General features: G+C 41.5%; 48 protein-coding genes and 4 pseudogenes. 31 read left to right on the plus strand and 21 right to left on the minus strand.

What is annotated here, in order from left to right; all coding sequences use genetic code 11:
* Positions 1–112 precede the first annotated feature (112 nt).
* Positions 113–928 carry a DUF1206 domain-containing protein gene (locus F7734_RS30785; RefSeq protein ID WP_155748371.1) on the minus strand — a complete coding sequence of 272 codons (816 nt, stop codon included), beginning with the start codon at positions 926–928 and terminating at the stop codon, positions 113–115.
* Positions 929–1,068: 140 nt separating this feature from the next.
* On the opposite strand from F7734_RS30785, the gene F7734_RS30790 reads away from it, so the two are divergent.
* A complete protein-coding gene (locus tag F7734_RS30790) occupies positions 1,069–1,932 on the plus strand; it encodes an alpha/beta hydrolase (protein WP_155748372.1) in 864 nt (287 codons plus the stop codon).
* A 73-nt stretch (positions 1,933–2,005) separates the two neighbouring features.
* Here the strand turns inward: F7734_RS30790 and F7734_RS30795 are convergent.
* Positions 2,006–2,349 (minus strand): annotated as a pseudogene (locus F7734_RS30795) (DUF938 domain-containing protein); the annotation flags it as partial.
* Between the two features lie 422 nt (positions 2,350–2,771).
* Between F7734_RS30795 and dpdE the strand changes: the two are divergent.
* Entirely contained in the window at positions 2,772–6,095 is a 3,324-nt protein-coding gene (gene dpdE / locus F7734_RS30800) for a protein DpdE (protein ID WP_243147182.1), read from the plus strand.
* A gap of 115 nt (positions 6,096–6,210) precedes the next feature.
* On the opposite strand, the gene F7734_RS60930 is transcribed toward dpdE, so the two are convergent.
* The gene (locus F7734_RS60930; protein WP_166482254.1) at positions 6,211–6,372 is read right to left on the minus strand and encodes a hypothetical protein; all 162 of its coding nucleotides are present in this window, start codon (positions 6,370–6,372) and stop codon (positions 6,211–6,213) included.
* 170 nt (positions 6,373–6,542) lie between these two features.
* Positions 6,543–7,199: a DUF938 domain-containing protein gene (locus tag F7734_RS30805; RefSeq protein ID WP_155748373.1), complete on the minus strand. Its 657-nt coding sequence runs from the start codon at positions 7,197–7,199 to the stop codon at positions 6,543–6,545.
* 185 nt (positions 7,200–7,384) lie between these two features.
* Between F7734_RS30805 and F7734_RS65550 the strand changes: the two genes are divergently transcribed.
* The 4 genes from F7734_RS65550 (at position 7,385) to F7734_RS30825 (ending at position 12,022) form a co-directional block, all read left to right on the plus strand.
* Positions 7,385–7,762, plus strand: a complete 378-nt coding sequence (locus F7734_RS65550; RefSeq protein WP_155748374.1) for a DEAD/DEAH box helicase — start codon at positions 7,385–7,387, stop codon at positions 7,760–7,762.
* Between the two features lie 223 nt (positions 7,763–7,985).
* Positions 7,986–8,126, plus strand: coding sequence for a DEAD/DEAH box helicase (locus F7734_RS30815; RefSeq protein WP_155748375.1), 141 nt, complete (start codon positions 7,986–7,988; stop codon positions 8,124–8,126).
* Positions 8,127–11,795, plus strand: coding sequence for a protein DpdJ (gene dpdJ / locus F7734_RS30820; protein ID WP_347566313.1), 3,669 nt, complete (start codon positions 8,127–8,129; stop codon positions 11,793–11,795).
* Positions 11,765–12,022: a hypothetical protein gene (locus F7734_RS30825; RefSeq protein ID WP_155748377.1), complete on the plus strand. Its 258-nt coding sequence runs from the start codon at positions 11,765–11,767 to the stop codon at positions 12,020–12,022. Before dpdJ ends, F7734_RS30825 begins: the two co-directional genes overlap by 31 nt.
* A gap of 376 nt (positions 12,023–12,398) precedes the next feature.
* Here F7734_RS30825 and F7734_RS30830 read toward each other — a convergent pair whose 3' ends face one another.
* On the minus strand, positions 12,399–13,151 hold the full coding sequence (locus F7734_RS30830) for a hypothetical protein (protein ID WP_155748378.1): 753 nt from the start codon (positions 13,149–13,151) through the stop codon (positions 12,399–12,401).
* Between the two features lie 231 nt (positions 13,152–13,382).
* Positions 13,383–13,688: a hypothetical protein gene (locus F7734_RS30835; RefSeq protein WP_155748379.1), complete on the minus strand. Its 306-nt coding sequence runs from the start codon at positions 13,686–13,688 to the stop codon at positions 13,383–13,385.
* Positions 13,689–13,827: 139 nt separating this feature from the next.
* Here F7734_RS30835 and F7734_RS30840 point away from each other — a divergent pair, with 139 nt between their 5' ends.
* From F7734_RS30840 to F7734_RS30855, 4 genes are all read left to right on the plus strand, one after another.
* The gene (locus F7734_RS30840; protein ID WP_155748380.1) at positions 13,828–14,172 is read left to right on the plus strand and encodes a hypothetical protein; all 345 of its coding nucleotides are present in this window, start codon (positions 13,828–13,830) and stop codon (positions 14,170–14,172) included.
* Positions 14,162–14,575, plus strand: coding sequence for a hypothetical protein (locus F7734_RS30845; RefSeq protein ID WP_347566312.1), 414 nt, complete (start codon positions 14,162–14,164; stop codon positions 14,573–14,575). The genes F7734_RS30840 and F7734_RS30845 overlap by 11 nt, the downstream gene beginning before the upstream one ends.
* A 174-nt stretch (positions 14,576–14,749) precedes the next feature.
* Positions 14,750–15,118, plus strand: a complete 369-nt coding sequence (locus tag F7734_RS30850) for a hypothetical protein (protein WP_243147183.1) — start codon at positions 14,750–14,752, stop codon at positions 15,116–15,118.
* A gap of 44 nt (positions 15,119–15,162) precedes the next feature.
* Positions 15,163–15,609, plus strand: coding sequence for a hypothetical protein (locus tag F7734_RS30855; protein WP_155748381.1), 447 nt, complete (start codon positions 15,163–15,165; stop codon positions 15,607–15,609).
* A gap of 15 nt (positions 15,610–15,624) precedes the next feature.
* On the opposite strand, the gene F7734_RS30860 is transcribed toward F7734_RS30855, so the two are convergent.
* The 5 genes and pseudogenes from F7734_RS30860 to F7734_RS30880 form a co-directional block, all read right to left on the minus strand.
* Entirely contained in the window at positions 15,625–15,948 is a 324-nt protein-coding gene (locus F7734_RS30860) for a hypothetical protein (RefSeq protein ID WP_155748382.1), read from the minus strand.
* Positions 15,949–16,606: 658 nt separating this feature from the next.
* Positions 16,607–16,975, minus strand: a pseudogene (locus tag F7734_RS30865) (aspartyl protease).
* Complete coding sequence (locus F7734_RS30870) at positions 16,972–17,289, minus strand: hypothetical protein (RefSeq protein ID WP_155748383.1); 318 nt, start codon at positions 17,287–17,289, stop codon at positions 16,972–16,974. Before F7734_RS30870 ends, F7734_RS30865 begins: the two are co-directional and overlap by 4 nt.
* A gap of 62 nt (positions 17,290–17,351) precedes the next feature.
* Entirely contained in the window at positions 17,352–17,612 is a 261-nt protein-coding gene (locus tag F7734_RS30875) for a hypothetical protein (protein ID WP_155748384.1), read from the minus strand.
* Positions 17,599–17,724 carry a BrnT family toxin gene (locus F7734_RS30880; protein ID WP_166482260.1) on the minus strand — a complete coding sequence of 42 codons (126 nt, stop codon included), beginning with the start codon at positions 17,722–17,724 and terminating at the stop codon, positions 17,599–17,601. The genes F7734_RS30875 and F7734_RS30880 overlap by 14 nt, the downstream gene beginning before the upstream one ends.
* A 205-nt stretch (positions 17,725–17,929) precedes the next feature.
* Here F7734_RS30880 and F7734_RS30885 point away from each other — a divergent pair, with 205 nt between their 5' ends.
* The 9 genes and pseudogenes from F7734_RS30885 to F7734_RS30925 all read left to right on the plus strand — a co-directional run bounded on the left by F7734_RS30885 (position 17,930) and on the right by F7734_RS30925 (position 30,949).
* Entirely contained in the window at positions 17,930–18,130 is a 201-nt protein-coding gene (locus F7734_RS30885; protein WP_155748386.1) for a hypothetical protein, read from the plus strand.
* A gap of 478 nt (positions 18,131–18,608) precedes the next feature.
* Complete coding sequence (locus tag F7734_RS66325; RefSeq protein ID WP_166482255.1) at positions 18,609–20,093, plus strand: IS200/IS605 family accessory protein TnpB-related protein; 1,485 nt, start codon at positions 18,609–18,611, stop codon at positions 20,091–20,093.
* A 161-nt stretch (positions 20,094–20,254) separates the two neighbouring features.
* On the plus strand, positions 20,255–20,488 hold the full coding sequence (locus F7734_RS30895) for an AbrB/MazE/SpoVT family DNA-binding domain-containing protein (protein WP_155748388.1): 234 nt from the start codon (positions 20,255–20,257) through the stop codon (positions 20,486–20,488).
* A complete protein-coding gene (locus F7734_RS30900) occupies positions 20,485–20,889 on the plus strand; it encodes a type II toxin-antitoxin system VapC family toxin (RefSeq protein WP_155748389.1) in 405 nt (134 codons plus the stop codon). The genes F7734_RS30895 and F7734_RS30900 overlap by 4 nt, the downstream gene beginning before the upstream one ends.
* Positions 20,890–20,966: 77 nt before the next feature.
* Positions 20,967–21,170 (plus strand): annotated as a pseudogene (locus F7734_RS30905) (transposase); the annotation flags it as partial.
* 102 nt (positions 21,171–21,272) lie between these two features.
* A complete protein-coding gene (locus F7734_RS30910; RefSeq protein ID WP_155748390.1) occupies positions 21,273–21,662 on the plus strand; it encodes a hypothetical protein in 390 nt (129 codons plus the stop codon).
* A 107-nt stretch (positions 21,663–21,769) separates the two neighbouring features.
* The gene (dpdK, locus tag F7734_RS30915) at positions 21,770–22,291 is read left to right on the plus strand and encodes a phospholipase D-like domain-containing protein DpdK (RefSeq protein WP_166482256.1); all 522 of its coding nucleotides are present in this window, start codon (positions 21,770–21,772) and stop codon (positions 22,289–22,291) included.
* Positions 22,288–24,552, plus strand: a complete 2,265-nt coding sequence (gene dpdD / locus F7734_RS30920) for a protein DpdD (RefSeq protein WP_155748392.1) — start codon at positions 22,288–22,290, stop codon at positions 24,550–24,552. The genes dpdK and dpdD overlap by 4 nt, the downstream gene beginning before the upstream one ends.
* A gap of 526 nt (positions 24,553–25,078) precedes the next feature.
* Positions 25,079–30,949 carry an ATP-binding sensor histidine kinase gene (locus F7734_RS30925; protein WP_155748393.1) on the plus strand — a complete coding sequence of 1,957 codons (5,871 nt, stop codon included), beginning with the start codon at positions 25,079–25,081 and terminating at the stop codon, positions 30,947–30,949.
* 78 nt (positions 30,950–31,027) lie between these two features.
* Here the strand turns inward: F7734_RS30925 and F7734_RS30930 are convergent, their stop codons facing one another.
* Entirely contained in the window at positions 31,028–31,867 is an 840-nt protein-coding gene (locus F7734_RS30930; RefSeq protein WP_155748413.1) for a prephenate/arogenate dehydrogenase, read from the minus strand.
* A gap of 201 nt (positions 31,868–32,068) precedes the next feature.
* Here F7734_RS30930 and F7734_RS30935 point away from each other — a divergent pair, with 201 nt between their 5' ends.
* From F7734_RS30935 to F7734_RS30945, 3 genes are all read left to right on the plus strand, one after another.
* Positions 32,069–33,634 (plus strand): pentapeptide repeat-containing protein, encoded by a 1,566-nt coding sequence (locus F7734_RS30935; protein WP_155748394.1) that lies wholly within the window; start codon positions 32,069–32,071, stop codon positions 33,632–33,634.
* A 96-nt stretch (positions 33,635–33,730) separates the two neighbouring features.
* Positions 33,731–34,324 (plus strand): DUF1517 domain-containing protein, encoded by a 594-nt coding sequence (locus tag F7734_RS30940; RefSeq protein WP_155748395.1) that lies wholly within the window; start codon positions 33,731–33,733, stop codon positions 34,322–34,324.
* Between the two features lie 70 nt (positions 34,325–34,394).
* Positions 34,395–35,300, plus strand: coding sequence for a hypothetical protein (locus tag F7734_RS30945; RefSeq protein ID WP_155748396.1), 906 nt, complete (start codon positions 34,395–34,397; stop codon positions 35,298–35,300).
* A gap of 377 nt (positions 35,301–35,677) precedes the next feature.
* On the opposite strand, the gene aroF is transcribed toward F7734_RS30945, so the two are convergent.
* From aroF to rpsO, 3 genes are all read right to left on the minus strand, one after another.
* A complete protein-coding gene (gene aroF / locus F7734_RS30950; protein ID WP_155748397.1) occupies positions 35,678–36,736 on the minus strand; it encodes a 3-deoxy-7-phosphoheptulonate synthase in 1,059 nt (352 codons plus the stop codon).
* Positions 36,737–36,911: 175 nt separating this feature from the next.
* Entirely contained in the window at positions 36,912–37,379 is a 468-nt protein-coding gene (locus F7734_RS30955) for a PAM68 family protein (RefSeq protein ID WP_155748398.1), read from the minus strand.
* A 12-nt stretch (positions 37,380–37,391) separates the two neighbouring features.
* Positions 37,392–37,661: a 30S ribosomal protein S15 gene (gene rpsO, locus F7734_RS30960; protein ID WP_155748399.1), complete on the minus strand. Its 270-nt coding sequence runs from the start codon at positions 37,659–37,661 to the stop codon at positions 37,392–37,394.
* A gap of 169 nt (positions 37,662–37,830) precedes the next feature.
* Between rpsO and F7734_RS64050 the strand changes: the two are divergent.
* The 7 genes and pseudogenes from F7734_RS64050 to F7734_RS30985 all read left to right on the plus strand — a co-directional run.
* Positions 37,831–38,142 (plus strand): annotated as a pseudogene (locus F7734_RS64050) (HNH endonuclease); the annotation flags it as partial.
* Between the two features lie 233 nt (positions 38,143–38,375).
* Positions 38,376–39,155 (plus strand): response regulator transcription factor, encoded by a 780-nt coding sequence (locus F7734_RS64055; RefSeq protein ID WP_166482257.1) that lies wholly within the window; start codon positions 38,376–38,378, stop codon positions 39,153–39,155.
* A 163-nt stretch (positions 39,156–39,318) separates the two neighbouring features.
* A complete protein-coding gene (locus F7734_RS62295; RefSeq protein ID WP_347566314.1) occupies positions 39,319–40,842 on the plus strand; it encodes a response regulator in 1,524 nt (507 codons plus the stop codon).
* Positions 40,843–40,998: 156 nt separating this feature from the next.
* A complete protein-coding gene (locus F7734_RS30970; RefSeq protein ID WP_155748400.1) occupies positions 40,999–44,238 on the plus strand; it encodes a response regulator in 3,240 nt (1,079 codons plus the stop codon).
* Positions 44,210–44,581, plus strand: coding sequence for a response regulator (locus F7734_RS30975; protein ID WP_166482259.1), 372 nt, complete (start codon positions 44,210–44,212; stop codon positions 44,579–44,581). The genes F7734_RS30970 and F7734_RS30975 overlap by 29 nt, the downstream gene beginning before the upstream one ends.
* A 322-nt stretch (positions 44,582–44,903) precedes the next feature.
* Complete coding sequence (locus tag F7734_RS30980) at positions 44,904–45,353, plus strand: hypothetical protein (protein WP_155748401.1); 450 nt, start codon at positions 44,904–44,906, stop codon at positions 45,351–45,353.
* Between the two features lie 63 nt (positions 45,354–45,416).
* Positions 45,417–45,704 carry a Mo-dependent nitrogenase C-terminal domain-containing protein gene (locus F7734_RS30985; protein ID WP_155748402.1) on the plus strand — a complete coding sequence of 96 codons (288 nt, stop codon included), beginning with the start codon at positions 45,417–45,419 and terminating at the stop codon, positions 45,702–45,704.
* A gap of 67 nt (positions 45,705–45,771) precedes the next feature.
* Here the strand turns inward: F7734_RS30985 and F7734_RS30990 are convergent, their stop codons facing one another.
* From F7734_RS30990 to F7734_RS31000, 3 genes are all read right to left on the minus strand, one after another.
* Entirely contained in the window at positions 45,772–47,439 is a 1,668-nt protein-coding gene (locus tag F7734_RS30990) for an alpha-amylase family glycosyl hydrolase (protein WP_155748403.1), read from the minus strand.
* A gap of 166 nt (positions 47,440–47,605) precedes the next feature.
* Positions 47,606–48,460, minus strand: coding sequence for a cyanophycinase (locus tag F7734_RS30995; RefSeq protein ID WP_155748404.1), 855 nt, complete (start codon positions 48,458–48,460; stop codon positions 47,606–47,608).
* Between the two features lie 432 nt (positions 48,461–48,892).
* The gene (locus F7734_RS31000; RefSeq protein ID WP_155748405.1) at positions 48,893–49,102 is read right to left on the minus strand and encodes a hypothetical protein; all 210 of its coding nucleotides are present in this window, start codon (positions 49,100–49,102) and stop codon (positions 48,893–48,895) included.
* 409 nt (positions 49,103–49,511) lie between these two features.
* Between F7734_RS31000 and F7734_RS31005 the strand changes: the two genes are divergently transcribed.
* The gene (locus tag F7734_RS31005) at positions 49,512–51,422 is read left to right on the plus strand and encodes an acetate--CoA ligase family protein (RefSeq protein WP_155748406.1); all 1,911 of its coding nucleotides are present in this window, start codon (positions 49,512–49,514) and stop codon (positions 51,420–51,422) included.
* Between the two features lie 340 nt (positions 51,423–51,762).
* Here F7734_RS31005 and F7734_RS31010 read toward each other — a convergent pair whose 3' ends face one another.
* From F7734_RS31010 to F7734_RS31020, 3 genes are all read right to left on the minus strand, one after another.
* Positions 51,763–52,635: a DUF2382 domain-containing protein gene (locus F7734_RS31010; RefSeq protein WP_155748407.1), complete on the minus strand. Its 873-nt coding sequence runs from the start codon at positions 52,633–52,635 to the stop codon at positions 51,763–51,765.
* A 209-nt stretch (positions 52,636–52,844) separates the two neighbouring features.
* Positions 52,845–53,807, minus strand: coding sequence for a DUF2382 domain-containing protein (locus F7734_RS31015; RefSeq protein ID WP_155748408.1), 963 nt, complete (start codon positions 53,805–53,807; stop codon positions 52,845–52,847).
* Between the two features lie 208 nt (positions 53,808–54,015).
* Complete coding sequence (locus F7734_RS31020) at positions 54,016–54,858, minus strand: DUF2382 domain-containing protein (protein ID WP_155748409.1); 843 nt, start codon at positions 54,856–54,858, stop codon at positions 54,016–54,018.
* Positions 54,859–55,149: 291 nt separating this feature from the next.
* Between F7734_RS31020 and F7734_RS31025 the strand changes: the two genes are divergently transcribed.
* Positions 55,150–55,791, plus strand: coding sequence for a bifunctional 4-hydroxy-2-oxoglutarate aldolase/2-dehydro-3-deoxy-phosphogluconate aldolase (locus tag F7734_RS31025; RefSeq protein ID WP_155748410.1), 642 nt, complete (start codon positions 55,150–55,152; stop codon positions 55,789–55,791).
* Positions 55,792–55,872 lie beyond the last annotated feature (81 nt).

A 55,872-nucleotide genomic window follows, 5' to 3' on the forward strand; every position in this document is an offset into this window, starting at 1 on the left:
TTTTTTTTTGTTTTTTGTTTTTTGTTATTTGTTATTTGTTAGTTGTTAGTTGTTAGTTGTTAGTTGTTAGTTGTCATACCATTATCTACTAACAACTAACCACTAACCCTCCTCAACGTGTCATTACATGACGGTACCGCGCTTGAATAACCATGTAAATGCCGTATGCAATCAAACCCAGCGCAACAATTCCTAAAAGCCAGGGACCATAAGGTTGTTGTGCTAACGTTTGCAAAGCCAAATCTAACCCACCTGCTTTACTAGCATCAGACAATGTTGCTGCTTGAATTAAAAACCAGCCAATAATACAGAAAACTATGCCCCTTGCTAGTAAACCAAATCTAGAAATACCCATGACTAACTTTCGTTCTGAATCGTCTAATTCAGTTAAGTTAAGTTGTCGTCGAAATTTAGCACTAAAGGCTTCATAAAACTGATAGAACCCCAGACCGATAGTAAATGCACCTATAGTACCAACTAACCATTGACCAAAAGGCTGAGCAAGAAGTCGTGCGGTCCAATCTTCTGTAGAGTTACTACTACCAGCTTTGCCAGAACCTAAAATAATCTGTACTGCACTCAAAGCTAAACCTGCATAGACTAAACCGTTAATTGCATAACCAATTCTTTGTGCTATTCCTTTAGCATCAGTACCTTTATTTTCTGGATCTTTGATGGCTTGTACAAACCGCAAAATGACGTATCCAATTAACCCAATTGCTACTAAGGCAAGCAAAAACTTTCCAAATGGTTGACTAACTATTGTATGCAAAGCACCTTGAGTATCGGTTGTTCTTCCACCACTACCAAAAGCCACTTGTGCTGCTAGCAGTCCCACGATACTATAAACTATTCCTTTAGAGATATAACCGAATCGAGCAAGTTTCTCCATCCATGATGAGCGATAGCCTATCAGTTGTTGTGTCATACTATTTAGATAATGTAATTATGGCTAATTATGTAGCCAAACTGTTGAAGATACACATCTATCAAAAGTAAAATATGTAGTAAGAAGTTAGTTGACAGCTAAGTTAATAAAATTAAAGAAACATTTAGAGGATTCTAAAAATGTTTGTTACACAAGACACTTGGAAGCACGAATATATTCTTACTAACGGGGTAAAACTGCATTATGTAACTCAGGGCGAGGGTCCTTTGATGCTGATGTTGCACGGATTTCCTGAGTTTTGGTATTCCTGGCGTCATCAAATACCGGAATTTGCCAAAGATTTTAAAGTCGTCGCTCTTGATTTGCGGGGGTACAACGACAGTGATAAGCCAAAAAATCAATCCGCTTATGTCATGGATGAATTTGTGAGGGATATCGAGGGAGTTATTACAGGTTTAGGATACGAAAAGTGTACTTTGGTGGGACATGATTGGGGAGGTGCGATCGCATGGAATTGTGCCTATTCTTATCCTAATTTGATAGAAAGATTAATTATCCTTAATTTGCCTCATCCTGAAAAATTCCGTGAAGGATTGCGGACTCCACAACAGTTATTACGCAGTTCCTATATCTTCTTTTTTCAACTACCCAGTTTACCTGAATTTATCATACAAGCAGCAGACTATAAATTCATAGAAAATGCTTTTATAGGTTTGGCAGTTAACAAAAATGCTTTGACTAAAGAAGATATTGAAGCTTATAAAAATGCGGCAGCAAAACGAGGAGCTTTAACAGCAATGTTGAACTATTACCGCAATTTGTTTCAACAAAAAATCATCAATGAAAGTTGGAGTGTGTTAGAAGTTCCAACATTAATGATTTGGGCAGAAAATGATACTGCTCTTGGTAAAGAACTCACCTATGGTACAGAAGCTTATGTAAGAGATTTACAAATTAAATACATTCCCAACTGTAGCCATTGGGTACAGCAAGAACAGCCTCAATTGGTCAATCAGTATATCCGTGAGTTTTTAGCAAGCTGATTTTTGGAAGAGAAAAAATATCGAGCGATTGGAAATCGCTGCTATACAAGCGAAGTCCGCGCAGGCGGAGTCTCTAAATTTGTTGAAAAATGACGGAAAGATTGTTTGCTGGCATTTGGTATGTTTTTACTAAAGTCAGATTTTGTGTCTTTGCTGCATCTGCAACGTCGTTGAGGTCCCGCACGCCCCATTCTGGATTTTGCGATACGGCTTCAGCCTTAAGCCTTTGGCTTATCGCAATGACTCGTCAAAGGCTGCATTGCTTGGGGCTGTATGTTTTCCATGGACTTTAAATGGTCCGTACATATATAGGATGCCTCCGGGTGGTAGGATGCGATCGGCACCTGCCATGAGTCCCAAGCAAGCAGACCAGGGTGCAATGTGTATCATATTAATGTTGACTAGGGCTGTCATTGGTCATTGGTCAAGTGTCATTTGTTCTAGTTTATACGTTTCCTAACGTTTACTGATTTTTTTGGTTGACAGTGTAAAAAATAATAATCATAATATGGGACAGGGTTTGAATCTTGCCGTAGACGTTGTTAAAACAGGGCTAGCCTTTTATAGGTTTTCAAGCATAGCATCAGATTCCGATAGTCATCTCAAAGAATTGGTTGATGTCAAGTCTTAGCAATCGGGTATTGAAAACTAAGGTGCAGGTAAAACCTGTTTGTCAGTATATAATGATTACTTTAATGACGTAGAGTGAGTGAAGTGTAACATTTAAAAGATTCAAAATCTGGAAAGTACGTTTAAGGGACTAAGTAGGTAGGCGGATATCAACAGAATTAAGAATAATACGCCTGAAACCCTTACCAATGACAAATGACAAATGACAAATGACAAATGATATGATTAAGCCTGGTTCACTGGTACAGTCCCGCAACAATGATTTGGGGATAGGAAAAGTTACGGAAATATTATCTAATGCTGATGCAAATGTTGAGTATTTCTGCTCAGTAGGACAACGGATTGAAAAAACTGTACACTTAAGTTCGTTGTTTGAAGTCAAGCTGCAGCCTCAGACTCGATGTTATACAATGTCTTCAACCCTGGATAATTGGATAATTGGCAGAATCTCCGCTTGGGATGAAGAGACGGAACATTATCAAATTGACTTACCTGATAAGAAAACTATCTTTGCGAGCGAACAGGAAATTTATGTCCGTTGCAATCGCTTAAAGGCAAATCCTATCGAAATATTGGGTATAAAGGGTCATGAAACGCCTTATTTCCACGATCGAAGATTGGCTTTCTACAAATGCTTGATTCAGCAACGTGCTGTGAGTCGCGGGATGACTGGATTGTTGAGCGCGAATATCGAGCTTTATCCCCATCAAGTGGAAGTGGTTCGGCGGGTACTGGAAGATCCGGTTCAACGTTACCTGCTAGCGGATGAAGTGGGCTTGGGAAAAACCATTGAGGCTGGTGCTATTCTTCGTCAATACCTGTTGGATGAGTCTTCTGGAGACGCTGTCGTCATAGTTCCGCAGTATTTGGTGGAACAATGGCGTACTGAGTTGGAAAAGTTTTATATCTCTCATTTTCCCAACAGGGTAAAAGTACTTGCTGTTGAGGATATCACTCAGGTGAGTCCAAATGCTAAATTGGGTTTCCTTATTTTAGATGAAGCTCACAATATTGCTGCAATGGCAAAGTCTTCGGACTCTTTGCAACGCAAGTTGTTTGAACGTTGCAAACTCTTGGCTCATAAAAGCGATCGCTTGCTGTTGCTCTCTGCGACTCCTGTTGTCAATCGCGAGCAAGATTTTCTCGCAATGCTTCATTTACTAGACCCAACAGCTTATCAACTTGATGATTTGCAAGGTTTTTGCGATCGCGTACAAAAACGCCAAGATATCGGTAGAGTGCTGCTGTCTTTTAAAGAAGGCGCAAATCCCTTTGTTCTTAAAACTAACCTCAAACAACTTCGCAGTCTGTTTGCTGAAGATAAGTATTTACTGAATCTGGTCGATGAATTGCAAAATTGTTTGGAAGCAAAGGACGCTGAGCGAGATAAGATAGTTAGAGCGATTCGCACTCACATCAGCGATACCTACAGGCTTCACCGCCGTATGCTTCGCAACCGTCGCGCTTCCGTAGAAGATGTGATTTTTGACCGCAATATTACTCCGAAAGTTGAGTATGACTTAGATGAGCGATCGCCCGAAATCCACGAACTCATCGATGAATGGCGTACTGTCGTCCCCAATGAGGAGCCGTATAAAAGAATTTTTCTGTTGTTCTTCCTAGCATCTGGGACTTGGTTGGGTATTTTAGAACAGGTTATTGCTGCGCGTTTAAGCGGTAAAACTCATCCTAAACTTATCCAGGAGTTTGGTGAAGAAAATGTTCGCATTTTGACTGCAACTCCTAAATTTTCAGGGGAAGAAGCGATTCTAGAGTCTTTACTCAAAATCATTCGTCAACCTGTAGAGGATGGACAACGCACGGAAACTTTGAAAACAGTGCTGTTGAATCAGCTAGCTGTACACTTTAAAATTCCTACCTCAGTTCGGAGAAATAAAGAGGAATTACTGACAAGGATACAGCAGAGAATTCGCCGCCCCATTTCTGAAGATGTTCTCCCGAAATTTGTTATCTTTACCAGTTTTGTACAAAGTTGTGCTGAAATTGTACGCGCTTTGTCGGATACCTTTGGAGCAGAGACAGTCGCCAGCCATCAATCTGGGGAATCGAGAGACAAAATTGAGAAGAATATCAATAGATTCAAGAATAACCCAAACTGCTTTATTTTGGTATGCGATCGCTCTGGAGAAGAAGGACGCAATCTCCAGTTTGCTGACTGGTTAATTCACTTTGACCTTCCTTGGTCGCCCAATCAATTAGAGCAAAGAATTGGTAGAATTGACCGTATTGGGAGCAAAATTGGCGTTCAATCTTGTGCGTTGCTTGGCCCCTATATAGAAGATAGCCCGCACAACGCTTGGTATCAAATACTGAAAGATGGATTTGAAATTTTCCAGCAATCAATTGCGAGCTTGCAGTTTTATGTTGAGGAAAAAATCACAGAATTGGAAACAGTTTTGTTTAAATCAAGTGCTGCTGGATTGTTGGAAAAAACTGAAGAAATTAAAGCACAAATTCAAGCCGAAATCGTCAAAATTAGCGAACAGAATGCTTTAGATGAAATTGATGCAAGTGATGAAGGTGCTACTGAGTATTTTCAAGAGCTAGATAATTATGACGCAAAACATCCAGAAATAAAACGAGCCATTGAATCTTGGATGTGCGATGCGTTGGGATTTAGGTCAATCAATGACTCAAATTCACCAGAAGTGCGGCGCTATCAACCCACAACTCGCACGTTAGTTCCTGTGGATGATTTGAAAACTCGCTTTGCTAAGAGTTATCTAGACCAATTTGGTACTTATAACCGTAGGGTAGCCAACCAAAATCCCGGAATTAAACTCTTTCGTTTGGGAGAAGGATTGGTAAACTCGCTATTAAGTTATGTAGACTGGGATGACCGAGGACAAGCCTTTGCCATGTGGCGTGCGGATGCATCTTGGGATACAGCTCTTGGGATGGAATGGTTCGGGTTTCGATGCAATTATGTCGTGGAAGCCAACTTAAAAACTGCAAAACAGATTTTAAAAGAGTACGACTTGGGGACTTCTAAGTACAAAATTTTGCAGCGACGTGTTGACGCTTTATTTCCGCCAATTATCGAAACTATATTTATTGATGGTCGCCACCAACCAATGAGTATGGTTGAAGATGAAAAGCTTTTAAATATACTGCGACGCCCGTATAACAATAAAAGCTATCCATACCGAGATTACAATTTGGCAAAGGAAGACGTAGAAATTATTGAAGATTTTGTCGATGCAAGTCAATGGCAAAAGTTTTGCTATCAAGCACACAAGACATCTTCGGAATTACTCGCCCGTCGTTCCGATTTTATTGACTTGTGCAAACGGTATGCTTTAGTTGCGGAGAAGAAGTTAGGTTCTCGAGAAGAACAGTTACGCCTGCGTCTGAACCGACAGAGTAGCGATCGCTTTCTCAATGAGGAGTTGGAGATAGAAAAAGCTCTAAATGCAGCCATTTTAGAAGGGATTCGCCAACCTCTACTGAGACTAGATTCCGTCGGTTTCATCATTATATCCGGACGAGCACCCGTTACATCTAGTCAGTGACCAGTAACATAAAAACAAGTAGGTTGGGTTGAGGAACGAAACCCAACATTTACTTATCAGTGCAGCCAAAAAATATAAAAACAAGTAGGTTGGGTTGAGGAACGAAACCCAACATTTACTTATCAGTTTTAGGATCGTCGGAAGTCGTAATGATTGTACGCGATCGCTTGCTAAGTCTATCTAAGTACGTCTCCAGAGCTAATTTATCTTCACGATGGCTCATAAAATATTGTCGCAACTTTGTATCAGACATGGCTTCATAGTTTACATGGCTCATCAAAATACATCTCCGTTTAGCGCAATTTGGAATTCCAGTTCCTCGTCATACCCTGCTAGAATGTATACGTTTTGAGTTCGGTTATCAACACAAATAATATGTATGGGTTGGAACATAAAATAAGTCAGTTGATAACTCGATTTCCCATCGCCCAAAACCCGATTCCGATTCTAAATTCGTTGAAAAATAACAGAAAGATTATTGGCAGGCATTTGGTAAGTTTTTACTAAAGTCAGATTTTGTGTCTTTGCTGCATCTGCAACATCGTTGAGGTCCCGCACGCCCCATTCTGGATTTTGCAATCGCAATGACTCGTCAAAAGCTGCATTACTTGGGGCTGTATGTTTTCCATCGACTTTAAACGGACCATACATATATAGGATGCCTCCAGGTGGTAGGATGCGATTAGCACCTGCCATGAGTCCCAAACAAGCAGACCACGGTGCAATGTGTATCATGTTAATATTGACTATGGCTGTCATTGGTGTGTCATTTAAGTCATCAAAATGACTCCACCTTGGTGATGCATCTTTTTCCACTGACCAAACTGGCGCACAAACATCAATCTCAATGGGTGGGTAAAGATTTTCGCAAGAAAGGTTTGCAGACCATGCAGCAATACTGGCGCGTAATTGCGGATTGGGTTCGGAGGGTAGCCATTTACGGGGTTTCAGGCGTGGAGCAAAGAAGACGGCGTGCTCTCCAGAACCGCTTGCTATTTCCAAAATAGTACCGTTGGGTGGGAGTACGTTCAAAAGAACTTCCAAAATTGGTTCGCGGTTACGCTGGGTTGCGGGTGCATATTTTCGAGCATCGTCATTTGTCATTTGTCCTAAGTCCTAGTTTATACGTTTCCTAACGTTTACTGATTTTTTTGGTTGACAGTGTAAAAAATAATAATCATAATATAGAACAAGGCTTGAATCTGTTTAAATAAAAATCCTATCGAAATCTTGGGTATAAAAGGTCATGAATCGCCCTATTTCCACGATAGAAGATTGGCTTTTTACAAATGCTTGATTCAGCAACGTGCTGTCCAGATACTCCTTTATATAAAGAAGAAATTCGTCGTAATTACGAACCAGTTCCAGGCGATCCGTTTTTAGAGCTTGTACAATTGGACGCGTACCGCAGTCTGGGACAAAGAGAAGCCATTCACGCGATTTTAACGGCTCCTCTCAAGTCAACTTTGGTAGTGAATTTACCTACTGGTGCGGGAAAAAGTCTTTGCGCTCAACTTCCCGCACTCTTGGAATCTCAAACTGTGGGTGTCAGTGTTGTGGTTGTACCGACGACAGCACTCGCAATTGACCAAGAAAGAGCATTGCGACCGTTAATCCAACATGATAGTAACCGTTCACGGGGGGTAGAGCATTTGCCTAAATCCTAAAGTCTTTGCTATGCAAGGATTTAGACTGATTTACGGTGTGCGCTAATAGTACCTAAAATGTCTCAATGACAATTTTCCGAGCAATATAGCAATTTTGACTACTCAAAATTAACCGAAAAAAATCAATTAGGGACTGGTTTTCGTATTGATTTCGTTTGATTTCATGTTGTGCATTTTTTTGACCCCCCCGTGAACGGTTACCAATTCCCCCTCCCGTGGTGAAGTGCAGCTCGCAGATTTTCAGCTACGTGCTACAAGTCAGATACTCCAAGACCTTAAAAGTACCAAAAGTCGGGGAGCGATCGTTTGTGCTGGAACTGGAACGGGGAAAACTTTAGCGTTTTACTTACCAGCGCTTGCATAGATCGCGGATTTAGTCAACAAAAATGAGTACTGGAGTAAAGGACTAGCAATTTATCCCCGCAACGAACTCCTCAAAGACCAATTTTCTGAAACTTATCAAGAAGCACGTCGCCTTGATGAAGTTTTTATAGCAGAAGGAAAGCGTAAAATCCTAATTGGTGCTTTTTTTGGCTTAACTCCCAGAAGCGCTAGCTTAGAGCGGGTGCAAGAAAAATGGGAATCTGAAAGTGGTGGGTTTACTTGTCCTTACCTGCGATGTCCTAAATGTGAAGGTGCGCTGTCCTGGCGACGGGTTGATTTGGAAGCGAGAAGAGAAAAACTTTCTTGTCTCAATCTTTCCTGCGGTGCTGCTATCCAAGAATATGAAGTGATTCTAACACGCGATCGCATGGCAAAAACTCCTCCAGACTTGGTTTTTACCAGCACGGAAATGTTAAATCGGTCTATGGGAGATTCCCGCTACGGTCATATATTTGGTGTCGGAGCAGCAAAAACCCCTCAGATAGTTTTGTTGGATGAAGTCCATACATATACAGGTATACACGGAGCGCAAGTTGCTTACCTATTGCGACGGTGGCAAAAAATCATTGCCAAGAAAGTCCAATTCACCGGGCTTTCTGCAACACTAGAAAGTGCAGCCGAATTTTTCAGCCAACTTACAGGTTTAAATCCCAGTTTGGTGGAAGAGATTTCACCAGGTGAAAACCTAATTGCTGAGGGGATGGAGTATCAACTAGTTCTTAGAGGCGATCCCGTATCGGGAACAAGTCTGTTATCGACAACTATCCAAACAGCAATGTTGTTGCGACGAGTCCTTGACCCATCGGAAGAACCTCCCAGCAAAGGGTTTTTTGGTTCTCGTGTTTTCGCCTTCACAGACGATTTAGATGTAACCAACCGCTTATTTCATGACCTTTTAGATGCGGAAGGTCGCGATAGTTGGGGTCGTCCCATGCGAGGACGACAGCCATTCGCGGCGCTGCGATCGCACAGTGCGGCTGATGGTAGAGACAGACTCATTGCAGGTCAATCTTGGTTGTTGTGTCAAGAAATCGGTCATGGATTAGAACTCCCATTAAGCATTGGACGCACCAGTTCGCAAGATACTGGAATCACTCCAAATTCAGATGTCATTGTTGCGACCGCTGCTTTGGAAGTGGGATTTAACGACCCTGAAGTTGGAGGTGTGATTCAGCACAAAGCACCGAGAGATATGGCATCTTTTTTACAAAGAAAAGGAAGGGCGGGGAGACGCCGAACCATGCGACCCTGGACGGTAGTGGTGTTATCTGATTACGGAAGAGACAGAATCGCCTATCAGAACTACGATATGCTGTTTAACCCAGTTTTGGAAAAGCGAAGTCTCCCCATATCCAATCGCTATGTCATCCGCATTCAAGCTGTTTTCGCCTTTATGGACTGGGTAGGACAGCAATTAACTTACCCAGGAAGTGTTTGGAGTGACTTTGCTAGCCCCAATTTACTCAATACCAACCGTCAAAAACAAGAAATCGAACTTATCAAAAATATCCTTGAAACGGAAGCAGGACTCAACAGTTTAGAAATATATTTGTCCTCAGCATTACACCTCACCAAAGATGAAGTCGAAGCAATTCTTTGGGAGCCCCCACGCTCGTTGATGATGGCGGTACTTCCTACTTTACTGCGGCGTTTGGAATCTGGTTGGAAGTGCTTTACCAGCCATCCAGATGAATCAAAAAGAGACTATCAAACCCGCGATCCTTTACCCGATATCGTTCCCCCTAATTTATTTACTGACCTGTTGTTGCCAGAGGTGCTAATTACTACACCAGCGCAAAGCCGCAACAGCGAGCCAGATGTCAACCCTTTGCCCATTGTCCAAGCTCTGAAAACCTTTGCTCCAGGGAGAGTCACGCGCCGCTTTGGCATACAGCACATTCATGCGAGCCACTGGATTGCTCCAAAAGACTTGCAACACAGAGAGCAAAATTTACCTGTGGAGGACTACTGTACTGAATTTGAAGAAGTGGGAAATTTTCAATTGTTGCAAGATGGAGAAGTCGTAGATATACGCTGCATTCGTCCTTGGGCGATTCATCCCACCCAAGTTCCGGGTGATATTGCAATTACCTCCAATGCCCAATTGGAATGGTGCTGTCAAATTATACCACCTGACTCTGGCATAAAACTCGAACTTCCTCAAGGTTCTCCGTGGAGCAAACTCATTACAGAAGTTTGCTGTTTTACCCACGCTCAACAATCGCCAGTGGAAGTGCGAAGGTTTGCGATCGCATCCCAAGCAAACATCCGCTTTAAAACGGGTCAAGAACTCGACACCACAATTCGCTTCACCCACAGTGATGGTCGTCCAGCAGCTGTGGGATTTGCTCAATCCGTAGACGGTTTGGTCTTTCGGTTTTGTGTTCCACCTAATTTCAGCATCAGTCAGAACGATTCCAATCAAGAGAAGATGAGGGCGTTTCGCACGGCGTATTTCCAACACAAAATCTTGACAAATAGGCAATTATGTGTATTAACAAATGGATTCCAACGGGAATGGCTGTATCAAATATACATATCAATGCTTACCGCCCGCGCCTTAGCAGACCAAATCTCCCTATCAGAAGCTTTTGAAGCTCTTTTAGGTGAAGATATAGGTCAGGAAATGGCAAGGGTTTTAGACAATATCTTCCAAACCTTGAATGTTGAGGAAATCTTACTAGAACCAGGGGAATCTGCGTCGGGGGAAATTCAGGGAAGGCAAAGAGTACACGATAGGTTGCGATCGCTGTGCAACACAGATATAATCCAATGTATCTTAAACGACATTGCCCCAGTTTTGTGGTCAGAACCTGATGAAGAATGGAACGCTTGGGCAGCATTGCGTTTAAAAGCAACCATGGGAGGAGCGATACTCAATGCTTGTGGGCAATTGTGTCCTCATTTTGACTTGGACGACCTGATTTTGGATATCGAACCGGGTTTTCGTCCGCCAGATGCACCTGCTATTCCAGAGGGTGTGGAAGAAATTTGGATAACTGAGTCTACTATTGGCGGTGGTGGAGTCATTGAGGAAATTTTACGGCGCTACACTGCAGACCCTGGGAACTTTTTCCGATTGGCGGGGAATGCACTGCAACCAGCAGATTTTGAGATTGTAGATTCAGAACTGACGCGGTTCTTGGAATTGACTCAGAGCAGTGAGGATGTTATGAATGCAATGGCAGAAGTGCGATCGGCAGAGGGATATAATGAACTAAAACAAGCAAGCGATCGCCTCCTTAAAGCCCTATCCTCTCAAGGAATTTTGGTCACGCATCCAGTGATAACTGCAATTAACGCACGGGTTTTGCGTCCTGGAAGTACTCCTCAAACAGATAAATTACTGCTGGATTTGATTCGTTTGTGGCATGAAGAAGAAAATCGGTTAGAAATTGAGATAGATGCGCGGGTTTTTGCTTATGTAGTGAGTCATGATGACCGGTTAGATCGGGTGTTGTTGCATCTCGGTTTAGTACAACCATCACCCTATTGGCGGTTTCAGGTGATTTATGGGTTGTTGTGGGCGAGAGGGAATATAGTGCGTGCGAGGGCTTTATCTTCCTATAATCCCTTTCGCTGCTTCCCGATGCAGATAGAGAACTGTTACTGGATGTATTGCAGGCGGATGAACAAACAGTTTCGCTAGATGAAACCAACTGGCGGGAACAGGTGGAGGAAGCATTTAGACAAGGTGGATCGGTTTTTTTGATAGCACGTCCTGATGCAAGAGAGGATTTAAAAGCAGCAATTTTGAGTTTAGCAGTGGAACCCGTGGAGTTAGGATTTTTGCAGGTTTACCCGATGGTAGAGGGAGTGCAACGCCATTCGCAAGGGTTTGCGGTGCGGTTACAAGTGCGGGAGATGGTGCAGTGATATTGAAGTCAATAGTTGCTAATTGAGCATTTATAGCAATTCCCACTTTCGTGAGGTACAGGATAATGAACTAACCGCAGATGAACGCGGATGGACGCAGATAAATTCGTACCTCAGCAAAATAGGAAACGCTATATCATGACAAATCAATTGTAGCGGTTGTCAGGTGTTTACTCGCTTCCCGCCATAAAATTATACCTATATTCAAAAATAATTTTTAACCGCAAAGACGCAAAGAACGCGAAGGTAAGATGTCGAAGATTGGGTGTAATTTTCCTGATTTCTGAGTCATATTAACAAGGCTACTAATAGATCCCTATAAAATCGGTAATTTTAGAGCGGGAAGGGAGTAATTTCGACGCTTTATTTGTTCATGTTAAAACTGTATTTCGTCAGTAGACCCAAATTCTCCACTTTCTTCTTTTGTAGTTAAAACTGGCTTTTTCCCAATACCATCCCCTAACAGTAGATATATGAGAGAAAACATACGGTGAAACAAATAATCAACGTGTACGCTTGAAGTAATAGGAGTTTTTCCTACTTCTGCGTGCCTTATCATAAAGTTGTTACCTATGTAAGTTAATGCTTCAGCATCCTTGTTCAGAACCTCTTTCATTTTTTCCTCATTAGATGATTTTTTTAAAAGCATTTCTACAGATTTTTTCTTATTTGATGGATCGTCTAGTGTTTTTATTCGTTCCCAAGCATCCCACAGCTTTTCCAATGCTTCTAAACGTACTTTTAAATCTGGGTTAAGATATTTAATCCTAGCTGTTTCGAGCAATAAGTCCAACTCTTTATCATTTGTTTGAAAAATAGCATTATTTAAGATATTGCTGACTATAGGAGGGGCTAAACGGGTAATGTGTCCATTTTCCTGTAATTCAAAGGTTATACCATTCAGTTCAAATTTCCTGTTGACTTTATTGCGAAACTCTGATTGACCTTCTTCTCTTTCAAACCTTAAATGATGGTGTTGAAAGTATTTATGATACTCATACTCAATTGGTTTTGCTATTTTTTCATGACAAAACTCTAGAAGTTCAAGAATTGTTAAAGTGCAAGGTTTATCTAATTCGTCTAGAGGCCATTTGATGTTTGGAAATGAAGACAATATATCTAATTTCATCCCCGATAGCTCCGTTCCATATACGTGATTGTTATTCTCAGGAAATTATGAAAATTGTTACTAGTTAGGAACAAAAAAGCACTCAACCAGTGTTGGAACAGGAAGCGGTGAATCTATTGTAGGGAGGGATGGCTGTTGAAGCAATTGCGCGGGTAACAGGGTGAACAGTGGAGCGAGTGCAACAGTTACAGACAGAAATTCCTACATGGTATAATTGTACTAAAAAGTCAACTATAATTCATCGTCGTACATACTTTCTCGACTAACAGCATAATCCGATAACAGAGGTGTATTGCGATCGCGATTCTCCGCCCACTCCCGAAACGCTTGTGCCAATTCTTCTGGGGTTGCGGTTTCGTATAAAGGACGCTGTACCTGTTGTGGTTGAACTAACTGCTCAAGCATTGCGTCTAGATGTGGTTTAATTTCATCTGGGCTTTTTGTAGTTATCCGCGCCAAAACCTGAGTAATTGTCTCTATCTCTTCTTTATGGCTTTCCTGAAAATCGCGCAGCAGTTCTTTTGTTTGGTTGTTCATAGCGATCGCGCTACTCTGTGACAGAATTCCTCTTAAATTTGTTAGAAACTTCTATACTAGAATACTCCATTTTTTCTACAATTTAACTTGTAAACTTATAAAACTTTTTATCTATTTACCTAACTAGAGTTAAAATTTCATGCCGGATGAACTACCTATAGATCCTTTTCTAGCCCAGCTATGTGAAGGATACACTGAGGCGGAAGTAGCCGAAATAAAGCAGTACATGGCTGAGTGGGACTCTTCTACGTATATTAGTGTGGCTCAGAGTATTTTAGACAATGCTTCAAGAAAAGAATTTGACCCATTGAAATATCTACGAAAAGCTCATAACTTTAACAAAAAGAGAGCGATAAGAGTTCCGAAAACTGGGTATCGTCAGGATGGTTCATCAGTTGATCGCAAAGGAAATGAATATTTGATTGTAAGAACCGATAATTTTGGTACTGAAAAAATAGTTACTTATGGAGTTAATGATGACTAAAATAACGCTCGATACTCAAAACTCTGAAATTACGAGAAACCACATTGCTTTTCTACTACAGCAGTTAACAGACGATTATAAAAACGCCAAGGAAGAGCGAAAAAAATTAGCTTCTCTAGCATCTGCTTCTGATGAAGAATTTACTCTTTTAGAAGAAATTGAACTGTTAACAGTGGATATCCGAGGCTATGCCAGTCAAATTCAGGCACAGGGTAGAATTGAAAATGAACAGCAGGCAATTGAGCACTTACAAACTATGCAAGTCTTTGATGTTCCTACTATTGCTCAATTCTATTTCTTAACCGACAAAGATTACGGAAAAATCAAAGCTTATATTAGAATGCTAGATTACTTACGCTTGCTGATTCTAGAATATTTACGTTCCTACCCAGTCTCTGTTTAATTGAATAAGAAGAAATGCCTTTCGTTTCCATCTTTATGTAGTGTATAGATGGCGTTAACTCGCATCCCTATACACATTATATGAGAGAGTAAATTAATACATTAGTAAGTCTATCACGATCGAGCTAGACTTGGTTTACAAAACATACTAAAATTTATATATGTAAACCTAAAAGTGAAGTTTATGATTGGCGATCGCATCAAGATTGCCCGGAATAAAGTGGGTTTATCTCTTCGCCAGCTTTCCGAAGCCATTCAGGGGAAGGTTTCTCCTCAAGCGATCGGAATTATTTCTGAAGCAACTTTAACTTACTCTTTTCAATCGATCGCAAGATATTGGAGAACTACTGAACCAGAAGAACTAGAAGTAGCTGAAGAAAGAGGTAAAAAAGAACAAGCTTGCCGATTTGAGCGGCTTTGTTATCGTGCGTTAGCAGAAGGTTTAATTTCTTTAAGTAAAGCTGCGGAACTTTTGCGAAAACCGATTCACCAAGTAGAGGCTGGATTAACCGGACCAAGTTGTGTCTATTCGGATTATTGTTAGTGACTCATCATGTCTCATCGATCTACGCAAGGCATCCTTATTAGATGCCCTTATACATTTACAGAGATGAAATTGTAATTCCAGACGCTCTTTTCAGTGACGAGCTAGTTGAGTTCACGGAAACTGAAAGAACCACACTTATTAACAGCGGCTTGAAAGTTTTTGAAACACCATCTACGGGTATCACTCGAATTCAAGAAATTAACTGCAATTTCCCATCTCTATCAATTTATGACTGTTTTGCTTTTGTTCTTACAGAAAGCCGACAAAATTCAATTTTGTTAACTGGTGATAAAGTACTGCGAAAAGTAGCAAGTAACTATTGTATCGAAGTTCACGGAATACTTTGGGCTATTGATGAAATGCATGAATTTAAAACGGCAACAGTGAACCAACTTTATAACGCTTTAATTTTATTTGAAAAGGATATAACTGTACGTTTACCTAAGAAAGATTTACAGCGCTATATTAAACGTTATGAAAATTTGTAAAATTTGTAGTTGATATTACGGATGATCGCTCCTTGATTCTGGAGAGGGAACAATTTTTCTAACTTTGCCGTCGCTTTTGGATGTTACGTAAAGTTCTCCCTCTTGGTCTATTCCAAATCGGACGTCTGACCTAGTGTCACCAACTATGTCAAGAAAAGAAAGTTCCTTATTGTCCTGAAGCAATCTCAGTTCTTTTATTTTTGCCTGTTTGCCTTCGATAAGTTCATCAACAGGAACATGGAAAAATCGCCCATCATTGCAGAAGTCAGCAAAAACATACTGACCAATTAATTTGGGAATGGCTTTACCCCGGTAAACAAAACCGCCAGCGATCGCCACAGCGTAAATCCCTTTTGTAAATGGGGGTTTGTCGTGGTCGTATTGTGCAACGGGGTAAGTGTAGTTAAAATCAGCATCGTTGGCAGGTAACTCAAAAAGGACATTTTCGTTGTTCCCATCGACAACCCAGGTACCAGAAAAAGTGTTGGCGGAAGGGTCAGAAGCAATCTACTCTCGAATCACATCATGATGAGAACTTTCTATAGTCTTTTTATTGCTATCAATAATTCTTTTAGTCACGGGAAAATCAGGTTTCCCAGTCTTTTTATTTTCACTAGTTACTGTGTAGAAACGACATTTGTAGCAAATTCAGGGTGAAAGACAAAATATGTAAATCCCTGTTGTTGGGTTTTCTCAAAAAATGCTGCACCTATTAACTTGTTCATATCCATGTAAACCGTAGCAGTACCGTTAGCGATCGCGTAGAGTTTACCCCCATAAGAGCACTAATAAAAGCTAAGCGACACACAAGAGAAAATTCTTAAAGTTAGAAACAGTTCCAAAACTTCTAAAAGAAGGATTCAGTGTAGAACAAATTGCACGAGTACTTGAACTAGTACAGTACTGTGGAAATAAGCAGACCATTAAATAGCCAAAACTTTGCCCTTGTAAGTCAACTTAAAAGGTTTATAGCAAGTGTCTATGTAAAAACTCTTGATTAAATTAACTCTAAACTTACTATATTTTGACTATAATTAGCGACTAAGATAAATAATTTCAGCCATCGAGAACCTAGTAAAATTTCCTGAATTTCATCTCCAGCAAATACAGGAATTTCCCACTCTTGACTATCTATTATGACCCTACCACTATAAACATCAAATTCAGTTTCTCCTTGAGCAGTTCTTAATTTATTTTGACGCTAAAAAGACCAATCAAGACTTTGTACATCTTGTTTGTTCATAGCTAAAAATTCAGTGAATCCTGTATCTAACATTGTTTCTACAGGAAAGCTGAAGTTATCCCCTCCAATTAAATCAATTTCAAAGTAAACTTGTCCTTCATCTCCAAATCTCCCCTCAATCATATTCTGCCACTAACTCCGGTTTCATTAATGCCAAAAATATGATGAATCACATGAGGATATTTTTCTCTGGCCATTTTACTTGCTACCTCTTGATCCCGATCGATAAAACAATCACCACTATCGGGTTCAATGGCAATATACCAACCATAGTATTTATCTAGTATTTCTGGTTTTAAACGCTCAAAAATTAGCCAACAACGCTCATAAAATGCTTGTCTTCTGGCTTTTTCTTGAGCTTTTTGTGCTGGAGTCCATTGAATTTCCGGAAATACTCTCCCACGTCTGACAATTCTTTCTGGTGAAGAGTGTGTCATAGTTTTGACCTCATTAAAATTTATTGTCCATATTTCATTATAAAATGCCATTTAGCACCTCTTCACGACTCTGGGTGCGATGTGTTGCTAGACATCGTATTTGACGCGGCAGATTTATTTTCCTGCATAACTCTTATCAAAAATCGTAGAGCCTCATTGACTGCATCTGAATCTGGAAACATCTTGGCAACATCTGGTTCTAGATGAATAACCGTCCCACCAAAACTTTTGCGTTCAGCGCCTAACCTTCTAACACGCAGACTCTTTAAGTCATACTCTGACTGAAGTTCATCTTCCATCTCTGGCTCATCAACCTTCTTCATATGCTTCTCGCTCGGCTCGTGTTACAACTCTTGCACTAATTAAACGAATGGAGTCACCTCTTTCTGTGTGAGACACAATCAGTATGCGTCCACGGTTTGACTTTCCAACAATAAATTTGGGAAAGTGATTGGCTTAAACTATATCATTCTTTGCCGAAAATTGCATAACCCCAATGCATCTATAAATATATCAATGCTTTCTTGAGCAGTTTTTTGAAGGGCATCTTTAAGTAAAGCTGCGGAGCTTTTACGACAACCGATTCACGAAGTAGAACCTGGATTAAAAGAACCGCGTATTGATGGCGTTAATAACTACAATGGAAGTTAATTATAATTCCTCATATGAAAGTCGAGTCTATCCTCATACAAAACTTCAAGCGCTTGAATCCCCAGTTGTGTTCCGCGTAGGCGAAGCCCATCGAAGATATCGCATTCTCAAGGGAATTGAAGAAACAGCAGAGGATGTTTGGACTTGGTTAGCAGAATGGCAACGACTACGGGAGTTAATTGCACAGTAAACTAGTTCTCCTATGCTTAAGGTAATGCCAGCTACCACATAGTGTGGTTTATTTACTTGAAAACTGCTGTAATATGAGGAGGTGTTCCCAAGTCGCTAAATTGTTTATTAAACCTCACAAACATCTATAAAGCTTTCAAATAATGGGAAATAATGTCACGTTCTGTGGATATTGCCGTCTCAAACGGCACTTTCAGTACAAATCATGTCATTTTTGTGAAATCTACGTGGAGTGCGGTATGATTTGTATATAATTAATTTCTAGTTGAGCTTTAAATAAATGACATTAAAGCTCTGAGAAATCTTAAATGTAAAACAGAAGCATGACTAAGTTGAGGTAGTAAAATATTTGAGATGATGATGGAATTGTAAATATCCATTATGTTTTCTTTGCTAATCGGTGTAAAATGAGATAGATTCATTACAAAAAATCAAATTTCTACAGTCAAAGCAGTATGAACACAGGAGGTGATAATAGCGTGGCACTCAGAAAACAGAAGGGACATTTCTTGATTAATGAAGCCATGGTCGGTGTAATTGAAACAAAACACCCTGGTTATGTAGAGGCAACACAAAAGCTATTTAATTCAGTTGTGATGTTTTATGTGAAGGTGATGGGAGTAGATGTAGAAAAATGCCTGAGTGTATCCGTATCAGATTTATACCAAGTCTATGAATCTCTAACTATTACAAATAAAAAACGGGCTGAGGTGCCACATCCGATACCTTTTAAAGATGTTCCCAAAGATTTCAGACGTGCTGCCATCAAAAAAGCGTTCGGCATTGTTAAATCTCATGATAGTAATTTAAAACGTTGGCAACAACGCATTGAGAGAGCAAATCAAGCTAAAACACTCAAGAAAAAAACTCGACTCAAAAAGAAAGCAGGAAAACCGCCAACATTACCGACATCAACTAACTTCCCGACACAGTTTTACTCTTCGATGTTTGGGCAAGATACAGGCGACTCTATAGTTGTAAAGCTGTGGACTGGATCAAGTTGGGTGAAAGAAAAATTCCTCTACAAGTGTCGAGAATTACCATCGGGGTATCAAAAAAGTACAATGTCACTGATGATATCAAATGGGAAACTTAACATATGTTGGGTGATTCAAAAACTCACTCCAAGTCAGGGGAAATTAGATGAGCAAATTCAAGCTTATGGCAAACTCCGAGTTCTCAGCATCGATTTAAATTTATCCGACCCAATCGTCGTTGCCAAGGTGCTAGAAGGGTACGAAGATACGGGCGTTGTTGAAGAAATAACCACTCTTCGCCTTCAAGGAAACAATCGCTTATCTCATCTTAGGAAGCGCTACCTAGGACTAATTGCCAAAGCTAAAAAGCTCACGAATACGCATACAGAGTTAGGGAATTCACCGCCAAAGCGAATGTGTGCGACTTTGTGGGAGCGAATCAAAAATCTTGAGAAAGATTTGATTGAAAAAATCTCAAATACTCTTGTAGAGTTCGCTCTAAAATATCAGTGTCAGTTAATCGTTTTTGAAAACTTAAAAAGTTTAAAAGCTCTCAAAGGTAAATACTCACATCGGAGTAATATCAAGCGTTCAAACTGGATAGCAAAGAAAATTCAAAAACGAACTGAACACAAAGCGCTGGCACGTTATTCGATTTATACAACACGCATTAACCCTGCTTACACTTCAATCACTGATGCGTTTCTGGGTGGGAAATGCCTACGTGGTTCTCAAGTCGGAAGTTTAAACTTATACTTGTGGAGCGAGAGAGGTTTAGGAAAGTTGGTCAAGACTCCAGAGGGGAAAATTTATGACTCTGGGGATAACGCGGCTAGAAACATCGCCTTAAAATATCTAGCCAGCAAGTTTAAAAAGCCTGTGGTCTTAAAACACCCTGGTTTGGTCTCGGGTTGTGTGGCGTGGTTGCCGTTGCCTGATGCCAAGGGAACTGTGCTGATTCCCAGTTGGTGTGCGCTCTCCGTGTAGCTAATTGCTACTAGATACCCAATCAATATAGTAGCCGCCAGTTCGGTCGTCTATGCTTGGGTGTATCAGAAAGGCCAATTAAGATGAAATATTTGATAAGGTTTGTGAACTTTGTTAAGTATTTTTACAGCACATAAGAACGCTTGAACAACAAACACACGATGCGAATTACACCTGACGGTCAGATTACCATCCCTCCTGAAATTCGAGAGGCGCTAAGCATTTCTCCCGACGTAGAATTAGCGTTTGAAATCGAAGGCGATCGTCTTTACCTCAAGAAAATACAACCTGCTAATAAAATCCTAAGCTGGATTGACACCATGCGGGGTTGCGCTGCTGGAAATCTCACCACTGACCAAATCATGAACCTCACCCGCAGCGACGACAATCAATGACCGTCTTGGTAGACAGCAACGTTATCCTCGACATTCTTACCAACGATCCCAACTGGTTTGATTGGTCAGCCCTTCAACTGACAACCTATGCCAGCCAAGACCAACTAGCCATCAATCCCATTATCTACGCTGAGATTGCCGTCGGCTTTCCCCGAGAACAGGAACTCATCACTGCATTGTCGGAAGATATATTTCAACGTCTCCCTTTACCTTGGGATGCAGCATTCCTAGCAGGTCAAAGTTTTCTTAACTACCGTCGTCGTGGTGGCGCAAGAACCTCCCCATTGCCTGATTTCTACATTGGTGCCCATGCTAGCGTTGCTAATTTGCCTCTCATTACCCGCGATGTCAATCGCTATCGCACCTACTTTCCCAACGTTAGGCTCATTTCACCTGAATAGGCATGAAATTATATCGGTAAGGATTGGACAGAAGGAACATTAAAATTAATTGATTGCTTAAAAAAGCATAACAACTATATCATAAGAGCATCACAACAATTAAAAGGTGGGTTGGTGAGATTGTAGGATATTTTGAAAGAAGAACAACTAACGGAATAATTGAAGGAATTAATAATAAATTGAAGCTACTAAAACGCTACGTATTTTGGTTGAGAAATTTTAATAATTTTGAAACGCGGGGTTTACTATTTTGGCATTTTCCGAAAAGTTTAGCCCACTAAGTACTTAAAAGCAGATTGGATAAATAATCTCTATTGTCCTATAAAAGACATAGGTGGAGATTTCCAAATCACAGAAATTGATTTTTAATTAGGAGATTTAGCATGAGTAACTTTTACGAATTGATCCAGAAGATTAAGAAAAGACCGTCCATGTATCTAGGTAAACCCGCAATCAGTAATCTCCGCTCCTGTTTAGCTGGTTACATTCTTGCTCGACGTGAACTAGGCATTTCTCAGACTGAACAAGAAAAGAAATTTACTGAATTTCAAGAATGGATTCAGAAAAAATTCAACATCTCTTCCAGCCAATCCTGGGATAAAGTGATTCTCTTCTATTCAGAAGATGAACGCACTGCTCTAGAGCGTTTCTTCGAGTTGTTTGAAGAATTTGTAAGCCCTGATAACAAAAATCTTGTTGAATCACAAAATTCTCAACTAGAATCTTCGCCCGACTTGTTTGTGAGTAAACTCTCAAGCCGAACGAACTCTTGAAAACTGCTCTCTAACGATTTTATTTTGGGATTATGCCCTGCTGCTATTATTGTGGAGTCATGCTTTGAGGAAAAATTAGATAAGCACTCTCAATGTGGGCTTTCATTATGCCTTCCCGTTACATACACTCCCGCCTAAGCTCGCGCCAAATCCCCGACTTACTCCAAACAATCTTTACCGCCGAACTCCTTAACCCCAGTCAATGTATATGGCTCGTCTCCCCCTGGATATCGGATCTCCCGATTATCGATAACACCGCTAACACCTTCCTGTGCTTGCAACCTTCCTGGAGTCGCTCCCACATCCGCCTCTCCCAAATACTCACCACCTTAGCTGAACGCGGAACAACCGTACACATTGCTACCCGTTCCGATACCCATAACAACACTTTTAAAGAAAAAGTCAAAGCCAGAATTGACAATCAAGAATTTCCCATACGATTTCATATGACCGAAGAACTCCATGCAAAAGGTATCCTAGGAGACGGGTATTATCTTGCGGGTTCTATGAATTTCACTTACAACGGTACGACTGTTAATGAAGAAGCTTTAACTTACGAGACATCAAAAGAAGTTGTTGCTCGAGAACAGTTAGTTTTTACCCAACGTTGGGGAGGGGTAATACGATGAACGATCGCAGTCCTACAGAAGTCCGCCACTTCCTAGAGCAATTTTTTGGTACGGGTAACAAGTTTGACTTAAACCAAATAGAACAGAACGAAGGAAAACAAGCAAAAATCCGTCCTTGGGTAGAGTTGTTGACAAGAGACGAACCTCAACCCACAGTTCTTCCCTGCTGGCGAGAAGCAGGTGTAGATTGGTATGCGCTCGCCCTTTCCGAACGCCAATTACGTCGCTTAAGTGAAGAATTAATGGCGTTTGTCGGTCCCACATATTCCACATTTCGGGGACAAAGAGCACAACTCAACCTGCAAGACCCCGTAGAAGCAGCAGTTTACGAATTTACCAACGGGGCTACAGTCAAACTGTCCGGACAAGCAAAGGACATTTGGGAAGCACTAGAGCGGATGCGTTGGATCGGTGAGAGACGGGTAAAACGGGTTGCAGATGTACCCCGTCCCACAGGTCGAGTGCTGCGTGACTTTTACATGGCGCTCCAAGCAGGCGATCGCTCTTCTGCGGAAAACTTCCTACAATACCTTTTAGACCAACACCGCCTGGATGCGCTGAATCTTCTGTTTCTGCGGGTGCAACTCTTAGCAGAATTAGAGCAATGGAAAGAGTTGTTAACCTTACCAGAACTGGGCAATCTTTTACAAGTTCGCAGACCCTTTGCCGTTACCCAGGCATTACTAAAAGCAGTATACCGCAGTGAACTGCAACATTTTGAGGACAATAACGCTCCCAATAGTGCGATCGCCTATTTCAAAGAAGTTATTTTTCCCCGTTACAACCATCTTTTTGCTGTCCGCGCAGGTAGTAAAATCCCAGAAGTCTTAAAGTTATTTATGCTACTGGCTGTAGGTGGGGAACCATCAAAACCCGCTCTCCGAGACGAACTGCTAGCAATTGAGGACGTTGAGGAGACTCACTATCTTTATTTACAAAGGTTAGCTGCACTCCTGCCCGATACTACACCACCCAGCACGGGCGATTCCTTGCAACAAGCCGAACAGCTAGTCAAAAACGGGGACTTCGACCAAGCGTTTTCATTGCTCTGTGATGCTCCATCGTCGAATGAAAAAGTTCGCTTGCTCTTCCAATGCGCCTACGAATTGCAAACCTTAGCATTGGAAAACGCTGCATTGCAAGCCTTCGACGAGTTAACTCGTGATGAGCAAAGCGCTTTGCTGAAGGTTCGTTGGAACCAAAATTTTCTTACCCAATTGCAGGGAACCCAGGAAGGGACAACTGATCTGACAGCTTTATCTGTCCCAACGAATTGGCTAGAGTGGTTATCGCAGGTTGATAAAAATCCCAGTTGGGAAAGAGCGCTATATGTAGCACACCAAGGATCTGAGGAATGGGATGTCACTGGCTTGCTAATGGAACCGCAGACAGTAGCAAAGTTTCAGGACTTGTTGTACGAGCTAGAGTCAAACGCTGCGTCGATTTTGCATGAAGCCCTTCCCTACTTGCTAAAATTTTTTCAAGAAGATGAGCACTTTCTCCGTCGCGAGTTTCTCACCATTTATCAGTCGCTACTAGAACTACTAGTCTTTAGCACAAAAGGTGGAGAGCCAGATTTGGTTTTGTTCAATAATTTAGCGATCGCTCTCTTAACACTCGGAGTTAACACGAAAGAATATACCGAAATAGTCAACTATGCTTTAGCGCTTTGGACGCAGTTCGCTTCACCTATAAACGTTCACTGGATACTTGATTTAATAGATGCACTAGTATTATACCCTTGCCCAGTCCCAGAAAATCGCGAAGGGCTACTATATGCGGCGGCTCAAACCATATACAGCCTTCCAGAACGTATTGATGAAGAACAATGGGTACTTTTTCGCACTTTAGTTAAAGACTTAAATTTGAAAGAATTCCTTTCAGATTTGTTTAGCAAACAAGCAAATTTAGTAGAGCAAAATCTTGAAGCTGAAGCAAGTATTTTCCAAAAACTCCAGGGAAAATCTGTTCTTATATATACCCTTACAGAAACTGTAGCCATCAGAGCAAAAAATATTTTAGAAGCAGCTTGTAAAGAAGTAAAAGTTCATCTCAGCCATCACAAAGGAGGTGATGATAGACTGCTTCAGTGGGTCAGAAATTCCGATCTTGTTGTGATGGTGACAGCTAGCGCTAAACACGCTGCCACAGGTTTTATTGAAGCCAATCGCCCTTCACATCTTGAACCCATTCTTCGTGTCAATAGTAAAGGAAGTGCAAGTATGCTGCGCGAAATTAGGAAATATTTAGCACGAGAGTAGTAAGTCACTCCAATACAAGTCAAGGGGGAGTATCCCAAAGAGTGCCAAAGCCTGCAAGAATAGAATTCTGGGACTATACAAACGCTCGTCCACCTGCGTGGACTGTATCAGAAGTCCGCGAAGGCGAACTTGGTCTGTATAGGCGTGATTTCAATCACAAGCGTGTTTTTTCCAAATTGGGATGCTCCCAGTCAAGGAGGCTTCAGCAGTCACAAGCGATGGCTTTTGTATCTCCTTCAAAAATACTACGCGGAACTGGTAAATTTTTAAGCTTTCCACAACTAGACATAGGCGTGAAAAAGATGTAAGGGCGCAACGCCCTACGCCCCTACCAAGACTTTCGGCTAATGCATAATTAATTTCTGGAGATGTCTACTGAGATAGCAACTGGGGGTATTATCTCATTCAACATAGACTTGCTCAATCTTTACAAATACGCTTGACTTAATATAGCAATCCTAATGAATGCTAATTTTGCTAATTTCTTTGGGAATCCTAAATCTTGAGAGCTCGAAGATAAAACTGTATGATTGGCATTCCCGGATATCACGTTATCAAAGAACTTTATAACGGTTCTAGAACCTCAGTTTATCGTGCTAATCGCAAAACTGACCAAAAATCTGTTGTGATTAAGCTGATGAAAACTCCTTATCCCAGCTTCAGCCAATTGATACAGTTTCGCAATCAGTTTACCATTGCCAAAAATCTCCATCAACCTGGAATCATCGAAACTTACAGCCTCGAACCTTATCAGAATGGCTATGCATTAGTCATGGAAGACTTTGGTGGAATTTCCCTTAACCAATGGAGAGGAGATAGGGAGATGGGGAAAACAGCACAAGGTCTTATTGAGTTTTTGCTCTTAGCGATCGCCTTATCTAATACATTAGATATACTTTACCAGCATCGTATCATTCATAAAGATATTAAACCCGCCAATATTTTAATTAATCCACAAACAAAACAAGTTAAGTTGATAGACTTTAGTATTGCATCTCGGCTACTACGGGAAACTCAAATCCTCATGAGTCCCAATGTGCTAGAAGGAACACTCGGCTATTTGTCCCCAGAGCAAACGGGAAGGATGAACCGTGGGATTGACTATCGTACTGATTTTTATTCTTTAGGTGTAACTTTTTACGAGTTATTGACAGGAGAATTGCCATTTCAGTCGAATGAGCCGATGGAGTTGGTACATTGCCATATTGCCAAACAACCACTTTTAGAGAACAGGGGAGAGATTCCTCGCGTTCTCTGCGATATCGTACTCAAATTAATGGCGAAAAATCCCGAAGACCGCTATCAGAGTGCATTGGGACTGAAATACGATCTAGAAATTTGTTTGGCTCAACTCAAGGCAACGGGTAAAGTAGCAAGTTTCCCAATTGCACGACGGGATGTATGCGATCGCTTGACGATCCCCGAAAAACTCTACGGTCGCGAGCGAGAAGTTCAAACTTTACTTCAAGCTTTTGACCGTACTACCAACAATCGGACAGAACTTATGCTAGTGGCTGGTTTTTCTGGTATTGGAAAAACTGCCTTGGTTAACGAAGTTCACAAACCCATTGTCCGACAACGAGGCTATTTCATCAAAGGCAAATTTGACCAATTGAATCGTAATATTCCTTTTTCTGCCTTTGTGCAGGCGTTTCGAGACTTAATGGAGCAATTGCTGACTGAAAACGATGCTCAATTGTCAACTTGGAAAAACAAAATCTTACAAGCACTGGGGGACCTAGGACAAGTTATTGTTGAGGTCATTCCAGAACTAGAACAAATTATTGGTAAACAAACACCGACAACGGAACTTTCACCAAGTGCGGCGCAAAATCGTTTTAATTTACTTTTCCAAAAGTTCATCCAGGTATTCGCTACAAAAGAACATCCATTAGTCATTTTCCTCGATGACTTGCAATGGGCTGATTCCGCATCACTCAAATTAGTGCAGTTGTTGATGAGTTCAGCCAGTGGATGTTTACTCTTTATTGGCTCTTATCGAGACAATGAAGTCTCAGCAGCGCATCCCTTGATGTTGACTTTAGCAGATCTTCGCAAAGCCAATGCCACCATTCACACTCTTACCTTATCCCCGCTCGCTAAAACCAGTTTAAATCAATTATTAGTCGATACCCTAAGCTGTTCAAGTAAAATTGCCCAACCTTTAACACAACTTGTCTATCAAAAAACCCAAGGAAATCCATTTTTTGCGACGCAATTTCTCAAAGCATTATATGAAGATGGACTCATTACTTTTAATTTGGCTCGAGGGTACTGGCAATGTGACATGACTGCGGTGAAGGCGCTTACCCTCACTGATAATGTGGTAGAATTTGTAGCACAACAGTTGCAAAAGTTGCCAGCAGCAACGCAAAATATATTGAAATTAGCAGCGTGCATTGGCAACTCTTTTGATTTACTCACCTTAGCAATTGTTTCCGAACAATCCCAAACCGAAACAGCAGCATCTTTGTGGAAGGCTTTACAGGAAGGACTTGTTTTACCGACGAGTGAAGTTTATAAATTCTTTCAAGACAGCGAACACGATTCAGACTCAAACTCATTAAATTCTAATTTCCAAGTCCCCACCTATAAATTTTTACATGACCGAGTACAACAAGCTGCTTATTCACTGATTTCAGACGATCGCAAACAATTTACCCATCTGAAAATTGGGCAATTACTTTTGCAAAATACACCTCCTGCTGAGCAAGAGACGCGAATTTTTGAGATTGTCAGTCAATTGAATTGTGGAATAGCGCTCATCACTCAGCCAACTGAACGTCAACAATTAGCTCAGTTAAATTTAAAGGCTGGTCGAAAAGCAAAAGAAGCTACCGCTTATGGTGCAGCAATTCATTACTTCAATTATGGAATTGGGTTGCTCACAGTTAATAGTTGGGAACTTGAGTACGACTTAACTCGAAGTTTACATGAAGAAGCTGCAGAAGCTGCTTTTCTTAATAATAATTTTGAGCAGATGGAATCTCTCATTCGGGTTGTTATTCAACACACAACAAATTTACTAGATAGAATAAAGGTTTATGAAGTTCAACTCCAGGCTTATCAGGTACAAGGTCAACCATTGCAAGCGATCGCCACTGGTTGTAAAATTATCCAGCAACTAGGGGTGACACTCCCTGAATCAATAACACCTGCACACATTCCACAATATGTAGAAAACACGCTCTCCACATTGGCAAAAAGAAGTATTGAAAGCTTAGCCGATCTACCGTTGATGACCGAGCCTAAAGCTTTAGCTGCTTTACAGATTATCGCTAGCATCGCCCCCGCTATCCACCAAACTGCTGCTTATCTGTTAGCAATTTTTGCCTGGGAAGAAGTCAATTTATCTCTTAAGTACGGCAATGCACCACTCTCTGCGCCAGGGTATGCAGATTTTGGAATTGTACTTAATACTTTTAATAAACTCGAGGAAGGCTACAAATTTGGCAAGCTAGCTTTAATGCTTGTGGATCGATTTCAATTAAAATCCGTTCAAAGCATGACTACCTTTAAGGTAGCTGCATTAAATCTATGTAGTAAGAAATATGTTGGCAGTGCCATTTCCTTATTACAAGAAGCCTATACTATTGGATTGGAGACAGGTGATTTTTTTCACGTGCTTGCATCAAGGATTTTCAAATTCTTCTATGTCTATTTAAGTGGGACAGAATTTTTGGAAGTCCTGCTAGCAGAAATCAAAGCCTATGAATCAAATTTTTCTAAGAATCAGCGCCTATTAAATTGGTCTAATATACTTTGTCAAAGCCTACAAAATTTAACAGAATCTAGCGATTCTCCAGAATGGCTCATTGGGGAATGCGATGGTGAAGAAAAACTTTTATCTGACCTCAAAAAAGAGAAAGATGATTTAACACTCCATATATTTTTCTTGAGTAAATTAACACTGAGTTATCTATTTAATAATTTTCCGGCAGCCGTTGAATATGCTGACCAAGGGGCGCAATACCTCAACGGTGCTGGCGGAATGCTATCAGTGCCAGTTTTCTACTACTACGATTCTTTGTCTCGAATTGCTGTCTATCCAACGGCTGAATTGTCTCAACAAACACAATTACTCTTGAAGGTTGGCGAAAACCAGGAAAAATTGAAGTTTCGAGCCAAATTTGCACCGATGAATTTCCAGCACAAATTTTATTTGGTGGAAGCAGAACGCCATCGGGTTTTGGGGAAAAAGATGAAAGCTATGGAACTGTACGATCGCGCGATCGCCAAAGCTAAAGAAAATGGTTACACCCAAGAAGAAGCCCTAAGCAACGAGCTAGCTGCCAAGTTCTACTTCGACTGGGGCAAAGAAACAATTGCTCAAGCTTATATGCAACAAGCTTATTACTGCTATGCCCGTTGGGGAGCTAAAGCCAAAACGCAGGACTTAGAAAAACGCTATCCTCAACTCCTTGCTCCCATCTTACAAGCACAACAGAATCGCTTGCAACTTAGGGAATCCTGCAATTCAACCGTCGGTACGTCATCATTGCAACATCAAACCATCCAAACAGATCTTTCTAGCAGCAATATTTCTGAAGTTCTCGATTTAGGCACCATTCTCAAAGCCTCACAAGCTCTCTCCAGTGAAATTCAATTAGAGGAATTGCTGACTACCCTCTTGCAAGTGGTGATGGAAAATGCTGGAGCAAAAAAAGCAGCCCTGCTCGTACTCCAACAGGGCAACTTATTCCTTGAAGCCATGGCTACCATTAATGAAGGGGTTACTTTAGGACCTGTACCATTGTCGAGCAGCGAAATTATTCCGATCGCATTGGTAAACTATGTCAAAAACAGCTTCAAAACTGTTGTGCTGGATGATGCAACAGCACAAAACGATTTTATGACCGACCAATATTTAATGCAGCAACAACCCAAAAGTGTGTTGTGTACGCCGATTTTGCATCAAGGTCAATTAATTGGATTACTATATTTGGAAAATAAGTTGACCATTGGCGCATTTACAAGCGATCGCCTAGAAGTTATCCAACTGCTATGCGCCCAAGCAGCTATCTCTCTGGAAAATGCACGTCTTTATCAAGAATCCCAAAATTATGCTCATCAACTAGAGCGATCGCTAGCAAAACTCAGTGCTAGCGAAGCTCGTTTCCAGAAACTTGCTGATAATGTCCCAGGGACGATTTACCAGATCCGTTTCAATACCGACGGCTCAACTTCATTCCCCTACGTCAGTTCTGGCTGTTATGACCTCTATGAGGTGACAGCAGAAGAATTTATGATAGGGACATACAGTCTTCGTTCGATGGAACATCCAGAAGATTTTGTCAGCATTCAGCAGGCAATTGACGACTCTGCCGAAAACATGACACCATTTCGACACGAATGGCGAATTATTACACCTTCGGGAACTGTAAAATGGGTTCAAGCTGCAGCCCAACCAGAGCGACAAGCAGATGGTTCGATTGTATGGGATGGCATAATTACAGATATTAGCGAGCGCAAACTTGCAGAAGCCGCACTAAGAGACTCTGAAGTTCATTTACGCCATAAATCTCAAGATTTAGAAGAGGCATTGCAAAATTTGCAACAAGCCCAACTACAAATGGTGCAAAATGAAAAAATGGCAACCTTGGGCAACTTAGTTGCAGGTGTGGCACACGAAATTAATAATCCTATTGGATTTCTTAAAGGCAGTCTCAACAATGCTGAGGAGTATATCCAAGACTTACTTGCCCATATCCAATTGCTTAAACAACATTCTCCCACTCCACCTTCTCCAGTTATTGAGCATGAGGAAGATATTGACTTAGATTTTCTGACTGAGGACTTACCAAAACTCTTGAGTTCGATGAAGGTGGCGTCAGAACGTATTAAAGACATTAGCACCAGCCTCCGTACTTTCTCCAGAGCCGATACATCTGAAAAAGTTGCTTGTAATCTCCATGAAGGGATTGAGAGTACGCTGTTAATTTTGAAGTATCGCCTTAAAGCTAATAATAAACGTCCGGCGATTGAGGTGATTACGGAATATGGTGAATTACCGCCTGTGAAATGCTTTTTAGGACAGTTGAATCAAGTATTTATGAACATTCTTGCCAATGCGATTGATGCTTTAGATACAGCAAGTCTTGGACGAACATTTGTCCAAATTCAATCTAATCCTTTGAAAATTAAGATTTGTACCGAAGTAGTCATTAATCAAAACACGGTGATAATTCGTATCAAAGATAACGGTACGGGAATGTCAGAAGAGGTTAAAGAATGTATCTTTAACCACTTATTTACGACTAAAGAAGTTGGCAAGGGAACTGGATTAGGATTGGCGATCGCTCGTCAAATTGTCGAGGATACCCACAATGGGAGGTTGAGTTGTAATTCTGTTCTTGGCGAAGGAACAGAATTTGTCATCGAGATTCCAGTGTGCTAATGGTGCAAAACACTGCATTGCCAGCTTTTAACAAGTTGACTGCTGACGAGCAAACCGCCTTGCTAGATAAGGTTCAACTCAATCAACAAACTTAGGTCTTGCCTTATTTGTTGCTTGTAATTGTTGTTCTAACAAATCCCAATTTTCCTGCTCGATCGCATGAATCAATTCGTCCAAATTCTGATGGTATTGTAAGAGCGATCGCAATAATTGTTGCCGATTGTATTTTGCCATCATCAGACCCAATTCTGAATTGCCTCCACCCACTCGACTTGTATCTTTAAAACCGGAACTAGCAAATTTTTGAGCTAATTGCAAAACTTTTGCATCTGTTTCACTCATACAAGCAGCAATTAATGAGGAACTAATCATTACGGGTAAGTGAGAAATCCAGCTGACTGCTTGGTCATGTTCTTCTGGAGAACAAGAATAGAGGTTTGCCCCAAGTTCCTGCACTAATTTTTCCACAACTGAGATGGCATCTGGGGGTGTTGTGTCTAATGGTGTCAGAACATAAGGCTTATCTAAAAACAAATTCCGCAAAGCTGCTTCTATACCACTTTCAGTCGTACCCGCCATGGGATGTCCGCCCACAAAATTTTCCCACCGAGGTGCGATCGCTTCAACTATCGGTGTTTTTACTGAACCAACATCAGTCACAACGGCATTTGAAGGTAAATGAGCAATTAGCTGCTCAAATGTGGGAATAATAAGCCCTAGAGGTGTACAAATAAAGATTACCTCTGCTGCTGAAAGCAAACTTATGTCCACGGAAGCCTCATCCACACCACCAAGGGTTTTTGCCCTCTGACAGGTGGATTCCCGGCGACTCACACCCAAGACATAATGCCCCTGCGATCGCAAATCCAAACCTAAAGAACCACCAATTAATCCAAGACCCAGAATACCAATATTCATCTCACTAACTATGTTAACTGTCATTTGTCATTTGTCATTGGTCATTTGTCATTGGTCATTGGTCATTTGTTCACATTTCTTTACCAATGACCAATTGATTATTTGTCATTTGTCATTTGTTTACATTTCTTTACCAATGACCAATGACTAAATTTTTGCATACTACCAACTCTTGAAGTTGGCAACTCAGGAGTAAATTCAATGAATGTAGAGGAATTTTTAGATAAATATGCATCAGGGACAAGAGATTTTTATGGAATTGAGCTTTGTGAAGCCAATTTAAGTGGAGCAAAACTGAGTGGTGCTAATCTTAGCAAAGCTGACTTAAGTGTGATTAACCTGAGTGGTGCGAACTTAAGTGAGGCTAACTTGAGCTACGCAAAGTTGAATGTTGCAAGACTCAGAGGGGCTAATCTCAAAAACGCTAACTTAAAAGGCGCTATTCTCAATGTCGCTAATTTGATTCGAGCGGATTTAAGCAATGCCCAACTGAAGGGAGCATCTATGATTCGCAGCGAATTAATTCGTGCCAATCTCAGTCATGCCGATCTTATGAGGACAAACCTCAAAGGTGCGGATCTGCGAGAAGCTGCCCTGAGACATGCTGTACTGCGAGAGGCAAATTTGAGTGAAGCAACTTTTAAGGATGGTTTCCTGACAGGAGCCAATTTAGAACTGGCAAATTTAAAAGGGGCTGACTTAACTCGTGCGGATCTCAGTGGTGCCAATTTCCGCAATGCTGAACTCAAACAAGCAATTCTTACCCAAGCTAATTTAAGTGGGGCTAATTTAAGTGGCGCAAACCTCCGGTGGGCTGATTTAAGTAGGGCAAACCTCCGGTGGGCTGATTTAAGTGAGGCAAAACTCAGTGGAGCAAATTTAATTGGTGCAGATCTCAGTTATGCCAATTTAACCAATGCTAGTCTGATTCACACCGATTTAACCCATGCAAAATTAATCAAAGTTGAGTGGGTTGGTGCAGATCTGACAGGGGCAGTTTTAACTGGAACCAAATTATACGCCACTTCAAGATTTGGATTAAAAACTGAAGGAATTATTTGTGAATGGGTAGACCTCAGTCCAACAGGAGATCAGACCATTATACATAATTTTGCCTCTCTTGACTCCCGCGACTTTTTTAACGAAACTCCGCCAACCATCCGAATTATTGTAGATAAAACCATAGACCATGAAGCCAATTTTGCCATTGCTGGTGCTTATTACCAAATTGCCCAGCAATACCCAGAACTCAAACAACCTCCTAGTATAGAAGTAGGGTGTCGCCGAACTATTTTCACCTTCCGTATGGATAATGACGAAAGTCTATTACCTACAGCTTATATAGCTATTCTTCCCTTTAAAGATACATCAAACGCCCACAAAAATATCTATACTCTTATAGAGATGATTTCTGGTGAAGACACCTCTCATCAATTGGGTTTGAGATTTCAAGCGATTGAAAAAGTTAATATTCTCTTAGAACAAGCAATAGATAATGCTGCTATTATAAAGAAAATGAAAAAAATTTTAGAAATTACAGCAAAATTTAAGTTTTTTCAAGCCCCCACTCAGATAGTTCTAACGAATTCTAGTGCTCAAAATTTACTTTTATATGATAATCCGTACTTTGGTAAAAGATTTCTTAATAGCTCAGATGACAGTCATCACATAGCTTATGATAATTTTACTGAAGTCTCAAAAATCATCACACCCTCATTAAGTATGATTGTTGATTTTTTTAAGGGATTTCATTATATAAGTCAATAGTTAGTAGTTAGTAGATAGTGGTTAGTAGGGGCGCAATGCCTTGCACCCCTACTAACTATTAACCACTAACCTCTAACCACTATCTGGAGAAAAAAAATGCGAGATACATTTAATAAGATGATGGGCCGAACACGCTACGTCGTTTGTCGCATTATGTTACATTTAGGCGGATCTGACGTAGCACCTATTTTGGGAATTCTAAATCGCGGTGCAAGGGAAGCAGTCGATGCTGATGGTGACATGGAAGTCTTGGGAGAAGGGCTGGTAGAAGTTGCCCAAACCCTTTTACAGTACGATGAATACTGGCAATCAGCTGCGAATCAAGGCGACGTATTTTGGAGTGAAGGAGAGGCGGGAGATTATGTAAATGAACTGTTCACCGACTCAGCTCAACGTTATTTGAGCGAACCCGATTACAGTGATGACTACAGGGACAACCAACCCCTATCTCTCCCTGTGACCCGCAATGTTGTTGTCATGATTACGGTAGCATATGAGGGTGAAGTTCCAGACTTAGAAACTGACCTTGCGAATATACAAGCGCTCAAAGAGGGCTTGAAAGCGCTAATCAATTTGCATTACAACCATAAATTACGGGCGATTCAGGTACATTTCTCGCCAGCTCGGTTGGGTGATGAACTCACAAGCGACCAACTTTTACAATATTACCCAGAGTTGATACCTCTGTAGTTTTGGATCGGTCGTCCACACCTACCACATAATCGAGAAATTGTTAAGCTCAGAATAGGAAAATTATCATATGATCATGACAGTCTTGCGTAGGTTCACCGTTGTTTTTTTAGCCTTGAGTTTGTGCTTGACAACCGTTGCTTGCGGCGGTGGTGGAAACCAAGCAACAACACCAGGTGGAAATAATAATCAAACTGGTCGGACAGTATCTAATACATCCAACAATAAATTGGCTGATGGTCAGTATCCCGTACAGCAAGCGCAGTACAATGATGCTGATGGGGAGTACACATTGTTTCTGTTAAATGCTACACCCCCCAACTTTAGAACACAAAATTTACAAATGGCAAGGTTGACTGATGACCAAATCAAGCAAGGTCAAAAAACTTACTTGAAAGTAGAAAACGGTCAGCCAGCGTTGTACTTAACAGAAGATTTCAAAATTGAATACGTTCACAATGTTACCGAGACGAAGACTAACCCTCAAACCGGTCAACAAGAAACAGTAGTTGTTCGTCAAGAAAACAGTTTTTGGGCTCCTTTTGCTGGGGCTGCAGCAGGTAGTCTAGCAGGTCAGGCTATTGGTAGTCTTTTATTTAGACCTCAATATTATGTTCCCCCTGCATATCAACCCGGTGGAGTCATTTATGGGTACGGTGGCTACGGCAGCAGCTATAATGATGCTGTTCAGAGTTATCGCACTCGCTACAACGCACCTCCAGCTGTAGAGAGAAACAGAACTGCTTTCCGCACAACAGGAACATTAAGGAGATCGTATCCAGGTACGGATACAACAACACGTACCGCACCACGTACTGCTCCTGGTAATCGTGCTACCGGTTCTGGTTATGGTAGTAGCACTCTCAAACCTTCTGGTTCTAGCACCTACCGTCGCAGCCCAAGTGGTAGCAGCTTTGGTAGTGGCGGTGCTAGTCGTTCTAGACCACGTGCTGGTTTTGGTAGCAGAAGACGCTAAACGAGCAAACAAAATGGGCAGGTAAGGATACCCACCCATATCGTTCCCAGGCTCTGCCTGGGAATGCATTAGTAGAGGCTCCGCCTCGAAAAAGGTAAAGTAGCTAGGGCTAAAGCCCACCAACATCAAACGGTGGGCATTGTCCACCTAGCCCTATTAAAGTGAGTTATGAAATTTTGATTCAGGTGGCAATTCCTCATCTTTCTCCTCTGCGCTCTCAGCGCCTCTGCGGTTCAATAGTAATTTATTTAACCGCCGAGACGCAGAGTACGCAGAGGTAAGAGGTGAGAGAGCTACTGGAGGCAGAGCCTCCAATGTAGGCATTCCCAGGCAGAGCCTGGGAACGAGAGTAATGTCCCGGTCACTGGTCACTGTGCTTAAGCCACGATCGCAGTGGGTTTTGGCCAGCGACCAAATGCTTTACCCACAACTGCCAATTCTTGCATCAACCGATCGAAACGCTCTGGTGTCAGAGACTGGGGACCGTCGGATAGCGCTTTTGCTGGATTGGGGTGAACTTCTATCATTAAAGAGTCACATCCAGCTGCGATCGATGCCATTGCCATTGATGGGACATATGCTGCCCAACCAGTACCGTGACTGGGATCGATCATAATTGGTAAATGAGTTAGGTTTCGCAGAACTGGTACTGCAGATAAATCTACAGTATTGCGAGTGTACTGGCGATCGAAAGTCCGAATTCCCCGTTCGCACAAAATCACATTTGGGTTGCCTGCAGCTAGGATGTACTCAGCTGCCATCAACCAATCTTCAATAGTTGCAGCCATTCCCCGCTTGAGAAGAACTGGTTTGGGTTGTGCGCCTACTTTTTTCAGCAGGGAGAAGTTTTGCATATTCCTTGCCCCTACCTGAACAACGTCTGCGACTTCTGCCACTACATCTAACTCAGCTGTGTCCATCACTTCTGTAATAATGCCCAGTCCTGAGATTTCCCGTGCTTTTGCCAACAATTCCAAAGCACTCTCGCCGTGTCCTTGGAAAGCGTAGGGCGAAGTCCGAGGTTTGTACGCCCCCCCACGTAGAAACTGAGCACCAGATGCGCTCACTCTACGTGCAGTCTCGACGATCATTTCTTCATTTTCTACCGAGCAAGGACCAGCCACAACAACTACGGGGTGATGTTCGCCGAAAGTCACCGCTCCGTTAGGAGTGTTGACTACAACCTCTGAAGCCTCTCCATGACGAAATTGGCGGCTAGCTCGTTTGAAAGGCTGTTCCACCCGCAAAACCTGCTCGATCCAAGGGCTTACTTCTTGAATCTGTAATGGATCTAAGTCAGCAGTATCACCCACAAGACCAATGACTATCTTGTGTTTACCAACAATTTTTTCTGGTGTCAGCCCCCATGTGCCTAGTTCCTCGCTTAAACGGTCTATTTCCGCCTCAGGGGAACCAACCTTCATGACTATAATCATGCGATTTTCCTGCTTAGATGAGATGAGATGCTTCTTAGAAAAAGATATACCGTTACTGACTAATTACTCGTAAACCTTTAGCAAAAGTTTTAAAACTAGGGGGTAGGGGGTAGGGGGTAGGAAGTAGGGAGTACTTTACTTAACCCTAATCCCTAAGCCCTACCCCCTATCCCCTTCAAGTATTTTTCTGCCGAGTTTCGCGCCAAACTGCTACCATCCGTCCCCAGTTAGTTTTGAACTCATTCAAACCTAGTAAACCACCGACTCTATCTTCATCCCAAGAGGTTGAGAGAACACCGTAAGTGATCCCCAATACCCCCAATCCAAAAAATCCCATATCAACAAGTAATACGGCGATGGGAGGCAGTTTAATGCCAGCATAAGTTAACAGCAGATAGCTGACAATAAGAGTGCTGATTCCTAAAGCCGTTGGAACACCACAAAAGCCAGCGACTCTGCGGATCATCCGTTGGCTGACAATTTGGGGTATTGCCATTTCTTCTTTGGTAAAAGGAGGCTTTTTGGCGTCCTTTGCCTTTGTTTCTTGCTTAGTTATTGGCTGTTCGCTTTTTTCTTTTGGGGGCTTGCGGCGCTTTTTGTTTGGTTCAAAGGGCAAGCGATTTTGTTCGGATTCAGCAGGCATAAGCAGTTATCTCTATCCACGAATACCGAGACGCCCGATGAGAGCTTGATAATGCTCCCGGCTACCCTCTTGAACATACGCTAGAAGGCGCTTGCGTTGACCGATCAGTTTTAACAATCCCCGACGGGATGAATGGTCTTTCTTGTTAGATTGGAGATGTTCGCTAAGACGGTTAATTCGCTCCGTCAACATTGCGATTTGAACATCAGCAGAGCCTGTATCAGTTTCGTGAACTTGATAGTTGGAGATAATTTCTTGTTTGCGCTGTTGCGTTAATGCCATAATTCAACTTAGTTTTAGATTTTTTGCAGCAGTTTTCCATAATATCACAGCTATCCGCCATCAGCTATCACCAGCAATTGCTAATTGATAACTGCTTCATGAGTGTTGAGTTTTACGAAGCACCCAGAAAACTTTAACACAACTTAAGATAATCTTATGGTGTTACGTACTGGATAAAGCGTTTCCATCAGTTCCTTACTCTGAGAATAAGTTCGTCAACGTCAAAGGAACTAAATCCCCCTTTGATGGCGACATCACCTACTGGAGCCAGCGTAACAGCAAACTCTACGACGGTGAAACCTCTGTTGCCTTAAAACGGCAAAACCGCACGTGTGCAGCCTGTGGGTTAAAGTTCCTAGCAGAGGAGCGAGTACATCTCCATCACACTGACGGGAACCACACCAACTGGAAGAAAGTTAATCTGATAGCAGTCCACGAAAGCTGCCATAATTACTTGCACATGAGTAAAAGCGTAAGCTAAGAACATCAAAAGCTGGGTGCGGGGAAACTTGCACGCCCAGATTTAACAGAGAGGTGCGGCGGATAATACCGTCCATCGACTCTACCAGGTACACCGAACTCAGTAACCTTAGGGCGGTAATGGGGTTTTAAAAGGTAAATTTATTTGCCCGTGTCGCGTTTCCTCCGTAGGCTGTTCGCGCAAGCGTGCCGGAGGCATAGCCACACGGTTTCCATGCTTCCGAAAGTTTTTAGATGAGAATTCTTGTAGTAGAAGATGATGAGTTAATTGCCAAACCCCTTGTCCAAGCTCTATCAGAGCAGCATTATGCTGTCGATATTGCTAGCGACGGTGAGGCAGGTTGGGAGTGTGTAGAAGCTTTTGCTTACGATTTAATTGTGTTGGATGTAGGTTTGCCAAAGTTGGATGGCATTAGCCTCTGTCGGCGAGTGCGATCGCATGGCATTCACTCACCCATCATTTTGTTGACCGCTCAAGATAGCAGTACAAATAAAGTGGCTGGCTTAGATGCAGGGGCTGATGATTATATCACGAAGCCTTTCGATTTACAAGAATTGCTAGCTCGTATCCGTGCTTTGATGCGACGGGGAGGTTCGGCTTTACCTCCAGAATTACAGTGGGAAAATCTCAGGCTAGACCCCAGCATATGTGAAGTTCAATATAACGGCACAACACTCCATTTAACGCCAAAAGAGTATAGCTTACTCGAACTTTTTCTCCGCAATCCCCATCGCATATTTAACTGTGGTGCCATCATAGACCACCTGTGGTCTTTTGAAGAACCACCGGGAGAAGATACAGTAAGAACCCACCTGAAGGGATTGCGAATGAAACTCAAGAAGGCAGGCGTGACAACTGACCCCATTGAGACAGTTTACGGTATTGGCTACCGATTGAAAACCCTAGAGGAAGTCAAAAACAAGGAGATAAGGGGAACAAAAAGAAGGGGAGAGGAGGGGACAAGGGGACAAGGGGACAAGGGGGACAAGGGGACAAGGGAGAAGAACAAATAACTAATCCCCATCGCCAATTCCCAATCCCCAATCCCCCACTACCCAAGACCTGAAGTCCCAAACTCAAAGAATCATTGCAAATGCTTGGGAAAAAGCTAAAGAAAAGATAGGCGATCGCATTACAGTCATAGAACAAGCCACCACAGCCCTGTTTCAGAAGAGTCTGAATGAGGAGTTACGCCTGCAAGCACGTTCTGAGGCTCACAAGCTAGCTGGTTCTTTGGGGATGTTTGGTTTTGAATTTGGGTCGCGCATAGCCAGACAAATCGAAGAACTGCTGGAAGTTGAGGTACGATTGATTGCGGAGCAAAAGTTGCATCTCTCGGAACTCGTTGTCTCGCTGCGTCGGGAGTTGCAACTGACAACCGCAAAAGAGCAACTTGAGGAATCATCAGTTGATGGTCGTCCTTTAGTGCTGTTGGTAGGCTTGGAGCAACCACTTGCTGATGAGTTGGTCAGATCGGCTGATACTTGGAATGTACAAACACTTGCAGTTTCCAAGCCGGGACTCGTTAAAAAACACTTAACCAATCGACGCCCCGATGCAGTGGTATTAAATTTACCAGGTACTATGACTGAAGAAGGTTTGCAGTTGCTAGCAGAATTCAACTGTTCTGCACCGCCCATACCAGTTTTAGTACTGACAAATCAGGATAGTTTACTTGACCGCGTGAAAATAGCCCGGTTGGGCGGACAGGGTTTTTTACAAAAACCAGTCGCATCGGCTATGGTATTGGAGACAATCGCAAATTTGATCCAACGCAATCGTCAGGCTACAGCGAAAGTCTTGTTTGTAGATGACGATCCGCTTATCTTAAATGCAATGTGTCCTTTATTACAGCCATGGGGGTTAAAAGTATCCACCTTGGAAAACCCCTTAGAATTTTGGGACACTTTAGAAGCAACAGCTCCAGACTTGTTGGTTCTGGATGTAGAAATGCCACAAATGAGTGGCATAGAACTGTGTCAGGTTGTGCGAAACGATCCTCGTTATTGTGGGTTACCAGTGTTATTTCTAACATCTCATACAGACGCAGAAACCATGCGCCGTGTGTTTGCTGTTGGTGCAGATGATTACGTGTGCAAACCTATTATTGGACCAGAACTGGTGACGCGTATCCTCAATCGTTTGGAGCGATCGCGTCTTTTAAAGAACATGGCAGAAACAGACGCTTTAACAGGAGTTGCCAACCGCCGTCAATCAACTCACGAACTCAACGACTTAATGAACTTATCGAGCCGTCACCATCAGCCTTTCTGTTTTGCTGTTCTCAAAGCAGATCGCCTTCAGCAAATCAATCAACAGTACGGTCATGCTGTTGGAGATGAAGTGTTATCGCGATTGGGAAGAGTTTTGCGACGCGTATTTCAACGTGATGTTGTTTGCCGTTTGGGAGGTGCAGAGTTTGTTGTAGGAATGTACGGAATGACACAAAAAGATGGATGGCAGCGATTGGAGGAAGTTGCAGAAAATATCAGTCAAGAAAATTTTATCGCTCCCGATGGGAGCCGTTTTCAGGTAACATTTAGTGCAGGGGTAGCGCAGTACCCACAACAAGGGACTGACTTACAAGCACTCTATCAAGCAGCATTAGCAAGATGCGATCGCCCGTTCACGTCCCAGCGAGCTTTTACTCGCGTCCGCGAAGCAGAACTGCGTGGGGATGCTGAAGGTGTCCGAGCATAAGGCAGTCTTATTTTTCTTCATAGCCAAATCAAGTGTGAAACCTAATAATGCTCCTCAGGAGTTGGGAAGCCAATGAATTGCTTTAGTTTCCACAGCTAAAGCTGCCACCATTTAATAGAGATAAAATGTGTATAAAAACGTACAGGAAAATGACCAATGACCAATGGCAAAAATTTGTGGATTCCGATAATTGTAGGTACCAGCGTTATAGTTCTCAACTTGTTATTTTGGCAGGAGTTAATTCATCAAGAAGATGTACACATAAAGAGGAATGCTGAATTAGCAGCAGCAAGCATCAGCCATGAGATCCAAGCTGAGATACAAGCACGAACCTTAGGATTGGTTCGGATGGCTAGGCGTTGGGAACGTGAAGGTGGAACTAGCAAGCCACAGTGGGAAGCGGATGCTTTAAACTATTACCGAGATTATATCGGTTTTCAAGCACTAGAATGGGTAGATGAATCAAATTATGTCCGTTGGGTTATTCCTTTAGCAGGAAATGAGGCAGTACAGAACCTAAATTTAACATCAGAAGAACGTCGCCGAACTGCTTTGGAAAAAGCAAGGGAAAGCCGCAAAGTCACAATAACTCGTGTTGTCAACCTTGCTCAAGGCGGTAAGGGTTTTTTAATGTCGGTACCCTTGTTTCCCAAAAATCAGTTTGATGGTTTTATTATTGGGGGTTTTCGCACTCAAACTTTTTTGGATGCTATTTTAGGGAAAAATTTGCGGCAAAAATATGCGATCGCTATTTTTGAGGGCAACGTTAAAATTTATACAAACCAAGAAAATTTGAGTGACAAAATACCTGCTAAATGGCAACACAATACAGAAATTAATCTCAATGGTATAACTTGGAATCTCAAAGTCTTACCTACACCAGCTACCGCAGCCACAGAACGTTCCCTCCTTCCCAACGTTGTACTTGGTGGAGGTACATCAGTAGCTGTGTTACTTGCGTGGGGAGTCTATCTCACCCTGCACTCCCGACGACAAACACAGCAAGTGAAAACGATAAATCATGAATTAGCGAATAAAATTGCTGAAAGCCGACAAGCAGAACAAGTCCTGCAGGAATACACAAAACAAGTTGAAGATTTATACAACAATGCACCCTGCGGCTATCACTCTTTAGACAAAGATGGTACCTTTGTCCGCATTAACGATACCGAATTAAGTTGGTTGGGATACACACGAGACGAAGTCATTAGGAAAAAGAAATTTGTTGATGTCATTACTGCCTCAAGCTTGCCATTATTCCAAAAATCATTCCCACTTTTTCAACAGCAAGGCTGGATAAGTGACTTAGAATTTCAGATGCTTCGCAAGAATGGTACAATTCTATCCGTAGTTTTGAATGCTACTACCATCAAAGACACAGAAGGTAACTTCCTCATGACGCGGAGTACAGTTTTCGATATTACTGCGCGCAAACAAGCGGAAACAGAACTACGTAATCTCAGTACTGCTTTAGAAAGTGCTGTAGAAGGCATTTCCCAATTCAATCCCGAAAGACGTTACATCTACATCAACCAAGCGTATGCCAACATGGTAGGTTATCAACCCAAGGAAATACTGGGTATGGAATGGCAACAAACCATTCATGCAGAAGATCAAGAAAAGGTCATGATGACATACCAAAGAATGCTAGAAGACGGCAAAGCAGAAGTTGAAGCCAGAGGGGTGCGTAAAGATGGTTCGGTGTTTGATATGCAAGTCGTTATGATTAAAGCTTTGGATCGGCACGAGAACTATAAGGGATATTACTGCTTTGTTAAGGATATTAGTCACCGTCGTGAAATTGAACGGCTCAAAGATGAATTTGTCTCAGTTGTCAGTCACGAACTGAGAACCCCTCTCACCTCAATTCGCGGTTCTTTGGGTTTAGTTGCCAGTGGTGTACTCAATACCCAACCTGAAAAAGCTCAAAGGATGCTAGAAATTGCCGTCAATAACACCGATCGTTTAATTCGACTGATTAACGATATCCTTGACATTGAACGCATCGAATCAGGCAAAGTCACAATGACCAAACAAATTTGTGATGTGACAAGCTTGATGCAGCAGTCAGTAGAAGAAATGCAATCCATGGTAGACAAAGCAGGAATCACACTCTCTGTGTCTTCCATATCAGCAAACTTGTGGGCAGATCCTGACCGAATTGTACAAACTTTCACCAACTTACTCAGTAACGCCGTTAAATTTTCACCCCCAGGCACCACGATTTGGTTTAGTGCCGAAATTCAAGAAAACTCTTCCCTATCTCCCTTGTCTTCCTTGTCCCCCTTGTCTTCCTTGTCCCCCTTGTCTTCCTTGTCCCCCTCTCCCCTTATCCTCTTTACCATCCGCGACCAAGGAAGAGGGATACCTGCTGACAAAATAGAAACCATTTTTGGACGGTTTCAACAGGTAGATGCTTCTGACTCACGTAAAAAAGGTGGTACTGGCTTGGGTCTTGCCATTTGCCGCAGTATTATACAATGTCATGATGGGCGTATTTGGGCAGAAAGTACTGTAGGAGAAGGGAGCACTTTTTACATCTCATTACCTTTGTACCGAGAGGAAGAACCAATCATTCCATCTGTTCCATTAAACAGCAATGATAGCCCACTGATCTTGGTATGCGATGACGATCCCTCAGTTCGAGCTGTCATGCAAGCTATGTTAGAACAACGAGGTTATCAAACGATATGCGCGGCTTCCGGACAAGAAGCAGTGGATGTAGCAATAAAACAGCAGCCAGATGCAATTTTCTTGAACCTTATGATGCCCGGTATGCACGGTTGGGAAACTCTAGGGGTATTAAAGCAGCAACCCCAGACTAAAGATATTCCTGCGATTGTTCTTAGCGGTTTAATGCCAGATGCCAGAACCACCCCCCATCCAGATGTCAGTGACTGGATTGTGAAACCCCCAGATGAAAAATTATTATTTCAAGCGTTGGAACGAGCACTTGCAGGAGGAAAAAGCCAGACTCTGAAGGTACTCATAGTAGAAGATGATACTGATTTGGCACAAGTGTTGATTGCCATGTTTGAACGTTACGGAGTTGAAACCTACCATGCGAAAACAGGACGAGAAGCGTTGCGTTTAAGCCAGCGTCTTCTTCCCGATTTACTGGTATTAGACCTAGCATTGCCAGAAGTAGATGGCTTTGCTGTGGTAGACTGGCTGCGGCACCATAGACGTTTGTGCATGGTTCCTTTGGTTGTTTACTGTGCTAAAGACCTCAATAACTTTGACCGAGAACGATTAAAACTGGGACAAACGCTCTTTTTTACGAAAGGACGCGTTACACCAGAAGAATTTGAAGAACATATAGTGGGTTTATTAAATCGAATTATTCCAACGATTAAGGGGGATAGCAGTGACAGCCAAACGCATTCTTATTATTGACGATGAAGAAGATATTAGAGAAGTTGCCCAACTTACCTTAGAGTCAGTGGGTGGTTGGGAAGTTTTTACAGCTGAATCAGGTATGGAAGGGCTACAGTTAGCTGAAGCTAAAAAACCAGATGCCATTCTCTTGGATGTCATGATGCCGGATATGGACGGAATTGCAACTTTTCAGAAACTGCAGGCGAATCCCGCAACTCAGGACATTCCCGTAATTCTACTGACAGCAAAAGTGCAATCCTCCGATCAACGACGATTTGCAGAACTTGGTGTTAAAGGACTCATTGCCAAACCTTTCAATCCAATGATGTTAAATGACCAGCTGACAGAGGTTCTGAGTTAGTGCTAAATGTTGCAAAAATTTTTCCCTCTCCACAGGTTCTTCATTTTTCGACTCTAACTTAAATATCAGGTGACCTCGGTTTGGAAATGGAGACTGCAATGAATTTAATTGTTAGTTGTTGGTTGTTAGTTGTTGGTTGTTAGTTGTTGGTTGTTAGTTGTTGGTTGTTAGTTGTTAGTAGATTATTTCCACTAGCCACTAGCCACTAACCACTAACCACTAACCACTAACCAATAACTACTAACCACTAACCGCTGACCATGTTAATTATTCACTTGCAGTTTTTTTTAAAAACACTTAACTTTGAAAAAGGATATTGTAAATGTACGAGCAAGATTTTGAGAGGGAATATCAAGAATTTAATGCTGCTGTCAATTTGTTCGTCAATATCTTAAAGTTTAAAGACAGAGACCTAGTAGAAACCTGCGAACAAGTTTTGATGAATCTCATGGGTTCTAGATACACACAGAATATCATGAATGCAGCTCTATTTCAACTAGCAGAAAGTGCTCCAGATACTTGTCAGTGGATTTGGCAAAACTTTCCTTACCTTGACGCTTGTATTACTTTAAAAGAGTATGTAGTCATGCTCGCCGTACAAAAATTAATTGGTCAAGGTTTTATTTTGGGTCAAGATTTTAGTGTTACATCTGAAGGTGAACTGTTAGTTAATCAGAATGCACGTGCTGTTTTAATGCAAAGTATTTCTGATGCAGATCGTGTTTTTGTGACAGAAATTCTAGACGCAGCCCAACAAGAAAAAACTTACTAAAAAATACCAATAAGGTATAGGGTGAGCATTGCCCACCCTACTAACGACTAACCACTAACAATTATGCTACTACAAAATTTACGTCAATTCGGTCTTAATCCTATTCAAACAATACGCCAATGGCTCGACTCTATAGAAATTAACGACTATAAAGTTGCACAACGCCTTTGTAAAACTATTCCAGCCCAGTGTCCATTTGAACGCAAATTTACACTCTTTAATCGCACCATCTTGTATATTCCACCTCTGTGTAAACTCAATCCTTTCTACGAACAATTAGTGATGCTTCGCTTTAAGTCTTTAGTTTATCTTGCAGATGTATGTGGAGAAGATGTTACTGTATATTGTTAACTGGTCATTTGTCATTGGTCATTTGTCATTGGTCATTTGTTATTTGTCATTGGTCACTGTTAATTAGTCACTGTACTAAGACTTTTGCTTGATATGCCTCAAGGTTGAGCATGATGTTATCTTCAGCAGCTTCGATATCATCACCTTCTATCCAGTCATGCCATTTTCCAGCACAGGGAAAGTCAGGAACGCGATATCCATCATAATTTTGCTCTGAGAAATTTGCAACAACAACAACATGGTTACCCTGTTCGTTCCAACGAACATATGCCAAAACTTTTGGCTCGAAATTTTCATGGAAAAATTCTATATTGTCATTCTGCAAAGCAGAATTTTGTTTGCGTAAGGCAATAAGTTTCTGATAGTGATTGAATAAGTCTCGATTTTGCTCTCTCTCTAGTAACGGCCATGCTATCTTTTTAGGCTGAGTGACGTTTTCACTTTTGCGTTTGTGTTCTCCGAACTCTTCTCCCATCCACAGCATGGGAATACCCATCGCTGTCATAAGTAGTACGGCTGCTAACTTGGCTCTTCTAAATGCATCTTCATTAAAGATACCACGCTCGCCCAATTCTCTCAATAAGTATTCGCGATCGTGAGTTGCCAAATAATTAATGACATTTGTTGTTGCTGCATAACCCTGTCGCCTGGGGTCTAAAACTTCCTTGAGCTTTTCGGGTTCAAACATCTCTCCACTAATATGTGGTAGAACAAAATAGCGGAAGCTTTCATGCCAGCAAGAATCTAAGGGACCTTCTGGAGTTGTGATTTTACTGGTGTCAGGAATGTGTTCGGCTATGTTGAAAAACGGTTTGGATGCAGTTTTCTTTTTGGATTGTTGAGCTAGCCAAGTCAGAAATTCATTGTGAGCCAATTGTCGCACTGCATCAAAACGAATTCCATCAATGTGATATTCTTCAACCAAAAATTTTACAACATCTCCAACGTACTTCCACGCGGGCTTAACGTCTAACTTTTCATCGTAGTAGTTGTAGTTAAACTCCGGACCCCAGTAATTAGCTGGATCTTCCGGATAATGCATGTGCTCGTAGTACCAGTAATTTCGGTCAATCAGCAACAAAGGGCATTCTTCATCGGTATGGTTGTAAATTCCATCTATCAAAACGCGAATCCCTCTACCATGGCATTCGTCAATAAAGTGCTTTAAATCTTCTGTTAAACCATAACTAGATTCTGTAGCAAAGTAATGACGAACTTTGTACCCCCAACTGTAGTCACCAGGATATTCATTAACCGGCATTAATTCAATCGCATTGATTCCCAATTTGCTGAGATAATCTAACTTTTCAATAGCATCTACATATCTTCCACGTTTGTAGGGATCAACTTCACCACCAGTGAAATCCGCAACGTGCATTTCATATATAACTAATTCATTATTTTTAGGTAATCGTGTACGATCGTGCTGCCAAACATAAGTATCAACAATTTTTGTTCCATCTTTGATCCTTACTACAGCAACTTTTTTCTCTTCATCAACATCTGTTGCGTAGGGATCGATAACATCCACCCATCGATCTGGTTCAAATTGTGGGCTTTTTGTTTGTACGCGAAATTTATACTGATAAACTCCATCTTCGAGTTCTACTTGAGTGCGGAAATAACCATCCTCACACTTATTCATTGGCATCTCTTTCCAGTCAGAGAAAGAGGCAATAAGAGCAGCAGCATTATTACGGGGAGCAAATAATTCAAATTCCATTACACTTGTCATTTCAAGATTTGGGATTGGGGATCGGGCATTGGGGATCGGGCATTGGGTATTGGGGATCGGGCATTGGGAGATAAGGGAGAAGAATATATTGTCCCTCTTGTCTACCCTGTCTACCTTGTCCCCCTTGTCCCCCTTGTCCCTAACCCCTTGTCCCTAGTCCCTTTTTCTAAGCAGCAGGTGCCGCAATTGGTGTAGGAGCATTTGCCGTAGCATAACCATCCAAGATTGGCTTGCGAGTTTTTAAGTCAAATTTATACCCGTGTGGCAGAATATGAAGTCTTGCTCCACAAATGGCTAAAGGTTCATCCTTTAAAATTTCATCAACATTGCTGTGCATGACAGATGAGTCATCAACAACTGTGATACAGCCTTCTCCAACCACTTCAATTTTGTTATCGGTGACTATCATGGCTGTATTCTCGTCAATACCAAATCCTAAAACAGCAGGCTGTTGCGCCAATGCAGCAATTAAGCGTCCCAACCGCCCGCGCTGTGAGAAGTGCTGATCTATGACTACTCCTGGTAAAAAAGCCATACCAGGACCCATATCTACAATATTCATCCGAGGATTTGTTTCTGAGTCACCCTCTACAATCATTACATCAGGCATGACTGCAGCACCTGCACTTGTTCCCGCTATTACTATTCCTTCAGCATAACGATTGTGGATAGCTTTATCGAGATCGGTATCTTTAAGTACGCTTGTAATCCGAGCTTGATCTCCTCCTGTAAAAAATATACCAGTAGCTTCATTAACTGCTTCTAATGCTGTGGATGAAGACGCATCACTGCGAGTTTCTGTGTCAACTATACGAACATTCTCGGCTCCAAGGCGTTCAAAGACTCTAATATAATTTTCTCCAACTTCTCTTGGCAGCTCTGTTGCAGCTGTCATAATAACAATTCTGGCTTTTGTACCTCCAGCGCGACGAACAAACTCCCGAAGAATTTGACAGTCGCCTTCTTTGTCTTCTGCACCTCCAATAATGACTAACTGCCGTTTGATTTCACTAGCTACCATATAGCCACCTCATAAAAGTTATTAGCTTTAATAAAACATGGCTATCAATCGTATGGAAACACCCGTTCGGTAGATTACAATACAGAAAATAAATATTTACTCTAGTAGAGAACAAAATAAATTTGATTTTGTCAATCTTTAAAAAAATTTACAAAATTTAAGATAAATAAATAGAAATAGAGGCGGAGCCTCGCCAGTAAGGCATTCCCAGGCTCAGCCTGGGAACAAGGTGATACAACAGTAAGGCATTCCCAGGCTCAGCCTGGGAACAAGGTGATACAACGAGTTTTATGTAGATTGCCTACCAACAACCAAGAATGAGACCATGCTTTCAAGTTATCTGGAAAAAGATTTTATTAAATGGGCTTCACTTATCATCAATGCCAGTCAATTTCTGCGCGATCGCATTCAATGAAATTCACAACAATCTCATTAGGAATTCAGAATCGGGTTGTCAAAAAGTAATTCACATAGAAAAGAGCGAGCTTCTTCTAAAGAAAAGTGTCTGGGCTTACCCTGAAAAACAATTTGGTATTCGTTACTATTGGGACCATCTCCGTAACCGGAAATCAGTTTGTGATGAAATGCTTCCTCTGCAAGGTGTTGAACTTCATTTCTAAGAACAACTTCTGTGTTAATCATAACTCTGTCGTCTCCTAGAATTATACTAACAGTGACTTGGTTAGTATAAAAAATACAAAGGCATTGTGACTACTTTCAAAAGTTGTATGTTATAGCTCGGTCTCATGAAGGATAAATAACGCACTTAGGTATTGAACTGTAGTCAAAATTTCCCTGTTAAGCGTTAAGCGTTAAGCGTTCCCGAATTTAATGATTATGCCTTTAGGATAACTAAAGATCGTTATGTAGGAGTTACAATAAGCAGGCGTAAGCGTAGCATTTGATGCTAAAGTCAAGTGTGACGTGTATGGTGTAGCGCAGGCTTTTGCCATCGCTTCCCAAGTAGTCCTCAATTTAATAGATAGTAACTCAGTCTGGAGAAAGCATATATACCTCCAGGTTCAGGTGTTTAGCCAAAGGTCTAGAGTCAATGGTTCAAGACAGAGTTGCAGAGCCAATCCGCGTTAACGCAAGAAAGACTGATGCGTTCGATATTTTCAACTTTAAGCATTATGTTGGACCAAATCCCTATTTAGAAACAGGGGCATTGGTATTTGATTTTACTTTGACTGAATTTACACAACCTCTGCCTGTAGAGGATTATGTTGCAGTCATTAGCGATCGCTATCCAAATTTGGGTAACCAAACATACGATTCCCATGCTCATCTGTTTGCCCGTACCTTATCAGAAGTTGGAAAGCTGCAAATGGATTTACACCTCGATAGATGGGGTATAAAACCTTACCCAGATTTTACGAGAATTAGCTTGCAGTCATTACACGAGCGCACAACACGGGCTATTGTTTACTTTGTTTGGGATTGGTTTGAAGCTATAACTCGAGACAAAGAAATTACCTTTGAAGAACAAATTTCCAGCCTTCAAAAGAGGTTCCGGCAATCTGTCTATGGCGGACCAACAGTCTACACTTTACTGCGAACAGCTTTTCATAAAGGTATTCCTACTTTCTACCTATGGGATGAAGGACTCACCCAGTATGGGTATGGTAAGAAACAGGTTCGGGGTGTAGCAACAACATTTGATTGTGACAGCCATGTAGATTCCGACTTTACAACTCGTAAAGACGACTGTAAAGCTTTTTTGAGAACATTGGGATTCCCAGTTCCTAAAGGAGATATTGTTGTTACAGAAAAGGAAGCCCTCGCAGTTGCGAGAGAAATTGGTTACCCGGTAGCAGTGAAGCCAGTCGTTGGTCACAAAGGAATCGGAGTCACAGCAGAAGTGCGAGACGAGTACGAACTAGAATCTGCTTTCGATCGCGCACTTAAGGCAATTCCAGAAAACGAATCGACACGTATCATTGTTGAGAAAAGCATCATAGGAGCTGATTTTCGCCTGCTGTGTGTCAATGGTAGATTTGTTGCTGCTACAGAACGTCGTCCTGCATGGGTTATCGGTGACGGTGACTCAACTATTGAAGAATTAATCCGAGAAGAAAACCGAAAACCAGGACGCTGGGACACTCCAACCTCAGCAATGTCTAAAATTCAGTGTGATGAGGCAATGGAACAGTATCTCCACCAGCAGCGCTTATCACTCGATAGCATTCTAGAGAAAGACCGTAAAGTTTATCTTCGCAAAGTTGCTAACCTCTCATCAGGAGGAGTTAGCATTGATGCAACCCGTGCCATTCACCCTGACAATATTATTTTGGTCCAAGACATTGCCCAACACTTCCAACTTGTTTGCTTGGGGATCGATGTCATTGCCCGAAATCTTAACGAATCTTGGAAGTCAGGCGACTTTGCCATTCTAGAAATCAATGCTGCACCGGGAATTTTGATGCATCTTAACCCTGCTATAGGAGAAAGCGTTGGTGTTCCTTCACATATCCTAGAAACTTTTTATAAGTCAGGTACAGATGCCAGAATACCCATAATTACCTTTAACAACATCTCAGTACATGACCTTCAAGAAACAATAGACCATATTCTTTTGCAATATCCTGACTGGACAATAGGTGCTGTTTGTCGTCAAGGAGTTTTTGTGAATCGTTCAGAAAAAATTCTCAATAAAGATTACAATGCCAACCTCCTAACATTGCTACGCAATCCCAAACTTGATTTGCTGATTGCCGAGTATGAAGGAGATATTTTAGAGAAAGATGGGATGTTCTATTACGGCAGTAATATGGTCGTTCTAGATAACCCTACGGAAACTGAGATGATACTGACACGAGATGTTTTTGAGGACTCCACCGTTGTTATTAGAAAAGGAGACAAAGTTTCTATCAGACGTAAGGGGTTGATTGAAGAATATTCTCTGGGAGAGGATGAACCTTTTACACGGGTTTATTTGAAGGAAATTGGCACAGTTTTGTAACGCACGCATTACAAATATGTAGGGTGGGCACTGCTAGCCCTGTCAAGGTGGGTGAAAACTTTAGGAAATTAATCGCTTTCTCACTTCTTGCCTCTGCGTACTCTGTGCCTCTGCGGTTAAATAAATGACTATTGAACCGCACAGTACACACCAGAGAAGATGAGAAATTGTCACCTAAATCAAAATTTTGTGAGTCACCTTGACAGGGCTAGTAGGGCTAAAGCCCACCCTACAAAAAAAATGTTGGGTTTCACAAAAAAATGTTGGGTTTCGTTCCTCAACCCAACCTATGTAGTATTGCGTTAGCTCTAGACTTTATAACTATCCATTGATAATATCGTTAACTTTTTGACGTGCGGGCAAACCACTCTTGATACTTTTGCCGATCTTCTTCATCTTCTACAACGATAGTGACTTTTACTGATTTACAACCATGGTTTCGTTCGAGAGCGATCGCATTTAAAAGTAAACTAGCAATTTTAGGAGAACTAAATTCACCACTAACGGTTAAACTACCATCAAAATTCTCAGTTTGGTGAGCGCTATCCATGTCAACAAACTCAAATTCAGCCGAGATTTCTCCTTGTCTCAAATCTATTTCTGCAAGCTGTTTGCGTTCTGGACTAACTTGCTCCACAATCAGTTTTTCATTCCGAACAGGTACTTGTACCATCCGGGTTTCTACTTGCTTGCGAACAATCACTTCACCAACTTTTCTTTTTTTGCGGTCTATGATTACGCGTTCTCCAAGCAAACGAACTATTTCGTCTACGGAAGTGATATTACCATCATTTGTATTCACTACTCTGTCTGAAATGAGTGAAGTATCTTGTGTACTCTCATCTAAAGATTTTGAATGATTTTCCATTGTACTAACTTTGCTTTCTTTCTCTACGGGGGTTTCCAATAATCTTATTTCTGTATTTTTGACTTTTAAAAAAATACATTTAATTTGGGAATCTATTTTTTCCACTAACTTACTACTTAGTAAAAAAGTTTGATGGCGAGCGTCTAAATCTCTATCTGTATTGACTATAAAGCTAATTTGACGATTGGCATCAATAATTAAATCTTTTACTTCACCTACTAGCTGATTTTGCCTATCTCTAATGCTAAATTTATGGACTTTATGGCGCAAGCTTTCCAGCAAAGTACTAATTCTGGCAATTTTATTAATATTTTTATTGCCTATAATAGGCGTTGTATTATTCATTGTTCTTCTTAATAAAATTAAGAATTATTTCTCGTCTCTCATTTCCAATCAATAGCTGGTAATGGAAACTGTGAGGCTCTTCCTCACTTAGTCTTATACAGGAGGCTCGGCCTCCCTGAAGGCATTCCCAGGCTCTGCCTGGGAACGAGATGAAGCCTGGGAACGAGATGATAGGTCAGACAAACCTATCAAGGGAAAAATACAACCGATTAGCGCTCATCAATTGGCAGACCGGGCGCGTTAACATCTAATTCTTCGCGACGAACCGTATCTTGTTCTTCTACAGTATCCCGGTCTACAACTTTTCTAACTCGGACTTCTTCGCGTACAACAGCTTCTTTACGAATGTCAGGTGTTTCTTCGTAGATTTCCATACGAGCAACTTCGCCTTCACGGAAGTTAGCTTCGCCAGGAGCAACTGCTTTACCTGCATCTGTTGGAGTCACTCGCTCAACAACAACTCTCTCTTTCTCAATTGGAACTGCAACTCTTGCTGTTTCCGTTTCAATATGCTTGCCAATCGTAACTTCACCAGCCTTGACACGTCTCTTATTGGCAATTAATCGTTCTTCGTATAGTCTCAGAGTTTGATGATCGCGGTCGTTCATCTCGTACAAAGATGGCTCAGCGTCGTAACGGTACGTATCGCGATCGTATCTGGGGATGTTAGGTGTAGTTACAGGCTGATTGATTGCAGATGCAGCTTGATTTGCCGCAGATGCAGCCGCATAATTAGCATCTAGAGGAGCAGATGCTTCTAAAGGAGTCGATGTTTCCAGCGGAGCAGATGCTTCTACAGCTGTGTTAGTGTTTACAGGATTGCGATAAACGTTACGTATACGCTCTTCATAATCGTAATCAACAGCGTCACGTTCGTTGAACTCTGGCAAATTATCTGCTTGCTCTCTAGTCATTCCAACTGCATAAACACGATTTGTATTGTGGTCAATGCGAGCGCGACCAATAGGAAGCAATACTTTCTTACCAAATATCCAAAAACCTAAGTCAACAACAAAATAACGAAAACGACCTTCATCATCAACTAAAACATCGCTAATTGTTCCAATTTTTTGGTCGCTTGCTTCTTCATAGACACTCATTCCTTTGAGATCATCACCACCAAAAGTGTCTTTATAATTTGCGTCGAAATCAGATACTTTATAAAGAGGCATATTCGTTACCCTCCAACTTATTTCCTTTTATAATACTTATTTTAAAAAAAGAATTTTCACTCGTCCTCTCTCCTGCGATTGACTTAATTTTAATGGTTGGTAGATAGTGGTTAGTGGTTAGTGGTTAGTGGTTAGTAGTTAGTAGTAAATAACAAGTATATAATATTACTAACTATTAACAACTAACAACTAACTACTAACGCTTACATTAAGTCCGATCGCTTAAATTTCTCTCAGAATTATTGGTTAATAAATCTCCTTCCGTCCGAATATCTAATTCTTCCCGACGAATGGTTTCTTGCGCTTCAACAGTGTCGCGATCTACTACTTTTCTAACTCGAACTTCCTCGCGCACAAAGGCTTCTTTATGAATATCAGGAGTTTCTTCGTAGATTTCTATACGTGCAACTTCTCCTTCTTGGAACTGTAAATCATTAGGATTTACTGCTGTTCCTGCATCTGTAGGATTGATACGCTCAATGACAACTCGCTCTTTTTCAATTGGTATTGAAACTCTTGCTGTTTCAGTTTCAATATGTTTGCCAACTGCAACTTCTCCTGCTTTAATGCGGTTTTTGTTGGCAATTAACCGCTCTTCATACAATCTGAATGTTTCTTGATTTTGGTTGTTCAGATTGTATAAAGCAGAGTCTTGTTGATAGTTGTAGGTATCACGATTGTGGTTTGTAGTACTAGATAGAGGACGATAAGCCTTACGTACCTGTTCTTCGTAATCGTAATCAACCGTCAAATTTGCTCTGTATTCGGGTAAACTTTGTACTTGCTCTTTGCTCAGTCCATCTACAAAAACGCGTTTAGCATTGTAGTCAATATGGGCAAGACCGATTGGTAGTAGAATCTTTTTGTTAGAAGAATCGTAATCGGTATCTATAACGAGATAGCGAAAACGACCCTCAGGATCTACCAACACATCATCAACAGAGCCAACTCTCGTCCCGCCTTGGGTATAGAGATCTAAAGCTTTAACATCATCGCCGCCAAAAGTATCTCTGTAGTTTGGATCAAAGTCTGCAATCTTGTAAAGAGGCATAATAATATTACCGCACTAAGAACGTCTAACTAGTAGAGTAAGAATATATGAAAAAATTTCCCTCTTGCCCACGACTTAATTTAATTGACGATTCAGCAGTCAAAGGTTATGACTTTTTAGGAATTCATTATTAAATATTTTTAAGCTGTTGATATTTATTTCTCAAGTTAGAAGAGGAAATTATGCTAGCGTTTTTATAGAAAGTGAATCAGTCTTAGGGAATAAATTGTATTAAGTTTTATAATACTAGTAATACTAATTGTTTTGAGTATCCATCAAAATTATCAGAAAATGTCCAATCAACTTTGGCTATCACAACTAAAAGAACATAAAGCGATCGCAGTCATCCGTGCGCCAGAAATTACATTGGGCTACCAAATGGCTTTAGCAGTGGCATCTGAAGGAATCAAGTTAATTGAAATTACCTGGAATAGCCATCGTGCTGCTGAACTAATCAGTCAATTACGAGCAGAATTACCTAACTGCATCATTGGCACTGGTACATTATTAAATCTCAAGCATATTCAAGAAGCTATTGCAGCAGGGGCGCAGTTTCTCTTTACTCCTCACGTTGACTTAGCAATGATTCAAGCAGCTGTTGCTGTTGATATCCCAATTGTACCGGGAGCACTTTCTCCCACAGAAATCGTCACCGCTTGGCATAGTGGTGTAAGTTGTGTCAAAGTATTTCCCGTAGAAGCACTCGGAGGCGTTCAATATATAAAAAGTTTGCAAGGTCCCTTGGGCTATATTCCCCTAATTCCAACAGGTGGCATTACCCTAGAAAATGCTAAGGACTTTTTACAAGCAGGAGCGATCGCAGTTGGTATCAGCAGTCAATTATTTCCTAAAAAGTTTGTAGAGGCAAGGAATTGGCAGGGAATAGCCCAACAGGCAAAAAATTTGAGGCAAATAATGGGGATTGGGGATTAAGGACAAGGGAGACAAGGTGGACAAGGGGGACAAGGGGGACAAGGGAGACAAGGGGGACAAGGGTGGAATGGGGGAGAAGGG

The sequence above is a fragment of the Scytonema sp. UIC 10036 genome, from assembly GCF_009725235.1.

Coding starts and splice junctions, on each gene's coding strand:
- F7734_RS30855 (WP_155748381.1), top strand. CDS start 15,163: ATGCCCTTATACATTTACAGAGATGAAATTGTAATTCCAGACGCTCTT.
- F7734_RS30790 (WP_155748372.1), top strand. CDS start 1,069: ATGTTTGTTACACAAGACACTTGGAAGCACGAATATATTCTTACTAAC.
- F7734_RS30870 (WP_155748383.1), bottom strand. CDS start 17,289: ATGACACACTCTTCACCAGAAAGAATTGTCAGACGTGGGAGAGTATTT.
- F7734_RS30940 (WP_155748395.1), top strand. CDS start 33,731: ATGCGAGATACATTTAATAAGATGATGGGCCGAACACGCTACGTCGTT.
- F7734_RS30910 (WP_155748390.1), top strand. CDS start 21,273: ATGAGTAACTTTTACGAATTGATCCAGAAGATTAAGAAAAGACCGTCC.
- F7734_RS30990 (WP_155748403.1), bottom strand. CDS start 47,439: ATGACAAGTGTAATGGAATTTGAATTATTTGCTCCCCGTAATAATGCT.
- dpdD (WP_155748392.1), top strand. CDS start 22,288: ATGAACGATCGCAGTCCTACAGAAGTCCGCCACTTCCTAGAGCAATTT.
- F7734_RS65550 (WP_155748374.1), top strand. CDS start 7,385: ATGCTTGATTCAGCAACGTGCTGTCCAGATACTCCTTTATATAAAGAA.
- dpdK (WP_166482256.1), top strand. CDS start 21,770: ATGCCTTCCCGTTACATACACTCCCGCCTAAGCTCGCGCCAAATCCCC.
- F7734_RS31000 (WP_155748405.1), bottom strand. CDS start 49,102: ATGATTAACACAGAAGTTGTTCTTAGAAATGAAGTTCAACACCTTGCA.
- F7734_RS30955 (WP_155748398.1), bottom strand. CDS start 37,379: ATGCCTGCTGAATCCGAACAAAATCGCTTGCCCTTTGAACCAAACAAA.
- F7734_RS60930 (WP_166482254.1), bottom strand. CDS start 6,372: ATGAGCCATGTAAACTATGAAGCCATGTCTGATACAAAGTTGCGACAA.
- F7734_RS30845 (WP_347566312.1), top strand. CDS start 14,162: ATGATGACTAAAATAACGCTCGATACTCAAAACTCTGAAATTACGAGA.
- F7734_RS30785 (WP_155748371.1), bottom strand. CDS start 928: ATGACACAACAACTGATAGGCTATCGCTCATCATGGATGGAGAAACTT.
- F7734_RS30875 (WP_155748384.1), bottom strand. CDS start 17,612: ATGAAGAAGGTTGATGAGCCAGAGATGGAAGATGAACTTCAGTCAGAG.
- F7734_RS30900 (WP_155748389.1), top strand. CDS start 20,485: ATGACCGTCTTGGTAGACAGCAACGTTATCCTCGACATTCTTACCAAC.
- F7734_RS30805 (WP_155748373.1), bottom strand. CDS start 7,199: ATGACAAATGACGATGCTCGAAAATATGCACCCGCAACCCAGCGTAAC.
- F7734_RS30985 (WP_155748402.1), top strand. CDS start 45,417: ATGCTACTACAAAATTTACGTCAATTCGGTCTTAATCCTATTCAAACA.
- F7734_RS30930 (WP_155748413.1), bottom strand. CDS start 31,867: ATGAATATTGGTATTCTGGGTCTTGGATTAATTGGTGGTTCTTTAGGT.
- F7734_RS30895 (WP_155748388.1), top strand. CDS start 20,255: ATGCGAATTACACCTGACGGTCAGATTACCATCCCTCCTGAAATTCGA.
- F7734_RS30945 (WP_155748396.1), top strand. CDS start 34,395: ATGATCATGACAGTCTTGCGTAGGTTCACCGTTGTTTTTTTAGCCTTG.
- aroF (WP_155748397.1), bottom strand. CDS start 36,736: ATGATTATAGTCATGAAGGTTGGTTCCCCTGAGGCGGAAATAGACCGT.
- F7734_RS30830 (WP_155748378.1), bottom strand. CDS start 13,151: ATGAAATTAGATATATTGTCTTCATTTCCAAACATCAAATGGCCTCTA.
- F7734_RS30980 (WP_155748401.1), top strand. CDS start 44,904: ATGTACGAGCAAGATTTTGAGAGGGAATATCAAGAATTTAATGCTGCT.
- F7734_RS31020 (WP_155748409.1), bottom strand. CDS start 54,858: ATGCCTCTTTACAAGATTGCAGACTTTGATCCAAACTACAGAGATACT.
- F7734_RS31015 (WP_155748408.1), bottom strand. CDS start 53,807: ATGCCTCTTTATAAAGTATCTGATTTCGACGCAAATTATAAAGACACT.
- F7734_RS30995 (WP_155748404.1), bottom strand. CDS start 48,460: ATGGTAGCTAGTGAAATCAAACGGCAGTTAGTCATTATTGGAGGTGCA.
- rpsO (WP_155748399.1), bottom strand. CDS start 37,661: ATGGCATTAACGCAACAGCGCAAACAAGAAATTATCTCCAACTATCAA.
- F7734_RS30970 (WP_155748400.1), top strand. CDS start 40,999: ATGACCAATGGCAAAAATTTGTGGATTCCGATAATTGTAGGTACCAGC.
- F7734_RS31025 (WP_155748410.1), top strand. CDS start 55,150: ATGTCCAATCAACTTTGGCTATCACAACTAAAAGAACATAAAGCGATC.
- F7734_RS30835 (WP_155748379.1), bottom strand. CDS start 13,688: ATGAACAACCAAACAAAAGAACTGCTGCGCGATTTTCAGGAAAGCCAT.
- F7734_RS30935 (WP_155748394.1), top strand. CDS start 32,069: ATGAATGTAGAGGAATTTTTAGATAAATATGCATCAGGGACAAGAGAT.
- F7734_RS30840 (WP_155748380.1), top strand. CDS start 13,828: ATGCCGGATGAACTACCTATAGATCCTTTTCTAGCCCAGCTATGTGAA.
- F7734_RS31005 (WP_155748406.1), top strand. CDS start 49,512: ATGGTTCAAGACAGAGTTGCAGAGCCAATCCGCGTTAACGCAAGAAAG.
- F7734_RS30925 (WP_155748393.1), top strand. CDS start 25,079: ATGATTGGCATTCCCGGATATCACGTTATCAAAGAACTTTATAACGGT.
- dpdE (WP_243147182.1), top strand. CDS start 2,772: ATGACAAATGATATGATTAAGCCTGGTTCACTGGTACAGTCCCGCAAC.
- F7734_RS64055 (WP_166482257.1), top strand. CDS start 38,376: ATGAGAATTCTTGTAGTAGAAGATGATGAGTTAATTGCCAAACCCCTT.
- F7734_RS30885 (WP_155748386.1), top strand. CDS start 17,930: ATGGAAGTTAATTATAATTCCTCATATGAAAGTCGAGTCTATCCTCAT.
- F7734_RS31010 (WP_155748407.1), bottom strand. CDS start 52,635: ATGAATAATACAACGCCTATTATAGGCAATAAAAATATTAATAAAATT.